The organism is Allosalinactinospora lopnorensis (assembly GCF_000981225.1).
Lineage (GTDB): Bacteria > Actinomycetota > Actinomycetes > Streptosporangiales > Streptosporangiaceae > Allosalinactinospora > Allosalinactinospora lopnorensis.
Genome location: NZ_LAJC01000012.1, coordinates 57,672 through 100,690 on the forward strand (window position 1 = coordinate 57,672; position 43,019 = coordinate 100,690).

The 43,019-nt window shown below is 69.6% G+C and carries 38 protein-coding genes, 2 tRNA genes and 2 pseudogenes (1 of these 42 only partly in view); 15 read left to right on the forward strand and 27 right to left on the reverse strand.

All coding sequences use genetic code 11. The features are described from left to right. Both nrdR and VS93_RS06565 read right to left on the reverse strand, forming a co-directional pair. Positions 1-427, reverse strand: partial view of a transcriptional regulator NrdR gene (gene nrdR / locus VS93_RS06560; protein ID WP_046469150.1) — the 5' portion only. 41 nt of this gene lie to the left of the window's left edge; the window shows 427 of its 468 coding nt (coding positions 1-427); its start codon is at positions 425-427; its stop codon lies off the left edge, out of view. A gap of 315 nt (positions 428-742) precedes the next feature. Then, entirely contained in the window at positions 743-1,330 is a 588-nt protein-coding gene (locus VS93_RS06565) for a LysM peptidoglycan-binding domain-containing protein (protein ID WP_046469112.1), read from the reverse strand. Between the two features lie 305 nt (positions 1,331-1,635). Between VS93_RS06565 and lexA the strand changes: the two are divergent. Next, positions 1,636-2,351: pseudogene (gene lexA, locus VS93_RS06570) on the forward strand (transcriptional repressor LexA). A 238-nt stretch (positions 2,352-2,589) separates the two neighbouring features. Next, positions 2,590-3,654, forward strand: a complete 1,065-nt coding sequence (locus VS93_RS06575; RefSeq protein WP_046469113.1) for an alpha/beta hydrolase — start codon at positions 2,590-2,592, stop codon at positions 3,652-3,654. A gap of 71 nt (positions 3,655-3,725) precedes the next feature. Here the strand turns inward: VS93_RS06575 and VS93_RS06580 are convergent, their stop codons facing one another. From VS93_RS06580 to VS93_RS06610, 7 genes are all read right to left on the reverse strand, one after another. Then, a complete protein-coding gene (locus tag VS93_RS06580; protein ID WP_156184703.1) occupies positions 3,726-4,523 on the reverse strand; it encodes a proline-rich domain-containing protein in 798 nt (265 codons plus the stop codon). 141 nt (positions 4,524-4,664) lie between these two features. Further along, entirely contained in the window at positions 4,665-5,291 is a 627-nt protein-coding gene (locus VS93_RS06585) for a hypothetical protein (protein ID WP_156184704.1), read from the reverse strand. Between the two features lie 28 nt (positions 5,292-5,319). Beyond that, entirely contained in the window at positions 5,320-7,818 is a 2,499-nt protein-coding gene (gene leuS, locus VS93_RS06590) for a leucine--tRNA ligase (RefSeq protein ID WP_046469114.1), read from the reverse strand. Positions 7,819-8,222: 404 nt separating this feature from the next. Further along, positions 8,223-9,020: a carbohydrate ABC transporter permease gene (locus VS93_RS06595; RefSeq protein WP_082126669.1), complete on the reverse strand. Its 798-nt coding sequence runs from the start codon at positions 9,018-9,020 to the stop codon at positions 8,223-8,225. Positions 9,021-9,121: 101 nt separating this feature from the next. Next, positions 9,122-10,048 carry a carbohydrate ABC transporter permease gene (locus tag VS93_RS06600; protein ID WP_046469116.1) on the reverse strand — a complete coding sequence of 309 codons (927 nt, stop codon included), beginning with the start codon at positions 10,046-10,048 and terminating at the stop codon, positions 9,122-9,124. Between the two features lie 84 nt (positions 10,049-10,132). Next, positions 10,133-11,500, reverse strand: a complete 1,368-nt coding sequence (locus tag VS93_RS06605) for an ABC transporter substrate-binding protein (RefSeq protein ID WP_162231647.1) — start codon at positions 11,498-11,500, stop codon at positions 10,133-10,135. Between the two features lie 622 nt (positions 11,501-12,122). Further along, positions 12,123-12,692, reverse strand: coding sequence for a hypothetical protein (locus tag VS93_RS06610; RefSeq protein ID WP_046469117.1), 570 nt, complete (start codon positions 12,690-12,692; stop codon positions 12,123-12,125). A 375-nt stretch (positions 12,693-13,067) separates the two neighbouring features. On the opposite strand from VS93_RS06610, the gene VS93_RS06615 reads away from it, so the two are divergent. Both VS93_RS06615 and VS93_RS06620 read left to right on the forward strand, forming a co-directional pair. Continuing rightward, positions 13,068-13,493 (forward strand): DUF6406 domain-containing protein, encoded by a 426-nt coding sequence (locus VS93_RS06615; protein WP_052745569.1) that lies wholly within the window; start codon positions 13,068-13,070, stop codon positions 13,491-13,493. A 77-nt stretch (positions 13,494-13,570) separates the two neighbouring features. Continuing rightward, positions 13,571-15,118: a long-chain-fatty-acid--CoA ligase gene (locus VS93_RS06620; protein WP_046469118.1), complete on the forward strand. Its 1,548-nt coding sequence runs from the start codon at positions 13,571-13,573 to the stop codon at positions 15,116-15,118. 90 nt (positions 15,119-15,208) lie between these two features. Here the strand turns inward: VS93_RS06620 and VS93_RS06625 are convergent, their stop codons facing one another. The 8 genes from VS93_RS06625 to VS93_RS06660 all read right to left on the reverse strand — a co-directional run bounded on the left by VS93_RS06625 (position 15,209) and on the right by VS93_RS06660 (position 23,553). Further along, complete coding sequence (locus tag VS93_RS06625) at positions 15,209-15,457, reverse strand: hypothetical protein (protein WP_046469119.1); 249 nt, start codon at positions 15,455-15,457, stop codon at positions 15,209-15,211. A 6-nt stretch (positions 15,458-15,463) separates the two neighbouring features. Then, positions 15,464-16,519 (reverse strand): glycoside hydrolase family 3 protein, encoded by a 1,056-nt coding sequence (locus tag VS93_RS06630; protein WP_046469155.1) that lies wholly within the window; start codon positions 16,517-16,519, stop codon positions 15,464-15,466. Between the two features lie 5 nt (positions 16,520-16,524). Next, on the reverse strand, positions 16,525-17,376 hold the full coding sequence (locus tag VS93_RS06635) for a carbohydrate ABC transporter permease (RefSeq protein WP_046469120.1): 852 nt from the start codon (positions 17,374-17,376) through the stop codon (positions 16,525-16,527). Continuing rightward, the gene (locus tag VS93_RS06640; RefSeq protein WP_046469121.1) at positions 17,373-18,344 is read right to left on the reverse strand and encodes a carbohydrate ABC transporter permease; all 972 of its coding nucleotides are present in this window, start codon (positions 18,342-18,344) and stop codon (positions 17,373-17,375) included. The genes VS93_RS06635 and VS93_RS06640 overlap by 4 nt, the downstream gene beginning before the upstream one ends. 4 nt (positions 18,345-18,348) lie before the next feature. Further along, on the reverse strand, positions 18,349-19,614 hold the full coding sequence (locus VS93_RS06645; RefSeq protein WP_046469122.1) for a sugar ABC transporter substrate-binding protein: 1,266 nt from the start codon (positions 19,612-19,614) through the stop codon (positions 18,349-18,351). 638 nt (positions 19,615-20,252) lie between these two features. After that, the gene (locus tag VS93_RS06650) at positions 20,253-20,702 is read right to left on the reverse strand and encodes a hypothetical protein (protein WP_046469123.1); all 450 of its coding nucleotides are present in this window, start codon (positions 20,700-20,702) and stop codon (positions 20,253-20,255) included. An 87-nt stretch (positions 20,703-20,789) separates the two neighbouring features. Further along, the gene (locus tag VS93_RS06655; protein ID WP_046469124.1) at positions 20,790-22,049 is read right to left on the reverse strand and encodes a class I SAM-dependent methyltransferase; all 1,260 of its coding nucleotides are present in this window, start codon (positions 22,047-22,049) and stop codon (positions 20,790-20,792) included. A gap of 64 nt (positions 22,050-22,113) precedes the next feature. Beyond that, complete coding sequence (locus VS93_RS06660; RefSeq protein WP_046469156.1) at positions 22,114-23,553, reverse strand: FAD-binding oxidoreductase; 1,440 nt, start codon at positions 23,551-23,553, stop codon at positions 22,114-22,116. 182 nt (positions 23,554-23,735) lie between these two features. Here VS93_RS06660 and VS93_RS06665 point away from each other — a divergent pair, with 182 nt between their 5' ends. Both VS93_RS06665 and VS93_RS06670 read left to right on the forward strand, forming a co-directional pair. After that, positions 23,736-24,203 carry a gamma carbonic anhydrase family protein gene (locus VS93_RS06665; protein ID WP_201776562.1) on the forward strand — a complete coding sequence of 156 codons (468 nt, stop codon included), beginning with the start codon at positions 23,736-23,738 and terminating at the stop codon, positions 24,201-24,203. 24 nt (positions 24,204-24,227) lie between these two features. Then, on the forward strand, positions 24,228-25,022 hold the full coding sequence (locus VS93_RS06670; protein WP_046469125.1) for a glutamate racemase: 795 nt from the start codon (positions 24,228-24,230) through the stop codon (positions 25,020-25,022). Between the two features lie 11 nt (positions 25,023-25,033). On the opposite strand, the gene VS93_RS06675 is transcribed toward VS93_RS06670, so the two are convergent. Beyond that, complete coding sequence (locus tag VS93_RS06675; RefSeq protein WP_046469126.1) at positions 25,034-26,485, reverse strand: hypothetical protein; 1,452 nt, start codon at positions 26,483-26,485, stop codon at positions 25,034-25,036. Between the two features lie 177 nt (positions 26,486-26,662). On the opposite strand from VS93_RS06675, the gene VS93_RS06680 reads away from it, so the two are divergent. The 3 genes from VS93_RS06680 (at position 26,663) to VS93_RS06690 (ending at position 29,018) form a co-directional block, all read left to right on the forward strand. Continuing rightward, the gene (locus VS93_RS06680) at positions 26,663-27,010 is read left to right on the forward strand and encodes a hypothetical protein (RefSeq protein ID WP_046469127.1); all 348 of its coding nucleotides are present in this window, start codon (positions 26,663-26,665) and stop codon (positions 27,008-27,010) included. A 122-nt stretch (positions 27,011-27,132) separates the two neighbouring features. After that, the gene (locus tag VS93_RS06685; RefSeq protein WP_082126667.1) at positions 27,133-28,311 is read left to right on the forward strand and encodes an AI-2E family transporter; all 1,179 of its coding nucleotides are present in this window, start codon (positions 27,133-27,135) and stop codon (positions 28,309-28,311) included. A gap of 182 nt (positions 28,312-28,493) precedes the next feature. Then, positions 28,494-29,018: a DUF6315 family protein gene (locus VS93_RS06690; protein WP_046469128.1), complete on the forward strand. Its 525-nt coding sequence runs from the start codon at positions 28,494-28,496 to the stop codon at positions 29,016-29,018. Between the two features lie 25 nt (positions 29,019-29,043). On the opposite strand, the pseudogene VS93_RS06695 reads toward VS93_RS06690, so the two are convergent. The 7 genes and pseudogenes from VS93_RS06695 to VS93_RS06725 form a co-directional block, all read right to left on the reverse strand. Further along, positions 29,044-31,097: pseudogene (locus tag VS93_RS06695) on the reverse strand (ATP-dependent DNA helicase). A gap of 206 nt (positions 31,098-31,303) precedes the next feature. Further along, on the reverse strand, positions 31,304-32,317 hold the full coding sequence (locus tag VS93_RS06700; RefSeq protein WP_173434273.1) for an NADP-dependent oxidoreductase: 1,014 nt from the start codon (positions 32,315-32,317) through the stop codon (positions 31,304-31,306). A 548-nt stretch (positions 32,318-32,865) separates the two neighbouring features. Continuing rightward, positions 32,866-32,938, reverse strand: a tRNA-Ala gene (locus tag VS93_RS06705). A 336-nt stretch (positions 32,939-33,274) separates the two neighbouring features. Next, on the reverse strand, positions 33,275-33,880 hold the full coding sequence (locus tag VS93_RS06710; RefSeq protein WP_046469129.1) for a response regulator: 606 nt from the start codon (positions 33,878-33,880) through the stop codon (positions 33,275-33,277). After that, positions 33,877-35,118, reverse strand: a complete 1,242-nt coding sequence (locus tag VS93_RS06715) for a sensor histidine kinase (RefSeq protein ID WP_046469130.1) — start codon at positions 35,116-35,118, stop codon at positions 33,877-33,879. The genes VS93_RS06710 and VS93_RS06715 overlap by 4 nt, the downstream gene beginning before the upstream one ends. Before the next feature lie 7 nt (positions 35,119-35,125). Further along, on the reverse strand, positions 35,126-35,899 hold the full coding sequence (locus tag VS93_RS06720; RefSeq protein WP_046469131.1) for an ABC transporter permease: 774 nt from the start codon (positions 35,897-35,899) through the stop codon (positions 35,126-35,128). Positions 35,900-35,904: 5 nt separating this feature from the next. Further along, positions 35,905-36,825: an ABC transporter ATP-binding protein gene (locus tag VS93_RS06725; RefSeq protein WP_046469132.1), complete on the reverse strand. Its 921-nt coding sequence runs from the start codon at positions 36,823-36,825 to the stop codon at positions 35,905-35,907. Between the two features lie 374 nt (positions 36,826-37,199). Between VS93_RS06725 and VS93_RS06730 the strand changes: the two genes are divergently transcribed. Then, on the forward strand, positions 37,200-37,418 hold the full coding sequence (locus tag VS93_RS06730; RefSeq protein WP_046469133.1) for a hypothetical protein: 219 nt from the start codon (positions 37,200-37,202) through the stop codon (positions 37,416-37,418). A gap of 130 nt (positions 37,419-37,548) precedes the next feature. Here VS93_RS06730 and VS93_RS06735 read toward each other — a convergent pair. Further along, positions 37,549-37,620: transfer RNA gene (locus tag VS93_RS06735), tRNA-Ala, on the reverse strand. Positions 37,621-37,770: 150 nt separating this feature from the next. Here VS93_RS06735 and VS93_RS06740 point away from each other — a divergent pair. From VS93_RS06740 to VS93_RS28920, 4 genes are all read left to right on the forward strand, one after another. After that, positions 37,771-38,064 carry a GroES family chaperonin gene (locus VS93_RS06740; RefSeq protein WP_046469134.1) on the forward strand — a complete coding sequence of 98 codons (294 nt, stop codon included), beginning with the start codon at positions 37,771-37,773 and terminating at the stop codon, positions 38,062-38,064. A 169-nt stretch (positions 38,065-38,233) separates the two neighbouring features. Continuing rightward, complete coding sequence (locus tag VS93_RS06745) at positions 38,234-39,898, forward strand: helix-turn-helix domain-containing protein (protein ID WP_052745571.1); 1,665 nt, start codon at positions 38,234-38,236, stop codon at positions 39,896-39,898. 116 nt (positions 39,899-40,014) lie between these two features. Next, entirely contained in the window at positions 40,015-40,620 is a 606-nt protein-coding gene (locus tag VS93_RS06750) for a GNAT family N-acetyltransferase (RefSeq protein WP_046469135.1), read from the forward strand. 144 nt (positions 40,621-40,764) lie between these two features. Then, positions 40,765-40,923: a hypothetical protein gene (locus tag VS93_RS28920; RefSeq protein WP_156184705.1), complete on the forward strand. Its 159-nt coding sequence runs from the start codon at positions 40,765-40,767 to the stop codon at positions 40,921-40,923. Between the two features lie 115 nt (positions 40,924-41,038). On the opposite strand, the gene VS93_RS06755 is transcribed toward VS93_RS28920, so the two are convergent. Continuing rightward, positions 41,039-41,938, reverse strand: a complete 900-nt coding sequence (locus VS93_RS06755) for a helix-turn-helix domain-containing protein (protein WP_046469136.1) — start codon at positions 41,936-41,938, stop codon at positions 41,039-41,041. 261 nt (positions 41,939-42,199) lie between these two features. Between VS93_RS06755 and VS93_RS06760 the strand changes: the two genes are divergently transcribed. Beyond that, on the forward strand, positions 42,200-43,018 hold the full coding sequence (locus tag VS93_RS06760) for an SAM-dependent methyltransferase (protein WP_046469137.1): 819 nt from the start codon (positions 42,200-42,202) through the stop codon (positions 43,016-43,018). Position 43,019: the final 1 nt, after the last annotated feature.

The window sequence follows — 43,019 nt, forward strand, 5'->3', positions numbered from 1 at the left end:
CCGCGATCTCGTTCTCGAAGTCGGCCAGGGACTCGAACCCCCGATATACCGAGGCGAAGTGCAGGTAGGCGACCTCGTCGAGCTCCCGCAGCGGGCCGAGGATCGCCAGCCCGATCTCGTGCGAGGGAATCTCGGCGACCCCGCGGCTCCTGATCTCCTCCTCGACGCTCTGTCCCAGCTTGGCCAAGGCGTCCTCGGTGACGGGACGCCCCTGGCAGGCACGGCGCACCCCGGCGATGATCTTGGACCGGGAGAACGGTTCGGTGACGCCGGACCGCTTGGCGACCATGAGGAGCACGGTCTCCTGCGTGGTGAACCGGCGCTCGCACTCGGGGCACGCGCGGCGCCGCCGGATCGCGGCGCCGTCGTCTGTGGAGCGGCTGTCGATTACCCGGGTGTCAGGATGACGGCAGAACGGGCAGTGCATCCCGGTGCGCCTCCCCCAGATCCGCATCGTCTCCGAACTCCGCCGCGCACCGCCGGGTTTCCCGTCGCGGGCGGCTTCGTTTTCGTCGCCGCAGTCGGCCCCTCACGGATCGGAACCGCCCGTAAGAGACCACTTATCCAGGGAAGCACAATTTCTAGGCCTGCTATTCCCGCGCGCACCCCAGATGTTGTGGTTAACCTACGACTGTCGCCCGGTCCTTCGCAAGTCCACCCCGCGGAGCGGCGCACGGAGCCAGGCGGCGGGAGCGGGGATCGGCAGGCGGCGGAGGAAGCGCGGACACCGCCTGAGGTCGCTTCACGAGGCCGGGAGCAGCAGCTCCTGACCGGGGGCGAGGTCGGCGGCGGGCAGGTCGTTCAGCTCCACGATCTCGTGCACCGTGCGGCGGGGGTCCTCGGCGGGGCGCGCCTGCTCGGCGATCTCCCAGAGCGTGTCGCCGTCCTCCACGATCACCGTGTCGGGTGTGACACCCAAGAGGGAGGACGTGGAATCGGCGGGCGAGCCCGAGGGGGAGTCCGCCGTCGCCGCGGTGAGGAACAGCACGGAGAGGACGGACGTGGCGACGGCGGTGAGGGCGGCGACGGACACCACCCGGCCCCGGCGGGTCAGCTTCGTCCCGCCGGGGGCGGGGCCGACGCCCGGCGCGCCCGGCCGAGCGGCATGCAGGCTGGGCAGGTCCGCCAGCGCAGGGGCCGGGGGGCGGCGTTCGCGCACCGCGCGCTCCGACCGCCATTCGGGTATCTCCTCCGCCCAGTCGTAGAGAGCGGGCGCGGAGGCAGGCCGTACCGACTCGGCCTCGCCCCCGCCTCCCTGGCACAGGACCCGGGAGGCCGCCTCGCGGGGAGCCGCCGGGCGCGTTGGACGTTGCAGAACTGGTTCGGACATAACCGTCTCCCTCGAACGCCAGTTCGCTAGAACCAACGTTCGACTACTACCGCATCTGGGCGATTTTTTCAGCACCATCTCGAACGTTTGTTTGATGTTGCTTTGCGGGGGCACTAATGTTGGACACGTTGCATTGCGGTATCAGTCCGCAGTCATCAGCACAACGAACTCGGCTGATTACCGCCCGTATACACGGTCGAATAAACGACGAACGCACCGACAGCCCACTCTTACGACCGCCGAGGAGGCCGGCCGTGCCGGAGGAGAACCACGGAGCGCAGGAAGCGCACGCAAGCGTGACACCTGTGACAACGCTCCGTTCCACCGCCCCGAACACCGCGGACGCACAGGCCTCTACGGCTCTACCGGACGCACCGCCGAAGCTTACGGCCCGCCAGCAGAGCGTCCTGAACTGCATCCATCGCTATGTTCGGCAGCGTGGCTACCCACCGTCGATCCGGGAGATCGGCGATGCGGTGGGGCTGTCGAGCCCCTCTAGTGTCGCGCACCAACTGAAGGTCTTGCAACGCAAGGGCTATCTCTACCGCGATCAGAACCGCCCACGCGCGGTGGAAATTCGCATTCCAGGACAGCCACCAGTGCGTTCCTGGGACCACCTGGAAGAGACACCTCCGGCCGATGAGTCGCACGCCATAGACGTCCCCGTTGTCGGCCGCATCGCGGCGGGCGGTCCGATCCTGGCCGAGGAGTCCATCGAGGATGTGCTGACCCTGCCGAAGCAGCTCGTCGGCGAGGGGCGGCTGTTCATGCTCAACATCGTTGGCGACTCCATGGTCGACGCCGCCATCACCCATGGCGACCTGGTCGTCGTCCGCCAGCAGCCCGACGCGACAACGGTGACATCGTGGCCGCGCTCATCGACGACGAAGCCACCGTCAAGACCTTCAAACGCGAGGACGGGCACGTGTGGCTGCTGCCCCGCAACGACGCCTACGAGCCGATCAGCGGCGATCACGCCACGATCCTGGGCAAGGTCGTCACGGTGCTCCGCCGGGTGTGAGCGTCGCCGGATCTCCGGCGGGAACAACCAGGTAACGACTTCGTCGCCTTTCGGAACGGGCCTGTGCTCCCCCTTTGCCATCACAGACCCGATTCCGTTTCGGAACACAACGGTTATCCGCTCTCCGTCGGCCGTCCGCCGCAACGGCGACGCGAGGGCCGCACTGTGGACGGTCGGCCTCTCCCCCCTCCCCGGTTGCGCGTACTCGCCCGGCGCAGCAGCCCAATACGGTAGGGGTATGCCGTTCCGTCTCCTTTCCGGCCGCGCGGTCGGCGCCCTTGCCGCCGCCGGCACCCTGCTGTTCTCCGCCGGCTGCGGCAACGGCGAGACCGACGTGCAGAGCCCGGGGATCGAGGGTGAGGAGCGCGAGGTCAGCTTCGAGGGCGGCCCCGCCCCCCTCCACGGGACCTTCACGGCGCCCGAAGGGGCCGACGGACCGGTGCCGGGCGCGCTGATCATCTCCGGGAGCGGGCCGACGGACCGCGACGGCAACAGTCCCATGCGGCCGGACGCGGGCACCAACCGGAATTTCGCGGAGGTGCTCTCCGAGGCCGGTGTCGCCTCGCTGCGCTACGACAAGGTGGGCTCGGGCGAGACCGTGACGGGCCAGGCCGACGCGGACGGCGGTATCGGCTACGAGCTCTTCGAGGAGGGGATGGTCGCCGCCTACGCCGAACTCGCCGCGCAGCCGGAAGTGGACCCGTCCCGGCTGCTGGTCCTCGGCCACAGCGAAGGCGCCCTATTCGCGCTGCGCGCCCCGGTGGTCGTCGAGGAGCACCCGCCGGCGGCTCTCGTCCTCGCCGCACCACCGGGCGAACGCTACCTGGACACCATCGACCGCCAGCTCACCGAGCAGGCGCGCCGAGCCGAAAGCGCCGGCCGGCTGGGTGAGGAGGAGGTCGCAGAGGTGCTCTCCGACTCCAGGTACGCCATATCGCGAATCCGTGCCGGGGAGCCGCTGCCCGGACACCTGGCCCCCGAGCTCGACGGGTTGTTCGAGCCGTACCTGACGCCCTTCCTGCGTCGGATCGACGCAATGGATCCCATGGAACTCGCACGCGACCTGCCCGGCGGCACCGAGACCCTCGTCCTGTGGGGGACCGCCGACGCCCACATCGCCGAGAGCGACGTCGACCGGCTCATGACCGGGCTGGACAACGCCACCCGGGTGGACATCGACCAGGCGGACCACGTGTTCCGGGAGTACGACGACTCCCCCGGCGCGGCCGCGCTCGACGCCGACCGCCCCTTCTCCGCCGAGGTCGCACCGGCTCTGCGGAAGTTCCTCGACTCAGCGGTGTGAGCGCGGCCCGCGGCGAAAGCGGGAATCCTCCCGAGGCTCCGACGGCGTACCGGAGCCGGTGGCCGCGGACCTCAGAAGTCGCCGTTCTCGATCTGCTGCACGATCTCGCGTGCGAGCTCCTCGGCCCCCGCGACGGCCTCGTCTTCCGGTATCGACTCGCTCGCCTGGAAATCGACCCCCGCGGTGTAGCAGGACACCGTGAACAGATTGGACACCCGGACGCCCACGCAGCCCCAGCCGAAACCGGCCTCCGTCTCGTGCCAGGAGAACGCCTCATCGCCGAGGTCGTCGACACGGCTCGGAGAGTACTCCTCGGAGGCGGCGCGCAAGGCGCCGGAGGCCTCGTCCTCGCCCTCGCCTCCGGAGTGGTCAGCGTTGTGCACGAGTGCCAGCCGGGCAACGGAGGGAACATCCGTGCCGCCCTCTGGTGTCACCCATCGGCACTCGTTGCCCTCTCGCCATTCCTCGGAAAGACCCGCGATCGGCTGGTCGATCTCGGTCTCATGGTCGGGGACGAGCTCTTCCAGGGCCGGGGTCTGCCCGACCGAGCAGCCCGGCGCCGCCCGGTACTCGCCGTTCGCGCCGCTGAGCCAGACGATGCCCCAGACTCCGCCCGCCACCAGAAGGAGCGCGGCGACGCTCAGGGCGGCGATGGCGGCGACAGCGCATCCGCGGTTCTGCTTGGGCGCTGAGGGCTCTAGGGGGCCGGGATGCGCTCCGGGGTACCCGCCGTACGGCGCCCCCGGCTGCTGAGCCCCCTGGTAGGGGTGCGGGTACGGCGGCCGTTCCGGCTGCCCCTCCGCGCGCGGTGGCCAGCCCTGCGGTCCGGAGGGCTGCTGCGGAGAGCCCCCGGATGGTGGCTGGGCCATGGACGCCTCCCATTTCCTACCTAAACGTGATACCGCTCGGGAGGCCTACCGTACTAGGTCGGAACCGGTGCCCGGCGGTCAGAACATGACAGAGCCGACCGTTGGCCGACCGGTTCCGGCCCGGGCACCGCCCGTCCCCCGTTACAGTCCTTCGGCCAGATGCTCGGCGACCGAGACCGCACCGTCGCGCGCCTCCTCGTAGGGGATCGCCCGGCCGTCGGAGTTCTTATCCCCGCCGTACAGGACCCGCACCACCAGGTTGTGCCGGCGAAACGCGACCTCCGCGGTCCCGCCGCCCGGGGTACCCTCCCTGACCGTGGCGTCCGTTCCCAGGGAGGGAACGGGGGACGCCCCGTCGAGCTCGTCGACGGAGCCCAGCTGCCCGATCCGCTCGGCGGCCGACGCGGTACCGCTCACCTCTCCGGCCTTGTCGGTGAAGTTCGCCGTGAAGTCCACGTGCAGAGCGCGGGGAGCCGCGCCGCCGGAGTCCACCGACGTCCACACGCAGGTGGCACCATCGGCGTTGTGCAGCGGCCCTCGTTCGCTGGCGTCCAGAGCGGCGCCCGGTACCGCCGATTCCACGGCTTCGGCCGGGACCGTGGCGCATCCGGGGGCGGCGGCGTACGTGTCGCCGGGCGCGGCCTCGCGCGCCGGCCCGTCCTTCCCCCACACCAGCCCGGCCGCGACCGCGGCCGCGGCGACCGCGACCGTGGCCACCGCGGCGAGGACCGCACGCGCGGCCCAGGAGGGCACGCCTGATGGCAGCACACGCTTGAACCGTGGCACCATCGGTCCGTCAGCCCACCACGATGTTGACCAGTTTCGGCGCCCGCACCACGATCTTGTGGATCTCCCGGTCGCCGATGAACCCCCGCACCTTCTCCGAGGCCAGTGCGAGACGCTCCAGCTCCTGCTCGGAGATGTCCGGTGAGACCTCCAGCTTGTCGCGCACCTTGCTGGCCACCTGGACGACGCAGGTCACCGACTCCTGGACCAGCAGCTCGGGCTCGGCCCGGCGCCAGTTGCCGATGGCGACCGAACCGGTGTGCCCCAGGCGCTCCCAGCCCTCCTCCGCGACGTACGGCGCGACCAGTGAGAGCGTGACCGCGATGACCTCCGCGGCCTCACGGACGGCGGGGTCGGCGGCGCCGGGACCGGAGTCGATGGCCTTGCGGGCCGCGGTCACCAGCTCCATGATCCGGGCGACGGCGACGTTGAAGCGGTACGCCTCGACCGCTGTCGTGATCTGGTCGATGGCCCGATGGGTGGCCTTGCGCAGGGTGAGATCGCCGGTGGAGGGGTCCGTTCCCGGCGGCGAGGCGGCGCCCGCCTGGACCATCACCTTGAAGGCGCGGTTCAGGAACTTCAGCGACGCGCCGGGCGAGACGTCGGCCCAGTCGATGTCGTCCTCGGGCGGACCGGCGAAGACCACGGTGAGCCGGACCGCGTCCACGCCGTACTTCTCGATCTCCTCCCCCAGGTCGACACCGTTGCCCAGGGACTTCGACATCGCCTTGCCCTGGTTGATGACCTGGCCCTGGTTGAGCAGCCGGGAGAACGGTTCGGTGAAGCCGACCATCCCCATGTCGTACAGCACCTTGGTGAAGAAGCGGGCGTAGAGCAGGTGCAGGATGGCGTGCTCGACACCGCCCACGTACTGGTCGATCGGCCCCCACTCCGCGACCTTCTCGGTGTCGAACGGGGCGGTGTCCAGGTTCGGCGAGCAGTAACGCAGGAAGTACCAGGACGAGTCGACGAAGGTGTCCATGGTGTCGGTGTCCCGCTGGGCGGCACCGCCGCACCTCGGACAGTCGACGTCGACCCAGTCGGTGACCGCCGCCAGCGGTGAGACCCCCTTGGGAGCCAGATCGGCGCCCTTGAGGTTCTCGGGCAGCTTCACCGGCAGCTGATCGTCGGGGACCGGCACCTCGCCGCACTCAGGGCAGTGGACGATCGGGATCGGGGTGCCCCAGAAGCGCTGCCGCGACAGCAGCCAGTCGCGCAGCCGGTAGTTGACCGCGCCCTGCCCGGTGCCGCGCTCCTCCAGGATCCGGGTGATCCGTTCGACGGCCTCGTCCTTCGCCAGGCCGTTCAGCGGGCCGGAGTTGGTCAGCGTGCCCTCTCCGGCGGTGGCGACTCCCGTCTCGGCCGGATCCCCCTCGCCGGTGTCGACGACCTCGCGCACCGGCAGCCCGAACTTGAGCGCGAAGTCCAGGTCGCGCTGGTCGTGGGCGGGCACCGCCATGATCGCGCCGTGCCCGTACTCGGCCAGCACGTAGTCGGCGGCCCAGACGGGGATGCGCTCGCCGTTGACCGGGTTGATCGCGTAGCGTCCCAGGAAGACGCCGGTCTTAGGCCGCTCGGTGGACTGACGCTCGATGTCGCTCAGCTTGGCGACCTGATCCCGGTAGGTCTCGAACTCCTCGCGGTGCTCGGGCGCACACAACTCGTCCGCGAGCGCGGCGTCCGCGGCGGCCACGAAGAACGTGGCGCCGTAGAGGGTGTCGGGCCGGGTGGTGAACACCGTGACGGGCTCGTCGCGGCCCTCGATGGCGAACTCGACGTCGGCCCCATAGGACCGGCCGATCCAGTTGCGCTGCATCAGCAGCACCCGCTCAGGCCACTTGCCGTCCCCCAGTTGGTCCATGTCGTCCAGCAGCCGGTCGGCGTACTCGGTGATCCTGAAGTACCACTGGTTCAGGCTGCGCCGCACGACCTCCGTATGGCAGCGCTCGCACCGGCCCTGGACGACCTGCTCGTTCGCCAGCACGGTCTGGTCCTTGGGGCACCAGTTGACCAGCCCTTCCTTCCGGTAGGCCAGGTCGCGCTCGAAGAAGCGCAGGAACAGCCACTGGTTCCAGCGGTAGTACTCCGGGTCGCTGGTGTGCAGCCGGCGGGTCCAGTCAAGGGAGACGGCGTAGCGCTGGAACGACTCGGCCTGGGTCTCGATGTTGGCGTAGGTCCACTCGCCCGGGTGGGAGTTGTGCTTGATGGCGGCGTTCTCGGCCGGCAACCCGAAGGAGTCCCAGCCGATGGGGTGCAGGACGTTCTCCCCCAGCTGGAACCGGTAGCGCGCTACCACGTCGCCCATCGCGAACGCCTCGGCGTGCCCCATGTGCAGGTCGCCGGAGGGGTAGGGGAACATGTCGAGTACGTACCGGCGCGGACGGCCGTCAGCCGGGTCCTCGCTGGCCACGAAGGGGTTCTCCTTCGCCCAGCGGACCTGCCACTTCTCCTGGAGGGCGCGAGCGTCGTAGACGTCGCTCGCCACCTGGTCTCCGCTTACCGCTGTCATCGCGTGATCGCCCTCTACCGGTTCGCACTAGGGGTACGTCGTCTGGGGAGCTCTCCGGTCGTCCGTCACGCGGCCCCGGAACGGTTCCGCGGCGGTGTCTCCACCAGTCGGGTAACTGTGCCTCAAGGTTAGCGCGCCTGCCTGGCCAACGCGCCGACCTCCTCGTCGGGAGGAAAGAAGACGCACGAGGCTTTCCGCGGCAGGCCGGCACCGGAACCCTCACACCAGATGATTCCGGATATCGGCATGGAGCGCTACCGGATATGATCCGTGGTCACTTTCGGCGCGGCCGCTGGAACGGCGGCCGAGGACGCGGCGCCCCCGAAGGACCGTCCCCTGGCCCGCGACCGGCGGTCCGCCGGTCGCGGGCCAGGGAGCCGGGCTCGCCAAGGCGATCGCGGGTCTTACTTCACCGCGCCGAGGGAGAGACCGCGGACCAACCACCGCTGGGCGGACCAGCCGGCCAGGATCACCGGAAGTGCCGCCATGGTGGAGGCGGCGGACAGCCGGGCCCAGAAGAGCCCTTCACCGGTGATGAAACCGACGAGGAAGACGGGGACCGTAGCCGCCTGCGTCGCTGTCAGGCTGACGGCGAAGAAGAACTCGTTCCAGGCGAAGATGAAACAGATCAGCGCTGTGGCCGCGATTCCCGGCGCGATCATCGGCAGGATGACGCTGCGGATCTCGACGCTCCATGTCGCGCCGTCGACCCGGGCGGCCTCCAGGACCGCCTTGGGAAGCTCGGCGAGGAAGGAGCGAATCATCCATACCGCGAGCGGGGCGTTCATCGCCGTGTAGATCATGGCCAACGCTGTCACGTTGTCGAGGACGCCCAGGTTCGTCGCCAGCACGTAGAGCGGCAGGATCATCGCGACAGGCGGCAGCAGCTTCGTGGAGATGAAGAAGAACAGGGAATCGCGCCATCTCGGGATCTTGGCGAGCGACAGTGCGTAGGCGGCCGGAACCGCCAGGACGATCGCCAGGACCGTCGAGAGGACCGACGCGGTCAGCGAGTTGAGCAGGTAGGGGACGAAGTCGCGGCCGAGAACGGCCCGGTACTGGTCGAGCGTCGGCAGGAACAGGAAGGTGGGCGGGTCGGTGGAGGCTTCCGCCTCCTGTTTGAAGCCGGTGGTGAACATCCACAGCACCGGGAAGAAGAAGAGCAGCCCGGCGCCCCAGGCGAGAATGCCGGCGACGGACATGCGCGGCCGGTCCGGATGGCGGCTCGGGCGCCGGCGCTGACGCCGGCGGGCTCGCGTGCCGGCTGTACGCGAGGTTTCCGTGGGCACGGCGACGGCGGTGGTCACGAATTCTCCTCGAACAGGTTGGAGACCACGCGCAGGGCGAAGGTCGCGATGATGATCGTGGCCACGACGACGATGACGCCGGCGGCGGCGGCCTCCCCCACATCGAAGGCACGGAACGCCTGCTGGTAGATGAAGTACGGGAGGTTGGTCGTGGCCTGTCCCGGACCGCCCTGGGTGATCATGAAGATCGCGTCGAACGTCTGCACGATGTAGATGCTGCCGAGCAGGATCCCCAGCTCGATGAACTGGCGCAGGTGCGGCAATGTGATGCGGCTGAAGGTCGTCCAGGCGCGGGCGCCGTCGACCTTGGCCGCCTCCAGGATCTCGGGGGACTGGCTCTGCAGTCCCGCGAGCACGATGAGCATCATGAACGGGGTCCACTGCCAGGTCAGCACCATGATGATGGAAAGCAGCGGAAACTGGCTGACCCAGTCCACGTTCACCCCGAAGGGAGAGAGCGCCCAGTTGAGCAGCCCGAAGACCGGGTGGTACATGGAGGTCTTCCACAGCAGCGCGGCGGCCGCCGGCATGACGAGGAAGGGCGTGATCAGCAGGGTCCGGACGACACCGCGCCCAGGGAAACGCTGGTCCAGAAGCATGGCGAGCGCTATGCCGAGCACCGTGGACAGCACCACCGTGCTCGCCGTCAGCACGACGGTGTTGGTCACGGCGTTGCGGAACAGCGGGTCGGCGAGGACCGTGCCGTAGTTCGCCAGTCCGACGAACTCGCCCGAGTCGGGACGGAGCAGGTTCCGGCCCTGCAGGCTGTAGTAGACGGTGAACAGGAACGGTATCTGGGTCAGCGCGATGACGAACAGCAGCCCCGGAAGGAGCGGCGTTCGTCGTTTCCACAGCTCCGCCCTGGTCAGCGGCCTGGGTTCCGGATCGCGCAACGGTGCGGTCGACGCAGATTGGGCGGTCATGGGTTCTTCCTTGAGGGTGCGGGGCCGGGGCGGCGCAGACCGCCCCGGCCCGGAGGTACCTGATCCACGTGGCCGGAGAGGTACCTACTCGTCCACGTAGTCGCCGGACCTGGCGGTCGCCTCCGCGTGCTCCTGAGAGAGCTCCAGCGCCTCCTCGACGCTCTGCTGGCCGGCGATCGCGGCGGAGATCTCCTGCGAGACGCTGGTCCCGAGGTCCTGGAACTCCGGAATGGCGACGTACTGCACGCCGGTCCACGGCTGGGGGTGCAGGCCGGGCTGATTGACGTCCACGTTCTCGATCGCATCGAGCGTCGGCTCCGCGAACTTCCCGGCGGCGTCCGTGTACTCGGGCAGTTCGTAGGTGGACGTCCGGCTTCCCGGCGGGACCTGCTCCCAGCCCAGTTCCTCGCCGACCAGCTGGATGTACTCCTTGGACGTGGCCCAGGAGGCGAACTCCCATGCGGCGTCCGCGTCCGTCGATGTGCTCGGGATGGCCAGTGCCCACGCCCACAGCCAGCCGGCGTGGTCGGTCTCGGCGACCGGGGCGGGCGCGTAGCCGATGTCACCGGCGACGCTGCTCGAATCGGGATCCTCAAGGGAGCCGGCGGCGACGGTCGCGTCGTAGAACATGGCCGCGTTGCCCTGCGCCATCGTGGTCAGGCACTCGGTGAAACCATCGTTGGGAGCGCCCGGCTGGCCGTAGTCGCGCAGCAGATCGACGTAGAGCTCCACCGCCTCCTGGGTCTCAGGGGAGTCGAGGTGGGCGTTCCACTCCTCGTCGTACCACTGGCCGCCATGCGTGAGGATGGCCGTGTTCAGCGGCGCGAGCAGCTCGCCCCAGCCGGGCAGGCCGCGCATGCAGATCCCGGAGACATCGTCGTCGGGGTCGTGCAGCTCCTCGGCGAACCCGGAGACGTCCTCCCACGTGGGCTGCTCGGGCATGGTCAGCCCGGCCTCCTCGAACAGGTCCTCGCGGTACATCAGGAACGACGACTCGCCGTAGAAGGGCGCGGCGAACAGCTCGTCCTCGTAGGACAGCGCTTCGCGCACGGGCGGGAGGAGGTCGTCGACGTCGTAGTCCCCCTCGTTCGCGTACTCCTCCAGGCTGAACAGCCAACCGTTCTCGGCCCAGATCGGGACCTCGTAGGTCCCGATGGTGACGATGTCGTACTGCCCGCCCTGTGTGGCGATGTCCTGCGTAACGCGGTCGCGCAGCTGGTTCTCCGGCAGGACCACGAACTCCAGCTCGATGTCCGGGTGCTCCTCCGAAAAACGCCCGGCGAGCTCCTCGATGTCCTCCATCTGGGGGTTGGCGACGGTGGCGATGGTGACCGTGCGCCCCTCCCCGCTGCCGCCTCCGGCCCCGGCACAGGAGGTGGTGACGAGCGTAAGACCTGCTGTGGCCGCCACGGTTCCAGCGAGCACCGGGCGTCTCATGAAGAGGCGGAACATGAGTGTCTCCTGAGGTAAAGGATGTCGCGCTCCCTGCGAGAAAGGGCCGCAGCGTTTGCGGGCCGCACTGCGAGCACCGGCTGCTCACATGAGCATGGTCCAATTCATTTGAGCTTCCGTGAGCAGCATTTAAGTTGTGGCGGGGGTCACCCGTCAAGACTTTTTGCAATAATGAGTAGCAAGATGCTCATATGAGCGAAACCTGAGGAGGTGACACCGGCCCGCCGAGCCGCCCTGTGCAGCACGGACTGTCCGCACCGGCGTCTCCGGCCCCCGCCATCGCACTCGACGCCTCCAGCAGAGCACGACGAGTCGGCCCGCGAAAGCGAGGACCTCACGGTGGCCGCGGCTCCCGAGTCCATGCGCGCCGCCGTTCTGCACGGCATCGGCGACATCCGCGTCGAGGAGCGGGGCGCCCGCGCCGGGGGGCGGGGGAGGTGCTGGTCCGGCACCGTGACCCTGGACGCGGAACACCCGAGGCCGGGGGAATGGGAAGAGTCCATGGTGAAGCCGCGACTGACCGGGGCCGCACCGGAGCGCCGGCCGGCTGCCCGTACACGTCACCGAACGCGGGGCGGCGCGGGAACGCGCCCGGTCCCACTGCGGCGAGGGCCGCGCCCCGTCATCCGGTTCCGGTACCGCCGCGGCGAGGCTGCTGAGGGCCGTCGGCCGGCTGCTCGGAGGGGGCCGTTCCCGCCTCCTCCTCGGGCGTCAGTGCCTCTGCGGCGCGGCGGTGCTCCTCGGCGGCCCTGCGGTGTTCATCCGCCGCCATCCGGCGCTGCTCGGCCGCCGCCCCTTCGTCCTCGCCGGCTCGCGGACGGTGCTCGGCCGGGCGGTGCTGCACGCGGCCGCCGTCGCCCCGGGACTCCTCCCCAAGCAGCTCCTCGTCAAGGAGGCGTCCCGTTTCGCGGTCGACGTCCGTCGTAATCGGCGTCGCCTCGTGCCGCCGACCCTGGACGAACTCCGCTACCTCCTCGTCCAGGGTGGTCTCCAGCAGGCCTCGCTCCGTTGGCTCCTCGACCGTTTCGGGGGCGTGGGCGCCGCGCTCCTCGGGGGCGAACTCTTCCCGCTCCGGGTCGGCCAGACCCGCGCGGAAGAATCTGCGTGGTTGCCCGGTCCACTGAACCAGCCGCCAGATCGCAAGGATCACGCAGGCCAGAAGCAGTACACCGATCCAAGCCCACGACGGCATCTCCTGCCTCCTCTACTCACTTTCCTCCGGAGAGCTCCCGCCTTCCAGGGACCCACTGCCCGGAAAGAGCGCGCGGCCAACAAGCCACGACAGTTTCAGGAGTCGGATCAGCCTCCGGAGTCGACGAACCAAGAGACACGATCGCCCTTAAGATCATCCGGGCTCACTCTCTGGCAGCCTGGATATGGCGCGGGGGATGGCACTCGCTTGCCCGTCACGATGGGACAATGCACGACAAGTGGCCGCATCCTGTGAACATTTTGGTGCGTTTCCACGTGTCCGGCACCGTCATATGTCGTCACAGAACGACGCCGGTCCCCGCGTCGTTCTCTCCACCTTCGGCGGCGTTTCGAGAGCATTTGGAGATCCCGCACTATGACCGTCTTCAACAGCGCCCACCGCGCCACCCGGTTCATCTCCGTTACCGCTTTGGGATTCGGCCTGGTGCTTGGCGCCGTGGCCTGCGGTGATGATCAGGCCACCGACGCCGCAGCCAAAGGCGGACCCGCACCGGTCGTGGGGAACACCGACAACCGCCTCCAACTGACCGAAGGCGTCAACTACAAGATGCACATGAACGCGGACGACACCAGATCCGTTCAGCTCACCGCCCAGAAGGACGGCGACGAGCCCACTGTGGTGATCAATGTCAGCGAGGGCGGGGGCGAGGAGCAGGAGCACACGCTCAGCCTCGGCGAGACGCTCGACCTCGGTGACGGCGTCTGGCGGGTCTCCGAGATCGGCATGAGCGACTCCGAGGCCCAGCCTGGCAGCGCGACCCTGATCCGCGACGAATCATAGTCACACCCTGACCTCCCACTAGCGGTTACTGTGCGGTAAAACGGTGGTTCCGAGCACCAACCACTGTTGGAGAAACCATGCTCAACCTGTCCGTACTGCTGGAAGACGGCGCGCGTAACGTCCCCGAGCGCGAATGCGTGGTCTATGGGGATCTGCGGCTGAGCTACTCCCGGGTCGACTCGACCGCCAACCAGGTCGCGGCCCTACTGGTCTCGCGGGGTGTCCAGCCCGGCGACAAGGTCGCGCTCGCGTGCCCGAACGCTCCGTACTTCCCCTTCGTCTACTTCGGCGCGCTCAAGGCCGGCGCGGTCGTCGTTCCGTTGAACGTTCTCCTCACCGCATCCGAGATCGCCTACCACCTGCACGACTCCGAGGCCAAGGTGCTGTTCGCGTTCACCGGGACCCCCGAGCTGCCGCTGGGTGAGCGCGCGTTCCAGGCGTTCAACGAGGTCGAGACGTGTGAGACCTACATCGACCTGCCCGCCGCCACCGGCGCCACCGAATCCGCGATCGACGGCGCCGAAACGTTCTGGACGGCGCTCGACGGCCAACCAGGCGAGTTCGAGAGCGTGCGCACCGAGGCCGACGACACCGCGGTGATCATCTACACCAGCGGCACCACCGGCAAACCCAAGGGCGCCCAGCTCACCCACAACAACCTGCTCTACAACGCTGTCTGCTCGAACAACCTGTTCGAGCGCTCCCCCGACGGGGTGGACACGTTCCTCACGGTGCTCCCGCTGTTCCACATCTTCGGCCAGACCGTGATGATGAACACCGCGCTGTCCCGGCACGGCACGCTCATCCTGCAGGCGCGCTTCGACGGCGACGAGGCCCTCTCCCTCATGGAGAGGGAGGGCGTCACGATCTTCGCGGGGGTGCCCACCATGTACTGGGGCCTGCTCGGCGCCCAGGGCGAGCACGACCTGGAGGCCATCCGCCGCAAACTGAGCACCGCGGTCTCCGGCGGGTCCGCTCTGCCCGCGGAGCTGAGCAGGAAGGTCACGGAGAAGTTCGGCGTCGAGATCAAGGAGGGCTACGGACTCTCCGAGACGTCGCCGGTCGCGTCGTTCAACGATCCCAGAGTGGGAGCCAGGCCGGGCTCGATCGGCCGGCCCATCTGGGGTGTCGAGATGAAGCTCGTCGACGACGACTTCAAGGAGATCGAGGGCAACGGCCCCGGCGAGATCGCGATACGCGGGCACAACGTGATGAAGGGGTACCACAACCGCCCCGACGCCAACGCGGAGGTGCTGCAGAACGGCTGGTTCCGCACCGGTGACGTCGCCCACCGCGATGACGACGGCTTCTACTTCATCGTGGACCGGGCCAAGGACATGATCATCCGTGGCGGCTACAACGTCTACCCCCGCGAGGTGGAAGAAGTGCTGATGACGCACCCCGAGGTCAGCCTCGCCGCCGTGGTGGGTGTGCCGCACGAGACCCACGGCGAGGAGGTCAAGGCCTTCGTCATCCCCGAAAAGGGCTCCTCCCTCACCGAGGATCAGGTCGTCGACTGGACCAAGGAGCGCCTGGCCGGCTACAAGTACCCCCGCCTGGTGGAACTCCGCGACACTCTGCCGATGACCGCCACCGGAAAGATCCTCAAGCGCGAACTGCGTTGAGAAAAGGGGGCGCGTGCGGCGGCGCGACCAGCGGAGCAGGCGGCGGCCGGGACGTTCCGCCTCTCCCGCGCACCGCCGCGCGCGTGGCGCTCAGGACAGCGGCTTCCACAGCGAGTCGCACACGGTGCACCGGAACTCGATCCGCTTCCCGCAGGTCTTGCAGTGCGGTCCGGGACTGTAGTCGTCCAGGTGGTCGGCGTGCCTGTCGGCGAAGAACCGCAGGTCCACGCACACGTTGCACCGTATCCGGACGTTCGTGGGACTTTTCGGCCACGGCTGGTCCGGCTCGATCGGGTGCTCGTGGACGTCGGCGTCCATCTCTTGCTCCCCACGCCGCATTTCAGATCACCTCTCCCGCGCTCCGCCTCGCTGGTCAAGACTCTCAGCACGCAGCGCGCTCAGAGAACCGACCCGCGCGGCGGCCTCGGCAAGGCGGCCACGGGGAACGGTGCCGCGCTCGACGGCGTCGAGCAGTCCGTCCCGGGCCGCCCGGAACATCGCCTCCCCCGAGTACCCGGCGGTCTGCGGGTTGCCGAGGCAGAGCAGGTCGGCGCCCGCGGACAGCGCGGCGACAGCGCCGCGGGCGATGCCCTCCAAGGGATCCGGCGCACCCGTGAAGTGCGTCATGGCGCGCATGTCCAGAGCGTCGGTGACGGCCGCCCCGGTGAACCCCAGTTCCGCGCGGAGCAGCGCATAGCAGCGGGGTGATGCGCTGGCCGGTGCCCCGTCCAGCGCGGGGATCCGGATGTGGCCGGGCATCACCAGGTCCACTCCCGCCCCGACGGCGGCGGCGAAGGGGGCGAGCTCCCGCTCGTGCAGGGTGGCCAGGTCGATGTCGATCACCGGGAGGGCCAGGTGCGAATCGGTCCTGGTGTCGCCGTGCCCCGGAAAGTGTTTGGCGGTGGCCGCGACGCCCGCCGCGTGCAGACCCGCGACGAAGGCCGCCCCGTGGCGGGTGACCGTCCCCACGTCGGCCCCGAAGGAACGCACCCCGATGACGGGGTTGGCCGGGTCGACGTTCACGTCCACGACCGGGGCGAGCGCGATGTCGATTCCGACCGAGCGCAGCTCGCGCCCCATGGCCTCGGCGACGTCGCGGGTGCGCGCGGCGTCGCCGCCCGTGCCGAGCTCACTGTGGCCCGGGTAGCGGGAACCGTTCGCCGCGTGCAGCCGGCTGACGGTGCCTCCCTCCTCGTCGCAGGCGATCAGCAGGTCCGGGCGCAGTCCGTGCAGGTCCGCCGACAGCCGGGCCGGGTCCCCCGCGAGATTGGGGGCGAAGTACACGACCGCGCCGAGTCTGCTCTCGATCGCGCGGGCCAGCCAGGAGGGGACGGAGGTCCCGGAGAAGCCCGGCATGAGTACCGAATGGACCAGCCGCACCACCTCGGGATCACGGCGCATGTCGCTCACCCCTTCACCGCCCCTTGCACCAGCCCGGACACCAGGCCGCGCTGCACCGCCAGGAAGAACAGCATCACCGGCAGCGTGATGATCGTCGAGGCCGCCATCATGGCTCCCCAGTCGGTCGTGTACTGGCCGAAGAACTGCCGCAGTCCCACCGCGACCGTGTACTTGTCGCCCTCGTTCAGGAAGGTCAGCGCGAGGATGAACTCGTTCCAGGCCACGATGAACGAGAAGATCCCGGTGGCCACCAGTCCGGGGGCCACCAGTGGGAACAGCACCGACCAGAACATCCGCCCCCAGGAGGCCCCGTCGATGTAGGCGGCCTCCTCGACCTCGACCGGTACCGCCGCGACGAACCCCCGCAGCATCCAGACGGCGAAGGGGACGGACAGCGCGATGTAGACGATGCTCAGCCCGATCAGCGAGTTGAGCATCTGCAAGTCGCGCACCTGCAGAAACAGCGGAATGACCAGGGCTTCGAGCGGGACCATCTGCACGACGAGCACCATGACCAGAATGGAGGTGCGCATCCGGAACCGGAAGCGCGCCACGGCGGTGGCGGCGAGCAGTGCCAGCACGCAACTGCCCAGTACGGTGATCAGCGCGACGACCAGCGAGTTCCGCAGGTACAGCAGGAACCCGGCCTCGGTCAGCACGTAGTGGAACGTCTCCAGGGTCAGCGCCTCGGGCAGCAGTACATCGGTTCCGCTGCCGGTCTGCACCGAGACCGAACTGGCCACCATGAAGTAGGCGGGGAACAGGGTGAAGAACAGCACCCCGGCGACCGCCGCCCACGTGCCGACCGCCCTCCATCCGATCCGCGTTCGGGGCCGGCGGCGGGTCCGTACCGTCATCGCAGCTCCTCATCCCGGAACAGCGAACGCAGGTAGACGATGGTGATGACGAGCAGCATCAGGGTCAGCATCACGGCGATCGCCGATCCGAGCCCGTACTCCTGACGAGAGAAGGAGCGGATGTAGGACCACACCCCGAAGTTCAGCACCTCGGGGTTGGCGCCGGAACCGCCCGGCATCAGGTACACCTGCGCGAACACTTTGAAGTCCCAGATCGTGGAGAGGATGGTCACCACGGCGAACACGGGGCGGATGGTGGGCACGGTGACGTGCCAGAACCGCTGCCATGCGGTCGCCCCGTCCAGCAGGGCCGCCTCGTACAGCTCGCGGGGGACGGTGAGCAGGCCGGCGAGCACGGTGACGGCGACGAACGGGAAGCCGTGGTGGATGATGTTCAGGGTGACGATCGCGTAGAACGACAGCCGCTCGGTGAACCAGTTGATGCCTTCCGGACCGACCAGTCCGGCGGCCTGCAGCAGTTGGCGGACGATGCCGCGGTCGACGTCGAAGATCCAGACCCACACGTAGGTGCCGCTGACGGCCGGCATCGCCCAGGCGAGCATGATGCAGCTGATCACTGTGGTCCGCGCGATCCGCCCCAGCGTGCGGAGCAGCAACGCGACCAGGGTTCCGAAGACGACCGTCCCGCCGACCGCGAACACGGCGAACACCACCGTGTTGGGCAGCGCCACCCGCCAGAGGTAGGGGTCGGTGAGCAGTTGGACATAGTTGCCGAACCCGATGTAGTCCGACTCGCCGGAGACCACGTTGCTCAGGTCGTAGTCCTGGAAGGAGAGCAGCACCACCCGGAGCAGCGGGTAGAGCAGCAGGATCCCGATGACGAGGAGCGCGGGGAGCAGCAGGGTCCAGGGAAGCAGCCGCCTCCGGGCCCGCAGGGAAGCCCCGCGCCGGGATGGCCGGCGGCCGGCCGTCGAGGCGGCCGGCCGCGTGGCAACAGGGTCGCCCACGTGCTCAGGAACCTTCGTTGAGTGTCTCTTCGACGTCCTGCGCCGCCGCGGCCGCGGCCTCGTCGACAGTGGACCGCTCGTCGAGGATGGCCTGCAGCATGGTGGGCAGGGTCTGGTCGCCTTCGATCTTGCCCCAGTTCTCGCTCACCGGGACGGTCGTACCGGCCTCGCTCATCTGTTCCGCGAACGGCTGCACGAGCGGGTCGTCGGACTCGGTGTAGGGGTCGAGCTGCTCCTGGGTGCCGGGGAAGTACGTGGTGTCCTCGGACCAGCGCTGCATGTTCTCCTCACTGGTCAGCAGCTCGATGAAGGTCCAGGCCAGGTCCTCGTCGTCGGCGCCGCTCATGACCGACAGGTGGGAGCCGCCGAGGAAGGACGGGCTCGTCCCGCCGTCGGGCCCCGGGACCGGGAACGCGCCGATGTTGCCCTCCAGCTCCTCGTTGCCCTCCAGGATGGCCGCCGGGGTCCAGCTGCCGGAGATCATCATCGCGACGTTCCCGTCGATGAAGTTGTCCTGGAGATCCGTCTCCAGCCAGGTCGTCGCCCCAGTGGTCGAGGTTCCGTCCTCCAGGGCGAGGTCGGTGTAGAAGGAGAGGCCTTCGCGCGCCTCGGCGCTGTCAAGGCCGGCGGTCCAGGTGCCGCCCTCCTCCTGCACGGCGATGTCCCCGCCGTTCCCCCAGATGAACGGTGTCATCTGGTGCATGGCCCCGCCGGCGATCGGGAAGGCGGTCATGTCCTCCTTCTCCTCGGCGATCGTCACGGCGACATCGCGCAGCTCCTCCCAGTCCTCCGGCTCTTCGAGGTCGAGCTCCTCGAAGACGTCGGTGCGGTACACGATGGAGCGCACGCCCGCGTACCACGGAACGCCGTACAGCCGGCCGTCGAGCTGCCCGGCCTCCACCAGGCCGTCGACGTAGTGGTCCGTATCCCCTACGCGGTCGGTGACGTCGACGAGCCCGCCGGCGGCGGCGAACTCGGGCGTCCACGTGGTTCCCACTTCGGCGACATCGGGCATGGTGTCGCCCGCCATGGCCGTGACGAACTGGTCGTGCGCGTCGGCCCAGGGCTGGAACTCGACGGACACCTCGACCCCGGTCTCTTCTCGGAACTGCTCACCGATGTCCTCGAAGTACTCGGTCGCGTCGGGGTTGGTGCCTTCCATGATCCAGACCTCGAGTGTCCGGCCTTCTCCGCCGTCTCCGCATGCGGAGGCGACCAGGGCCACGACCGCGCTGAGCGCGGTGACAGACAAGGCGCGTGTGCGTGCCATCGGCGATCTCCCGTCCACTCACGATCCCGCCCGGTTGTAAGAAACTTACGCATATCACGGGCAGCTGTGAAGTAAACCACGCAAACATGCACTCCGCATGATTCCGGGCAGGGGCGGACCGGATGCGCTCCCGGGTCCGGTGGTGAAGACCGGGAGACCGGCCGTCCGACCCCGCGACCAGTATCGGCCGCCGCCAACAGCGGTCGCCGCCACGGTGCCGGCATCGCCGCGAAGTTGTTACCGATGGTCGTGCGTGAAAGCCCCGGCCCTTCGAGAGGGGGATGGAACGTGCCTTGAGCCTGCGGCGCGAGGGCGAGCGGGCGAAGACGGGCCCGCCCCGGTGCAGGCCGAAGAAGGACACCCGGCAGTGCAGGTGTGCTCGGCTTGCGGGACCACCGACGGCCCCAAGCCCTTGCACCTCCGGATAGAGGTGGGCGGAACTCGGGGCCGGGCATGAATGCGATGCCAACGCCGCACGCAACGTCCCCGGCCCGCCGGACGGGCGGACAGGCCGACCGCCTCGCGAAGCGCTGATGAGAGCAGGGCGAAAGTCCCGGCGCAGCGCGTTGAAGCAGGAAGCCGCCGAAACGGTCAGCCGACCGCGGTAGGAACCCCCGGCCCTCAGCCCGGGGAACACGTCAATCGTCCTGTCCCATGACGATGCGCAACGTCGAGATGAGTTCGGCCGGTTTGTAGACGGCCTGGCCGATCGCCGAGGAGAAGGCCGCGAGCATGTGCATGAACACCGTCGGATCGCCCCGGGTGAAACGCTCGGCCGTCTCCTTCTCACCCACCGAATGCGCCTCCCACGCCGTGACGACGGCGAACTCCACCTCAGGTGGCAGCAGATCGGCCACGGCCCGCGCGACGGCCTCGCGGGAGTCGGCGGGCTTCCACACCACCCCCGTCTCCTGTACCCGGCGGGTCAGGAAGGAGGCGATGACCTTCAGTTCGGAGGTGACACCGTCCACATCGTCGGCGGCCTCGGCAGCCGCCCTCTCGATGGCGGCAGAATCTTTGCGCACGTAGGCGTCGATCAGCGCGATCGCGGTCTGCTGGACGCCTTCTGCGTCATCGGTACCAGGCATGCCCCCATCATGCCCGGCTCGCCCCGGGAACCGGACCAGAACGCCGACCGCGTGGCCCGGCCCCGGAGCGGACCGGCGGCGCCGGCCTCAGGAGAAGTCCGGGCGGAGCGGCATGCGCGCGTCGGTGTCGTCGAGCTTGACGCCGAGGATCTGGTGCAACTGGACCACGTTCTTCTCGAAGCCGAGAGTGCACCCCGCCATGTAGAGCCGCCACACCCGCGCCGTGCCCTCGCCGACCTCCGCGACCGCCGCGTCCCAGTTGCGGTCGAGGTTGTCGCACCAGCGCCGCAGCGTCAGGGCGTAGTGCTCGCGGAGGTTCTCCTGGTGCCGGATCTCGAACCCGGCATGGTTCATCTCCGTCTGGAGCCGGCCCGGTCCTTCGAGCTCCCCGTCAGGGAACACGTAGCGGTTGATAACCCCGCCGGGCGTCATGGGCGGCAGGTCGTTGCGCGGGCGGGTGATGCAGTGGTTCAGCAGCCGCCCGCCCGGCTTGAGCTTGTCGTACAGCCCGGTGAAGTAGCCGGGCAGGTTCTTCTCCCCGATGTGCTCGGTCAGGCCGATGGAGCTGATCCGGTCGTAGATGCCGTCGGGAACGTCCCGGTAGTCCATGTGCCGGACCTCGGCCAGGTCCGAGAGCCCGTCCTGGGCGATCCACTTCTGCGCCCATTCCGCCTGCTCCTTGGACAGCGTGACCCCGAGCGCGCGCACACCGTACTCCCGCACGGCGTGCCGGACCATGCCGCCCCAGCCGCAGCCGACGTCCAGCAGCCGCATGCCCTCGCGCAGACCGAGCTTGCGCGCGACGAGGTCGTGCTTGCGGTACTGGGCCTGCTCCAGCGAGGTGTCCTCGGTGTCGAAGACGGCGCAGGTGTAGGTCATGGACGGGCCCAGCACCAGCTCGTAGAAGGCGTTGGAGACGTCGTAGTGGTGGTGGATCGCCTCGGCGTCCCGTCCCTTGGAGTGCCGCGTGCCGCGCCCGAACAACCGCGAACGGCGCACCTCCTGCGGGGGCGGCGAAACGCGGTTGACGAACTTCACCCACCCGACGCTCTTGGCGATCTGCACCAGTTCCAGCGGTGACAGCTGGCGCCCCGTGCTGAGGGCGACATCGGAGGTGCGCTTCAGCGCGGTGTACATGTCGCCTTCGAGGTCGATGTGCCCCGACACGTAGGCCCGCGTGAGCCCCAGCGCGCCGGGGGCCTGGGCCAGGTAGTTCAGTGCCACCGGTGTCCGAACGACAAAGGTCACGTCGCTGTCCGGATCACCGGCGGTGCTGCCGTCATAGGCTCGGAACCGAACGGGCGCGTTGGCGCCGACGACGCGTTCGAAGATCTCCGCCAGCCGCATGATCGTTTCCTTCTCCCCTCTCCCCGCACGTCGCCCCTCCCCCCGGGTGGACGCGTACCATCCGTTACCTCACCTGCGCGCCGACACACTTGGCGTGCAGGCCGAGCAGCCGCCCCCGCGGGTCGTAGGTGCTCTTGAGCCGCTGGTAGGCGTCGCCGTTGTACAGCCGCCAGAATTCCTCCTCCGAGTAGAAGACATCGGAGTAGAGCGACTTGTGCCCGCCCAGCCGGGCGACCTCCTCCTCGACCAACCGGTTGTGATGGGCCTTCCGCTGACCGGGACGCATGGGCACCATCCCCCAGAACCCGAAGTTCACATAGAGCCGGTCGTGCTCCAGGGGGTAGAGCGGCCATACATGGGCCCGCGTGCTTCCGGGGTCCGGCTTCTCGCGCAGCCGCAGCGGACACATCCAGACCGGAGCCATGCCGATCTCGGAGTGGAAGAAGTCGAGGAACTCCGTCCCGCGCTCCACCCCGACCTCGACGTCCTGGATCAGCGGCTCCTGCTGCGGTCTGCCGCGGTAGTGGTCGAGGAGCCGGCTGAAGTCGGTGCGCCGGTCCAGCGCCACGAGCCTGCGATAGACATCGGACCGCTTCAGCGAACGCGGCCAGAACCGGCGGACCGCGGGATGCTGCGCGCCGAACGCGCGAGAGCACCAGAACCAGTCGGTGTCCCAGCGCCACAGGTAGTCGTGGATCGTCAGGTAGTCGCCCGGGCCAGGGCCGGCGTAGCGCGGGATGGACCGGTAGTAGATGCCGTCGCCCGTGTAGTCGCTGGTCCAGGGAGCCGAATCGACGAAGGTGGCCAGCGTCAGGTAGAGCTCGTCCCGGGCGAACACGACTCCGTCGACGAAGTCCACCCGCTGCCCGCCGTACTCGGCGTCGGAGCAGATCCGGGCGAAGGCGTCCATGGCCTCCTCGGCAGCGCCGAAGCGCAGGTGCCGCAGGTGGACATACGGCTTGACCGGCTCCAGCTCGATGCGCAGCCGCAGACTGTACCCGAGGCTGCCGTAGGAGTTGGGGAAGCCGTAGAACAGCTCCCGGTGCTCATTGTCGCGCCTGGCCACAACGGTGTCCCCGGCGCCTGTCAGGATCTCGATCTCCCGCACCGACTCGTGCGGCAGCCCGTTTCGGAACGACGAGGACTCGATCCCCAGCCCGGTGACGGCGCCGCCGAGGGTGATGGTGCGCAACTGCGGTACGACCAAAGGCATCAGCCCGTGCGGCAGGGTCGCGTCGACCAGATCCTCGTAGGTGGTCATCCCGCCGACCTCGGCGACGCGTTCCACCGGGTCGACCGAGAGCACTGAGGTGAAGGCGCTCACGTCCAGCCGGCGCGCGGCCGAGGACTCGCGGAACCGGAAGAGGTTGGAGGTCGGCTTCGCCAGGCGCACCGGGGTGTCGGATGGCAGCTTCGCGTAGTCGCGGCGCACCTGCTGCACTGCGGCAACGTGGTCGGCGAAATCGCGCCGGGGAGACTGGCGTTTCACGTTCACCCTACTCATCACCTGCTCCGGCATCCGGGGCGCTCTCGTCCTCAGAAGCGGGGCCCCTGGCCCCTGGCTGGGGGACAGCTTATGTCTACTTCCCAGTAATCTTCCCTTCGACTCACCGGTTCGGCATGTCACCCTTCAGCTATGCCATTGTTCGAGTTCGAGGGAACCGCGCCCGCGGTCGCCCCTGGTGCATGGGTCGCACCGACCGCCACGCTGGTCGGCGACGTGACGGTCGGGGAGGAGCGTCGATCTGGTACGGCGCGGTCCTCCGGGCCGACTTCGGCCCCATTGTGGTCGGCGAGGGGGCTAATATCCAGGACAATTCGGTCGTACACACGGACGGGACGGTGACCTCCGTCGGCCCCGGGGCCACCATCGGCCACCTTTGCGTGGTGCACGCCTGCACGATCGGGGCCGAGGCCGTTATCGGCAACGCGTCCACGGTGCAGGACGGCGCGGTCATCGGGGAACATTCCATGGTGGCCGCCGGAGCGCTGGTCCTGGGCGGAACCGAGGTACCGCCCGAGGCACTGGCCCTCGGGGTCCCGGCGAAGGTCCGCGGCCCCCTCACCGGCTCCGCGCGCCAATGGGTGGAGAGCAACCCCGGGGTGTACCAGGAGCTGGCCCGGCGACACGGCCGCGGCGTTCGGGAGCTGTGATCCGGCCGCATATCATCTGCTGACGTGCGCATTGCTCTCGTCGACTCCGGGATCGGGATGCTCTCCACCGCCGCCGCCCTCCGCGCGGCCCGGCCGGACGCGGACCTGGTCCTCTCCATGGATCCCGACCACATGCCGTGGGGTCCGCGAAGCGCCGAGGACGTGATCGGGCGCGCGCTGGCGGGAGCGCGCGCCGCGGCCGGCCTCGGGCCCGACGCCATCGTGGTCCCGTGCAACACCGCATCGGTGCACGGTCTCACCGCGCTGCGCGAGGAGTTCGAACCGCGGATTCCAGTCATAGGCACGGTCCCCCCGATCAAGCCGGCCGCCGCTCCCGGTACGCCCATCGCGGTGTGGGCGACGGCCGCCACCACCCGCAGCCGGTACCAGAGCGACCTGATCGAACGTTTCGCCCCGGACGTCCCCGTGACGCAGGTGGCCTGCGTGGGCCTGGCCGAAGCGGTCGAATCGGCCGATGCCGCCGCCATCGCCGACGCCGTGTCCTACGCCGCCGGCACCACCCCGGCCGACGTGACCGGGGTGGTCCTCGGGTGCACCCACTACGACCTGGTGAGTGAGCGCATCGTCGCGGCGCTGGGGCGGCGCGTCGCCCTGTTCACAGCGGCCGGAGCCGTCTGCGCGCAGGCCCTGCGGCGGCTGGGCACCGAGGCCGATCCGGGCGCCCCGCGGACCGGCTCGGTGAGCGTACTCGCCAGCGGGCGTCCCGCCGCGCTGCCCGACACGGCGCTCGCCTACCCCGCGGGCGCCCTGCTCGCCCTGCCTCCCGACGGGAGAACCCTCGCCGCCGACACCCTGTGAGCACGGCCCGCTCAGCTGACCGGCTCGCTCGTGACCAGGGCCGCGTCGGCCAGGGCGCGGACCAGCGCGCGCACCCCGACCGTGTCGTTGTCGTACAGCAGCGTTTCCAGGAGGGACAGCGCCGCCTTCTGGTCCCCGGGGTCGCGGCGGACATGCCGCCAATGGGGTTCCGCTGCCGCGTCGGTGAGCATCAGGGTCCGACCGACCTGACCGAGCGCGTTGAGCAGCGCCGCGTCGTCGGGACGCTGTTCCAGCGCGGTGATGAGCAGATCGGCCTGACGTTCCGGATCGACCCGCTCCGGCGGTTCTTCACGCAGATGAGCCAGGACGTGCTCAGCGGGGATACCCGGATCGGTCCCCTGAACGCACTCGGCCTCGGCGCCCGCCCTGGCCAGCTCCGCGGCCGGATCGTCGCCGTGGCGGATCCCGCCCAGCGCGCGGTGGCCGCGGTCGAGCGCGCTCTCGGCGACCCACTTCGCACCGCGGGCGGCGGCCAGGCGGGCGGCGCTCAGCGACAATTCCAGGCAGGGTCGGCGCGCGTCGACCCGTTCGAAGTAGCGCGACCACGTGGTCAGGGTCACTCCCAACCGCCAGTCGTTGGGAAGCGCGCCTTCGGCGACGAGCTTCTCGACCGCGTCGGCCCAGGCCCTTCGGAAGGCCGGATGCGCGTCGGCCTCCTGGAGGCCCGGCAGGGCGGCCAGCGCATCCTCGGCCGGCCGCTCCCCCTTCCGTGCCAGCTCGGCCAGCACCCGCGCGCGCTCGAAGCGGATCCGGCGCTGCGCGGCGGCCCTGGGAACGCCGCGCGGCCATGTCCCGGTCCCGTTGACTTCCAGGCGGTCCAGCGTCTGCAGCGCCTCGGTGGGGCGCTCCTGACACCGCAGCGCCCGAACATAGCCAAAGTCGTAGTCGACGCTTACGTGGACGCCCGCCTTCCCCGCCTCGCGTGCGCGGTCGTCCAGGACCCGCACCGCTTCGTCGGGCCGTTCGTCGTCGATCAGCGCGTTGGCGTGCGCCAGCACCAGCGACTCCCAGGCCGGCTCCCCGATCCGGGCGGTGGCCATGGCCTCGGTGGTCAGGGCGATGCGGTCCGCGGCGTTTCCCGGGCCGTCGATGTTGGCGTAGCACGCCAGTACGTTCTCAGCGGCACATGCGGCGGATGCGCACTCCGCACCATCCACGTGTGCCGCGCTCAGGCGCGCTTCGGCCTCCGGTAGGGCCGTCGCCCCCTCGCCCCGGTCCCCCACACGGGCCGCGAGCGGCCAGTGCTCCAGGAAGTTCTCCAACCAGCGGGATTCGGTGACATCGCGTGCGGCGCGCAGGGCCGCGGGCAGCCCCGCCCTGAGCCGGACGACATCGCCCTCCACCGCCAGTTTCGGCATCCCGATCACGGCGTCGGCGGCCTCAGTGTGCCCGGCTTCTCTGAGATCCTTGGCTGTTTCCCCCACCCAGGTCCATAGCGTCATTACGGGCCCCCTACTCTCGATTCATGACCGAAAGTAGCAGCACGATTACAGAGTCATGTGGAAAATGCGAAAAGTCCCCAAGCAGCAGTACCTATAGACTCGGGGAGGCACCGGGCCTTGGACGCGGTTGAGTGAAACGGACGCGAGCGCGACAGCAGTGACGGGAGCGCGACCAGCATGGGATGGCGAGACCGGTTCGGACTCCGCAAGGCGAGGCGCAAGGGCAAGGCCCGATTCGACCGCGCCGCCGACGACTCCGACGTGAAGGCTCTGATCGAGTTCGCGAAGAGCCGGGTCGGCGTCGAGTTCTTCGTGGAGCCCGAGACCTTCGCGACGAGCACCACGGCCGTCGCCGTGGCCACCGACGGCGAATGGATCCGGCGCCGGGTCGGCTCCCCCGATGTCATCCGGCGGGTCGCCCGCGACCTCGCGGCCCCCGCATACGATGTTCAGATCGTCGGCTACCCGAAACGCATGCGCGAGTGGACCGCGCGCAACAAGCGCGGTCTGTCCATGGACGACTAAGCTCAGTGGGCAGGGAACCGACAGGTTTCTCCGGTTTCCCCGGCTCTCTACCGAGCAGAAAGACACCCGCGCCCTATGAGCGCATCGAACAAGAACGGCATGCTCCATGGCTGCCCCGCGCGATGATCCTCGCCGTGTGGACGGTGATCGGGTTCGCGGTCGCGGCGTGGCTGTTCCTGCAGCTGCAGAACCTCCTGGTGCTGCTGCTGATCTCGCTGTTCCTCGCGCTCGCGCTGGAACCCGCCGTCAACTGGCTGCACCGGCACCGGTGGCCGCGCGGCCTGGCGACGGGCACGGTCATGCTGGCCGGGTTCGGCGTCGTCGTCGCGTTCTTCTCGGTCCTCGGGTCGATGCTGCTCGGCCAGGTCCTCTCCCTCGTCGATCAACTGCCCGACATGGCGCGGGGGCTGCTGGACTGGGTCAACAGCACGTTCGGCACCGACTTCGCGCCCACCCACCTGGTGGCCGGGCTCTCCGACGCCAGCGGGCTGGCCGAGCAGTATGCCAGCGGGCTGGCCGAGAACGCCTGGGGAGCCGGGACCACGCTCCTCCTGCTGCTGTTCAGCAGCCTGACGATCGCACTGTTCACCTTCTACCTGACCGCCGACGGTCCCAGGTTCCGGCGCACCATCTGCTCGGTGCTGCCGCCGCGCACCCAGCGCGAGGTACTTCGGGCCTGGGAGATCGCGATCAGCAAGACCGGCGGGTACATCTACTCGCGGGCGCTGCTCGCGGTGATGGCCACGGTGGCGCACTACGTCGCCCTTCTCTTCCTGGACATTCCCTACCCCGTCGCGCTGGCGCTGTGGGTGGGGGTGCTGTCCCAGTTCATCCCGACGGTGGGCACCTACATCGGCGGGGCGCTGCCGGTGCTGGTCGCGCTGATCGAAGGGCCCTGGCCCGCGCTGTGGATGCTCGTTTTCATCACCCTTTACCAGCAGTTCGAGAACTATGTGCTGCAACCGAGAATCACCGCCCGGACCTTGGACATGCATCCCGCGGTCGCCTTTGGCGCGGTTTTCGCCGGCGCCGCTATTCTCGGAGCCCCCGGGGCACTGCTGGCGCTTCCGGCCGGAGCGAGCCTGCAGGCATTCCTGAGTGTCTACATCAAGCGCTACAAGGTGGCCGAGCACCCCCTGCTCGGCGCCGCAGAGGAGGACGAGGATCCGGAACCCGGCGGATCAAAACAACGAAAAGAGACCCCTGCCACGGACGTGCACGCGCGGGAGCCACGGGACACCGCTGAGAGGCGCCCCCGGAGCGACCAGGACGGCCCCGCGGATGGGGCACAGCAAGGCTGACCGGTTCCCGCGCAGCAGAACACACGCCCCTGTGTGACAGGACGGACACCAACCGCGATGGTTTCCACCGTGTGCGGGTTTTTGGTCATTGATGACGACCGTTTGCCGCAACTCCTTCGGCCAACGTGGTTCCCTAGCGAGGGGTTCCCATCGCATACTCACCTGGGAGGGGGACTACGAGGATGAAGCAGGATCTCACGGCCCTGTGCTGCGAATGCGGCGCCAGCCGGTACGTCAGCGCCTACCGAGGCATAGGTGAGGCGCAGTCCGCCTATGGGCTCGCGCGGTGCGTCGTCTGGCGGATGTGCCGGAACTGCGGTCACCGGACGTACCACGCCTACTTGCGCAGCGACCAGGACCGGGACGAGCTGGAGGACGCCCTCAAGCTCGATGACGCGCTCGCCGCCGAGGCCCTTGACGAAGAGATCGAACAGCTCAGGCTGTGCGGGATCGACATCGGCCACGCGACGGTACCCGCGATCTGGGACGGGCAGTCGGTGGGTATGGTCACCCAGCGGCTGACCGACCGCTCCTACTCCATCGTCCTCGACCCCGAAGCCTCCGTAGTCGCGCGGCTCAAGCTCATCGACCTGATGTGGAACGAACTCTCGATCGGCGACCACCACGACCGCTGGCACATCCAACCCGCTGACGACGACTCCCCCGGCTACGCCGTTCGACTGTTCGGCTACCGCGTACCGCGGTGACCGGCAGCGGCGGCCGGATCCCCGGTCAACGGGCGGTCGGGGTGGCGGCTGCGTTCAGGCGCCGCAGCGCGGACCTGGCGACGTCGGGATCGGTGGTACCCCAGTAGGGCGGCAGCGAGGAGCGCAGGAACCCTCCGTAGCGCGCCGTGGCCAGGCGCGGATCGAGGACCGCGACGACACCGCGGTCGTCCATGGACCGCAGCAGCCGCCCGGTCCCCTGTGCGAGCAGCAGCGCCGCATGTGTCGCGGCCACCGCCATGAAACCGTTCCCCCCTTGCGCGCCCACCGCTCTCTGCCGCGCTGAGGCCAGCGGATCGTCAGGACGTGGGAAAGGGATCCGGTCCACGATCACCAGTTGCAGCGAGGGCCCTGGAACATCGACCCCCTGCCACAGCGACAGGGTGCCGAACAGACAGGAGCTCTCCTCCTCGGCGAAGCGCTCGACCAGCCTGCCGGTGGAGTCCTCCCCCTGGCACAGGATCTCGAAGTCCAGCCGCTCTGCCAGTTCCTGGGATGCCTGCTCCGCGGCGCGCATCGAGGAGAACAGGCCGAGCGCGCGCCCTCCCGCCGCCTCGATCAGCTCCGCGATCTCATCGAGGTAGCGGGTGTCGAGGCCGTCGCGGCCGGGCGGGGGCAGGTGGCCGGCGACGTAGAGGATGCCGCTGCGCCCGTGCTCGAACGGGGAGCCGACATCCAGCCCCCGCCAGCGCGGCTCTTCGGCGGAGGTGTCGTGATCACCGGTACTGTCCCCGGCGGCCCCGTCCTCCGCTCCGTCGGGCCGCTCCATGGTCTCCGGCCCCAGTCCCCACCGCGCCGCCATCGACGTGAACGAGCCGCCGAGTGCGAGCGTGGCCGACGTGAGCACGGTCGTGCGGTCGCCGAAGAGCTTCTCGCGCAGCAACCCGCCCACGCCCAGCGGCGCGGCATGCAGGGTCGGCTGCTGTTTGGGCCCCTTGGCCAGCCAGACGACGTCGCGGCGTTCGCGCAGCGGCGGCTCGAACGCCTCCAGGATCCGTACGGCGGTGTCGTGCACCTCGTCGAGCGCCGCCAGCGCGAGCCTGCGGTCTGCGGTGGTACCGGTATCGGGATCGTCCTCGTCCGGCGGACCGATAGCGGTGATGCAGGCGTGCGCGGCGTCGCGGACACTCCGCACCGCCCCGGCGAGCCTTCGGGAAGGTGGTCGATCCGGCCCGCACCGGTCTCGGTGAACATGAGCGCGAGTCCGTCGGCCGTCTCGCTGAGCCGCTCGGTGATACCGGCCTCGACCAGCCGCGCCGCACGCTTGACGGCCGTGTTCACCGGCCGCTCCCCGAGAACGCCGGTGGCCACCGAGGTGACGCGGTCGACGAGCTCGTGCGCCTCGTCCACGATCAGCACCCGGTGCTCGGGAAGCAACTGGTACCCCTGCATCGCGCCGATGGCGAGCATGGCGTGGTTGGTGACGACGACATCGGCGCCGCCGGCGTCGGCCCGGGCCTGCTCGGCGAAGCACTCCTGGCCGAAGGGGCAGGCGGCCGCGCCCACGCACTCGTTGGCCGAGACGGACACCTGGCGCCAGGCGAGGTCGCTGACCCCGGGGATGAGCTCGTCGCGGTCGCCGGTGACGGTCTCCTCCGCCCATTCGTGCAGCCGCTTCACCTGGCGCCCGAGCGAGGACAGCTGGCGGGGGTCGAACAGCTCCGCGTCATCGGGCTCGGAGTCCCCCGCGGTCTGCAGCCGGTGCCGGCACAGGTAGTTGCGCCGGCCCTTGAGGATCGCGAACGTGGGTTCCCGCTCCAGCAGCGGTCCGAGAGCGGCGGCCAGCCGCGGCAGATCGCGTTCGATGAGTTGGCGCTGCAGGGCGATGGTGGCGGTGGAGACCACCACCGTGGTGCCCTCGACGACGGCATGGCGGATGGCCGGTACGAGGTAGGCGAGCGACTTCCCCGTGCCGGTGCCCGCCTGGACCACCAGGTGCTCTTCGGTATCGATCGCGGAACCGACCGCCTCGGCCATGGCCACCTGGCCATCGCGGCGACTGCCGCCGAGGGCGTGCACCGCAGCGTCCAACAGTGTCTCGACGTCGGGAAGTTCTGCCACGGTTGAGACGGTACCGTCACCCGGGGGCGGCCGGGCCGTTCCGTCCACAGCCCCGCGGAACCGGCCGGTGCGGAACTCCCATCGGCGACGGCCCGGACACCCCTCACCGCCACGCGCAGGCTCCGGCGGGGCGGCGACGCATCGATGCCCGGCGCGGCGCCCGTAGGGAGCGCCCGCGCCGGTGAGCTGCAGCGTTGCCGTCCGCCCTACTCGTCCGCGACCTTGAGCACCAGCTTGCCGAGGTTCTCACCGCGGAACAACCGCAGCAGAGTCTCGGGAAACGCCGCCACTCCACCGGACACCACGTCCTCCAGCGACCGCAGCCGGCCCGCCGCCCGCCACTCCGCCAGCTGCGTGATGCCCTCGGAGTACCGGTCGGCGTAGTCGAACACCACCATTCCCGTCATGGAGGCGCGGTTGACCAGCAGCGACATGTAGTTCCTCGGGCCCTTGACCGGATCGGCGCTGTTGTACTGGGAGACCGCACCGCAGATGACGATGCGGGCACCGCGCGCCAGCCGGTCCAGCACGGCCTCCAGGACGTCACCGCCGACGTTGTCGAAGTACACGTCGACGCCGTCGGGGGCATGCTCGCGCAGCGCCTTGCGGACGTCCTCGGTCTGGTAGTCGATCGCGGCGTCGAACCCGAACTCCTCGACCACCAGCCGGCACTTGCGCTCGCCGCCGGCGATGCCGATGACGCGGCAGCCCATGATCTTGGCGATCTGGCCGACCACGCTGCCGACCGCCCCGGCCGCTCCGGAGACCACCACGGTCTGCCCGGGCTCGGGGCGTCCGATGTCGATCAGACCGAAGTAGGCTGTCAGCCCCGTCATGCCGAGCGTGCCGAGATACGTCGGCAGGGAGGCCACCGCCGGGTCGACCTTGGTGAGGCCGCGCCCGTCCGACAGGCAGTACTCCTGCACGCCCAGCGAGCCCGACACGTGGTCGCCGACCGCGAAGCCGGGGTGCCGGGAGGCGATCACCCGTCCCACCGCGCCGGCACGCATCACCTCGCCGACCTCCACCGGCGGGATGTAGGACTTGCCCGCGTTCATCCAGCCGCGCATCGCCGGGTCGATCGACAGGTAGAGCACCTGGACCAGCAGTTCCCCGTCGCCGGGTTCGGCCACCGGCTCCTCGGTGTGCTCCCAGTCGGTAGGACGCACCTGCCCCACGGGACGTGCAGCCAGGCGCACCTGGTGGTTGATTCGGCTCATTTCCGGCAGCTCCTTCGGCGGTCGGCGGTGGATCGGCCGGCGGGCACAGCCCGCAGGCTGCTCGTAGCGCACCGACACACGGCTATGCACGTACCGACTGATCGGTATGCAGTCGTGAGGGTACGGCGCTCTCACGCCCAGGGCAAATGGACCCGCGCTTTGCCGTTCCGGCGCAGGTGGACGAGCTGAACGGCCCTGGGAGCGTGGGCCCGCGCGCTGCCGGGGCCACGGCGTCTGCGCTGGCCAGCGCACTGCGACGGGGGCGCGGCCCCGGCGGGGAACGCATGGTCGTTTTCGTCACCGCTGGAGAAGGAACGCACCCCGCAACTGCTCGCCGTGACCGCCGTTGTCCAGTCACCCGAACGCGAGGCCTTCGTCGGTGCCGAAGCCGGTGAGGACGCGGACCGCTCGCGGGCCCTACGGGACCGCAGTACAACCCGCGCTCGCGGGACGCGGCCCCGAGTCGGGGGTCGTCTCCCCGGCAGAAACGACGAAACGACCCGGCGAGGAGACCGAAGGCCTCCGAGCAGGGTCGTCCCGGAGTCGAGTGGAGCTATGGGGATTCGAACCCCAGACCTCCTCCATGCCATGGAGGCGCGCTACCGACTGCGCCATAGCCCCGCGAAAGAACGCACCCCCAGTGTATCGGACCCCTACGGTCACGGCGGCGCGGTTCCGGAGTCGCCCGTCGCCAAGGGGGCACGGCGCCGTCTTCGGCGGCCGGTGGCATGTGAGGCTGCGCGGAGGGTGACGAAAACGGCGGTGGGGCGCGTCCACGAATGGACGCGCCCCAGGGCATGCCAAGGCCAGGCGGGCCGGGTTCTTGCGGGCGGTCACCTCTGGGCGGGGCCGAGGGCGGGTACGAACCAGGCGGATGCCGTCCGCCGGCGGCGCAAGAACCGCCGCGGTCGCGCAGCCCACCATGCACCTGGATCCCCGCACTCCACCGGCGCAGGACTAGCTGAGCAAGCCGCGCCGGTACGCCTCGGCGACGGCCGCGGCGCGGTCGCGTGCGCCGAGCTTGTCGTAGATGTGCTGCAGGTGGGTCTTGATGCTCGCCTCGCTGATGAACAGGCGGGCGGCGGCCGCGCGGTTGGACATGCCATCGGCGACCATCTGAAGTACCTCGAGTTCCCGGTCGCTCAGTCCCCGCCCGGCCGGTTTGCGCAACTGCCCCGCCGAGGGCGCGAGCACCGACTCACCACGATGGACCGCACGGACGGCGCGCACCAGCTCCTCGGCCGGTGCGTCCTTGAGCAGGTAGCCGGTGGCACCCGCCTCGATCGCGGGCAGCACGTCGGCCTCACTGTCGAAGGTGGTGAGCACGAGAACGCGGACGGCGGTCGACCTCTCGCACAGCGCGGTGATCGCCTGGACGCCGTCCAGCTCCGGCATCCGCAGGTCCATGAGCACCACATCGATTCCGAGGCGCGTGGCCTTCTCGACGCCCTCGCGGCCGTTGGACGCCTCACCGGCCACCTCGATGTCCGGCTCTTCGGCGAACGCGCCGCGCAGCCCGTCGCGGACGATCGGGTGGTCGTCGACGATCAATACGCGGATCACGGCGCCTCTACGGTGACCGCGGGGACGCTGACGCTGACCGCCGTGCCTTCCCCCGGCGCGGTCTCGATCTCCATCGCGCCTCCCGCACTCCGGATCCGCTGCCGCATGCTGTCGAGCCCGACTCCCTGTCCCCCGGCGCCGGTCATGCCCCTGCCGTCGTCGCGGACGTCCAGCAGCACGGCGTCGTCCAGGTAGGACAGGGTCAGCCCGACGCGCGATGCCTCGGCATGCTTGGCGACGTTGGTCAGCGCCTCCTGAGCGGTCCGGAACAGGGCCACCTCGATCGCCGAACTCAACGGTAGCCGGTCTCCGGTGACGTCCACGCGCAGGTCGATGTCCCTGCCCTTGGCCCAGCGGTGCGCCATGTCACTGAGCGCGTCGGGCAGGTGGGCCTCGGCCAGCTCCCGCGGCCGCAGTGCCTGCACCGAGCGGCGGGCCTCGGCCAGGCTGTCGCGGGCCAGGGCCAAGGTACGGTCCAGATGCGGCCGCGCCTGATCAGGCGAGTGCCATACCCGCTGCGCGGCCTGCACCTGGGTGACGATGCCGGTGAGGCCCTGGGCCAGCGTGTCGTGGATCTCCCGCGCCATGCGCTGGCGTTCGTCGAGCATCCCGGCCTCGCGGGCCTGGGACAGCAGTTGGGCGTGCAGCCCGGCGTTCTCCTCCAGGGCCGCCTCCAGCTTGGCCACCGTCAGCTTGCGTTGTTCGTGCTGCTCGCTCGCCTTCTCCCCGAAGACGTAGCCGGAGCTGATGGCCAGTGTCTGGATGGCGATCACACCCACGTAGACGGAGATGTGCTGCACGAAGGGGGTGCCCGGATCCGTCCCCGGAAATCCCATGGTCATCGTGTTGAGCGCGACCGAGGACCCGCCCACTCCGGCCATGGTCCAGGGCCACGGTTTCAGCAGTGCCGCGTGGAAGAACCCGGTGATCGCGAAGAGCAGGAAGAGCAGGTCGTGCCACATCAGCACCACGAAGAGCACGAGCAGGCCGGCGAAGTACACCCGCATCGGCGCCTGGCGCTCCCGGCGTTCCTCTGATGCGAGCGTGTGTCCGGCGAGGATCCAGCCGGCGGCCAGCCCCGCCAGGCTGAGCGTGATGCTCCGGTCGGCCCAGGTCTGGCCCGGCTGGACCAGGCTGAGGATCGTCGCGGACGGCAGGAGGAGCCAGGGGAGGGCGATCAGCAGCACACCCCACCACTGCTCCCAGTCGCGGCCGGACTCGGGGGGTCCCTGGCTCATCCTCGCCTCACTCCCAGCGGAACAGCTTGGCCGCTACCGCGCCGGCCGCGACCGCGATCAGCGCCATTATCGCCAACTGCGCGAGCTGGGGAGGCCCGGCCGTCTCGACGCCAACCGCGGTCGCCGCCCCGGTGTCGCCGAACCAGGCGTCCAGCAGCGCCTGCACACCGGGCGGGGTGTAGTCGCCGATGCGCACCACAACGTCGGGCAGCGTGAACCGCGGCAGGAACACGCCTCCGAGGAACATGAACGCCATGTACGCCAACATCGCGAAGCCGTTCGCGGTGCGGACGTTGGGTGTGACCGCGGCGATCAGTATGCCGATGGCCAGGAGCGCGCCGTAGCCGACCACGAAGGCGAGCGTGAACCACCACGGGTGCTCGGGCAGCGGGACATCGAGCACCAGCCACGCCGCGACGACGAGTAGTCCGGCGGCCGCGGCGGCCGCGGCCAGGGCGACGATGAGCTGCGCGGCCAGCACTTTGCCCGGATGGACGGGCGTCGTGGACATCCGGCGCAGGATGCCGTTCTCCCGATAGGTGGCGATCGTGGCCGGGATGTGCTGCACCCCGAGGATCCCCAGCCCCAGCACCAGTGCGGACGGTGCCCAGAACTCGACGAAGCGTGCTCCGCCGAAGTCCGGCGAGGGCTCTCGGAGGACGGGGATGGCGCCCATACCGAGCAGGAGGATGGTCGGAAACACGACTCCGAAGATCACCGCCATGGGTTCGCGCAGAAACAGCCTGCCTTCGACGGCGGTCAGTTTCACCAGAGTAGACACGGCGGCTACTTCCCTTCTTCGTCGTCGAACCTGCGGCCGGTGAGCGCTACGAAGGCGTCGTCCAGGCTGGTCTGCTCGACGCGCAACTCCTCGGCGATGATGTGGTTGCGCGCGAGCACCGACGTGATCGCGTGCAGCAGGTTCCCGGTGCCGGTCACCACGACCTGCCGCCCGGCGCGTTCGACTCTGGTCACCTCGGGTAGGTCGGCCAGCAGCCCGTCGTCGAGCGACACGGAGGGACGGAAACGCACCCGCTGCTCCTCGGCGGCCCGTGCGACCAGGCCGGCCGGGGTATCCAGGGCGGCGACCCGGCCGGAGTCGACCAGCGCGATCCGGTCGCACAGGCGTTCGGCCTCGTCCATGAAGTGGGTGACCAGCACGATCGTGATACCGGAGTCACGGACCTGCTCGATCAGATCCCAGGTGTCGCGCCGCGCCTGCGGGTCCAGGCCGGTGGTCAGCTCGTCGAGCACCGCGACGGCGGGGCTGCCCACCAGGGCGAGCGCAATGGACAGCCGCTGCTTCTGACCGCCGGACAGCTTGCGGAACTGGGTGCCGCGTTTGTCGGCGACGCCAAGGCTCTCCAGCAGCGTGTTCCAGTCCGCCGGCCGGCGGTAGAACGAGCTGTACAGATCCATCGCCTCGGCGACCTTGAGCTTGTCGGGCAGCCTGCTCTCCTGGAGCTGCACGCCGACCCGCTGGCGCAGTTCGGCCGCGTCCCGCTGCGGATCCCGGCCGAGTACGGTGACCGTGCCCCGGTCGGGGGCGCGTAGGCCCGCGACGCATTCGACCGTGGTGGTCTTTCCCGCGCCGTTGGGACCGAGGATCCCGAAGATCTCGCCTTCCTCGACGGCGAACGACACATCGTCCACCGCCACCGTTTCGCCGTAGCGCTTGTGCAGATTGGTTACCTCGATGACCGCCATGCTCCGAGAATGGCCGCGGTGAGCAGGGCGGCACATCGCCCCGCCGGCTCGAAGACCGGTGGATCGAACCATCGACCGATCGGTTGATGCGCCCCGCCGACTCGCGGCTGCCGGGAGCGCTGAGACAACACGGCCGCACTGCTCAAAGGCGGGAGCAGGGGGCCAAGAGCGCTGGCCGGACCGCCGGTGACCGGTCCGACCGGGTTGCCTGTGGGTGGTTCCGGATGACCGGCGCCGGGTGGGCGGCGGTGGTACCGCCTCGACCGCCGGACGGGTTCGCCGTGCCCAATGGCCCAGGAGATCGATGAAGTCCGGGCCGGAGCCCCGCGCACGGCCGCGTCTCCGACAGCTCCGTTCGGGGCATATGCAGGGGCATGAGCGACAGATCACACGGGAACCCGGTCGAGACCCTGGTCCGCTGGGAGGAGCACGGCGCTGTGTGGCGGGTGCTGGAGCGGACCCCGTCCCAGGTGACGGTGGCCCTGTGCCGGTGCGACGGTGGCGAGGAGGTGGAGCGCCTGGTCTCCGGCGATCCGGAACTCCTCGCCTTCGTGGACGAACGGGAGGCTGCCGTGGACTCGCCCCCGCCCTGATCGAAAGGCGGGGCCAGTCTGCGGGTGCGCGTGACCATGCGGCGCATCGGGGTTCGTCCCCCGGCGGAAACAACAAGACGACCCGGCGAGGAGACCGAAGGCCTCCGAGCGGGGTCGTCTCGGAGTCGAGTGGAGCTATGGGGATTCGAACCCCAGACCTCCTCCATGCCATGGAGCGCGCTACCGACTGCGCCATAGCCCCTTGGTCGCCGCAGCGACACCCTGACTCTACCGGATGCGCGGGGGTCGTCGAGCCATTACCGGCGTGGCCGCTTCTGCGCTCCGTTGTTTCCCTTCTGCACCTCGGCCGCAATACGCTTGATGGGTGTCCGAATCAAAGCTTGAAATCCAGATGCTGCATGATCGCCTCCTGATCCGCCCTGTGCACGAGAAGGGAGAGCGGCGCAGCAGCGCGGGCCTGGTCATCCCGGACACGGTAAAGATGGGGACCCGCCTCTCCTGGGGCGAGATCTGCGGGGCCGGTACCAGTGCCCGGCACGTCAAGACCGGCGACCGGGTGCTCTTCAATCCTGACGAGCAGCAGGAGGTCGAGATCCACGGCGAGCTCTACGTGGTCATGCGCGAGCGCGACATCCACGCCGTGGCCAACGAGGACCCGGAGTACGGCACAGGGTTGTATCTGTAGCGGGACTCCTCTGTTCCGGAGGCGGCGCCCTCCGGCCACCGGGCGGCCCGCGGCCGGGCCCGCGGGCTCCGCGACGCGTGTCCCGCCGGGGCGTGTTTCCAGCGAAAACCTCTTTCGGGGTAGTGCCCCGGGGCTCGCCATCCGCCGCGTGAGAACGCACTATTGAGTAATGACGCAGGACGTCGACTCCTTTGTCACCGCCGGCAACGAAGCGCTGGCGGCCGCGGAGTGGACACGGGCACGGGACTCCTTCCATGCGGCGCTGGAGGTCCGGAGAACCGCCAAGGCACTGATCGGCATGGGCGAAGCCCTGTGGTGGCTGGGCAAGCTCGACGAGTCCATCGGATTCCGCGAGCAGGGATATGCGGCGCTGCGCCGCGAACCGGATCCGTCCCAAGCCGCGTTGACCGCCCTGCTCCTGTGTATGGATTACTGGAAGCACATGGGCAACCGTGCGGCGGCGGCCGGCTGGCTGGCCCGTGCCAGCCGGCTGGTCGAGGACTTCGCCCTGGAGGAGACGCGCGGCTGGCTGCTGATCGTCGGGTCCGAGACACTGGTCGATCCGGAGAGCGGTGAGCAGGAGGCCCGGCGGGCGCTGGAGCTGGCCCGCAGGACCGGCGACATCGATCTGGAGCTGTGCGCGCTCAGCCAGATCGGCGCGCTGCTCGTCCGGCAGAGCAAGGTGACCGAGGGCGTCGCCTACCTGGACGAGTCGATGGCGGGCTGCCTCAGCGGCGAGGGCGGCAACCCCGACACGGTGGTCCTCTGTTCCTGCAACATGATCACCTCCTGCACCCGGAGCGCCGAGTTCGAGCGCGTCGTGGAGTGGGTGCGCGCCGCCGACCGGTTCGCCAAACGCTACGGCTGCCCCTTCCTGTACGCGGAATGCCGCACGTACTACGGCGGCACACTGGTGGCCACCGGCGACTGGCGGCAGGCCGAGGTGGAGCTCACCGCGGCGATCGAGATCTCGCGGTCGTCCGTGCCGGAGTACCACCGACAAGCGTTGTCCTCGCTCGCCGAGCTGCGCCTGGCCCAAGGGCGCATAGAGGAGGCCGAACGGCTCGTCGGCGGGCTTGAGGACCATGCCGTGGCCGCCCCCGCGCTGGCGCGCATCCACCAGCTGCGCGGCCGGCCCGCTGCGGCCGCGGCGGCGGCCCGGCTCGCCCTCCAGGAGCAGGAGTACGGCGAGGAACGGCCGGAGAGCGCGCCGCTGCTGGAGCTACTCGGTGAACTGGAGATCGGGCACGGCGACGCCGAGAAGGCGGCGGAGCGCGGTCGGGCGCTCGACGCGCTGGGAACCGAACGGGGCAGTCCGCTCATCCGGACGCGCGGCGAGCGCCTGCTGGGCACCGCCCTGGCCGCCTGCGGCGCTCCCGCCGCAACGCGGCACCTGGAGTCGGCGGTCACGGGGTTCCTCCGGTTGGAGATGCCCTACGAGGCGGCCAGGAGCCGACTGCTGCTCGCCGAGACGCTGTTCGACGCGGAACCGGAGAGCGCGGTGATACAGGCGCGCGCCGCGCTGAGCGCCTTCGAGACCCTCGGCGCGGAGCAGGGGGCGGACGCGGCGGCGGCCCTGCTCCGCCGGCTGGGGGTCAGGGCCGCCCGGATCGGCCCGAAGGGGCTGCCCACCCTCTCGAAGCGGGAACGCGAGGTGCTGGCGCTCCTCGGCGAGGGCCTGTCCAACCCCGGCATCGCCGACCGTCTCTATCTCAGCCGCAAGACCGTCGAGCATCATGTCGCACACGTGCTCAGCAAGCTCGGCGTACGAAGCCGGGCCGAGGCGGCCGCCGTGGCCGCGCGCCATCTTGGGGCGGGACCAGCCGCGAAATAGGTGAGTTCCCCGATGCTCCCGCCCGGCCTCGCATGCCAGGTTGACCTGCAGGGGCGCCCTGCAGGGAGCAGCGGCGCCGAGGCGGCGGCCGCCCGTGCCGCGCCGGGGAGGGCACCATGACGACGATCACGATCCGCACAGCAGAGGCTCCGGACCTCCCGCAGGTCCGCACCGCGCTGAGCACGGCCTTCTTCGACGATCCGGTGCTCAGGTGGGCCGTCCCCGATGACGACCGCTACCGCACCGTCGGCCCCGGTCTCTTCGGGCTGTACGTCGAGGCGTTCCACCGCTTCCGGGAGATCCGCACGACCGCCGACGGGGCCGGCGCCGCGCTGTGGGCACCGCCCGGCGAAGAGGCGGTCGGCGACGACGAGGCCGAGGCGTTCGGTCACCGGGTGGCGACCGTAGCGGGGCCTGACAGCGTCCGCTGCTTCGAGCTCGACGCCCTCATGGCCGAGCGCCACCCGCGCGAACCGCACTGGTACCTGATGGTCCTCGGGGTGGTTCCGGCCTACCAGGGCTTGGGCATCGGCTCCGCGCTCATGGCGCCCGTACTCGAACGCTGCGACCGCGACGGCGCCCCCGCCTACCTGGAGGCGACGACCGCCCGCAGTCGCGCCCTCTACGAGCGCCACGGCTTCCGGACCATCGGCGAGATCACGTTGCCCGGCGGGCCTTCGCTGTGGCCGATGTGGCGCGCCCCCGCCATGGCACGGGTATGAGCAACGACCACGCGCGGCCCGGACCCGCGCCCGACACTGTAGGGAGGAGCCTATGGCAATGAGCCCGGAGACGCTCGACCGGCACGCGCCGAGGAGTTCGCCGGAACGGTCTTCGAGCTGTACACCCACGCGGTACTGACCCTGATGGTCGACCTCGGCCACCGCAACGGCCTGTTCGAGGCCGCCGCAGCGGGCCGCGCCCTCCTGGCGGAGACCGGTTTCGGCCCGGTACACGCGTTCCAGGTTCCGGACGACCCGCTCGACACCGTGTACGTGGCGCGCAGGCCGGGCGCCCCTTCCTGAGGGCTGGGGGAAACCGGCGCGTGTGCCCTCAGGCCGGGGGGCGGGCCGGTCCCGGGCGTGCCGCGCGCCTCCCGCACCGGTTCGGCGCGGTCCGCTGAACGGCGCGGCCGCTCCCTCAGATCTCCTTGCGGATCCGGTGGAGCACCGCTCGGGCCGCGGTCGCCTGTTCGGCCTCGGTCGCCAGGCGGTTCATGAGGTCCCAGTAGTACTGGATCTCACCCGGCCTGTCGGGGTAGCGGGCGCTGACGAGCTGTTCGAGGTAGACCACGTCCGGGAGGTGGTGTTCGGGCAGGCGCAGGATGGCGATGGGCCCGCCGGCCGCGGCATGACCGCCGGCGCTGAACGGCATCACCTGGATGGTGACGTTTCCGAGTTCGGAGATGTCGAGGAGGTGGTCGAGCTGTGCGCGCATGGTCGGGACGCCACCGAACGGGCGGCGCAGCGCCCCCTCGTCGATCACGGCCCACAGGTGCGGGGGCCGCGCCCCGCGCAGGATCCGCTGGCGCCTCATGCGCAGTTCGACGCAGCGCTCGATCTGCGGTATGGCAAGTCGGCGGCGGCTGAACCCGGTGATCGCGCGGGCGTAGCCCTCGGTCTGCAGCAGTCCGGGGATGAACTGCGCCTCGTAGTTGCGGATGACACGGGCAGCCTGCTCCAGCCCCAGATAGGTCTCGAACCAGTTCGGTACCACGTCGCTGTAGGGCTGCCACCAACGGGGAGCGTTCGCCTGCCGGGCCAGAGCCAGCAGAGTGGCGCGCTCGGCCTCGTCGACGGCGCCGTACCGGGTGAGGAGAACGGTCATGTCGTTCTCCTTGACACTGGTCTGCCCCAGCTCCAACCGGCCGATCTTGGTGTGCGAGGCCTGGATCGCCTCGCCGGCCTCCTCGCGGGTGATGTCCCGGTCCTCCCGCATCCTGCGCAGCTGGGCACCCAGCACCATCCGCGCCGCCATCGGCCCGGTCTGCTGGTAGACATGACCGCCAGGGTGGCCGCCCACAGCCTGTCGGATTCCCATGCTCACCCTCGCAGCATCGCCGTCTCCGCCCCGAACGCGACCAGAAAGATCTTTCCACATTCTCTGACGGCCCCGGCGGTACGCATAAGGTTTTGATAAGGATTTCACCGTTTTTTCCGCGGCCGCCCGGCGGAGTCTTCGCATCCGGGAATCGCGGCCGCGACCGGATACGCACAGAGGCAGAACGCTCATTTGACGCCGAACCCGGGGCTCTAGACTGTGCGGTAACGCCGATCACAGCTATAGGGAAAGAGAGTTCCGGTGAGCGACAGTTCGGCAGTTCCCAACGATTCCGGCCCGTCACCGTCGCCCAAGATCGACACCAGCGTTCCCCAGTCAGCCCGGATCTGGAACTACTGGCTGGGCGGTAAGGACAACTACCCCGTCGACCGGGCGGCCGGGGACCAGGTTCTCGAGGTCTACCCGGAGATGGCCAACGCGGCCCGCGCCGCCCGGCACTTCATCGCCCGTGCCGTCCGGTACCTGGCCGGCGAGGTCGGCATCCGCCAATTCCTGGACGTCGGCACCGGGCTGCCCACCGTCGACAACACCCACGAGATCGCCCAGCGCGCCGCCCCCGAATCCAAGATCGTCTACGTCGACAACGACCCCCTGGTCCTGGCGCACGCCCGCGCCCTGCTGACCAGCTCTCCTGAGGGCGTCACTGTCTACGTCGACGCCGACCTGCACGACCCCGCCACGATCCTGCGCGAGGCAAGCCAGACGCTTGACCTCAGCCGACCCACCGCCCTCATGCTGATGGGCATCCTGGGACACATCGACTACGAGGAGGCGCTGTCGATCGTGCCCCGGCTGCTGGACGGCCTGCCGTCAGGCAGCTACCTGGGAACCTACGACTTCATCGACACCAGCCAGGGGGTCAAGGAGGCTGAACGGCTCTACGAGGAGAGCGGCACACTTCCCTACCGTCCCCGCCCGATCGAACAGATCGCCGGTTTCTTCGAAGGCCTGGAGCTCGTAACGCCCGGCGTGGTGGAGGTCACGCAGTGGCGGCCCGACCCCTCCCCCTTCACGCACACCAGGGTGGACGTGGCCGGCGGGGTGGGGCGAAAGCCCTAGT

Bases quoted from the DNA above. Each gene is read 5' to 3' on its own strand.
- VS93_RS06565 (WP_046469112.1), bottom strand. From the start codon at position 1,330: ATGTCCGAACCAGTTCTGCAACGTCCAACGCGCCCGGCGGCTCCCCGC.
- VS93_RS06575 (WP_046469113.1), top strand. From the start codon at position 2,590: ATGCCGTTCCGTCTCCTTTCCGGCCGCGCGGTCGGCGCCCTTGCCGCC.
- VS93_RS06580 (WP_156184703.1), bottom strand. From the start codon at position 4,523: ATGGCCCAGCCACCATCCGGGGGCTCTCCGCAGCAGCCCTCCGGACCG.
- leuS (WP_046469114.1), bottom strand. From the start codon at position 7,818: ATGACAGCGGTAAGCGGAGACCAGGTGGCGAGCGACGTCTACGACGCT.
- VS93_RS06595 (WP_082126669.1), bottom strand. From the start codon at position 9,020: ATGTCCGTCGCCGGCATTCTCGCCTGGGGCGCCGGGCTGCTCTTCTTC.
- VS93_RS06600 (WP_046469116.1), bottom strand. From the start codon at position 10,048: ATGACCGCCCAATCTGCGTCGACCGCACCGTTGCGCGATCCGGAACCC.
- VS93_RS06605 (WP_162231647.1), bottom strand. From the start codon at position 11,500: ATGTTCCGCCTCTTCATGAGACGCCCGGTGCTCGCTGGAACCGTGGCG.
- VS93_RS06610 (WP_046469117.1), bottom strand. From the start codon at position 12,692: ATGCCGTCGTGGGCTTGGATCGGTGTACTGCTTCTGGCCTGCGTGATC.
- VS93_RS06615 (WP_052745569.1), top strand. From the start codon at position 13,068: ATGACCGTCTTCAACAGCGCCCACCGCGCCACCCGGTTCATCTCCGTT.
- VS93_RS06620 (WP_046469118.1), top strand. From the start codon at position 13,571: ATGCTCAACCTGTCCGTACTGCTGGAAGACGGCGCGCGTAACGTCCCC.
- VS93_RS06625 (WP_046469119.1), bottom strand. From the start codon at position 15,457: ATGCGGCGTGGGGAGCAAGAGATGGACGCCGACGTCCACGAGCACCCG.
- VS93_RS06630 (WP_046469155.1), bottom strand. From the start codon at position 16,519: ATGCGCCGTGATCCCGAGGTGGTGCGGCTGGTCCATTCGGTACTCATG.
- VS93_RS06635 (WP_046469120.1), bottom strand. From the start codon at position 17,376: ATGACGGTACGGACCCGCCGCCGGCCCCGAACGCGGATCGGATGGAGG.
- VS93_RS06645 (WP_046469122.1), bottom strand. From the start codon at position 19,614: ATGGCACGCACACGCGCCTTGTCTGTCACCGCGCTCAGCGCGGTCGTG.
- VS93_RS06650 (WP_046469123.1), bottom strand. From the start codon at position 20,702: ATGCCTGGTACCGATGACGCAGAAGGCGTCCAGCAGACCGCGATCGCG.
- VS93_RS06655 (WP_046469124.1), bottom strand. From the start codon at position 22,049: ATGCGGCTGGCGGAGATCTTCGAACGCGTCGTCGGCGCCAACGCGCCC.
- VS93_RS06660 (WP_046469156.1), bottom strand. From the start codon at position 23,553: ATGAGTAGGGTGAACGTGAAACGCCAGTCTCCCCGGCGCGATTTCGCC.
- VS93_RS06665 (WP_201776562.1), top strand. From the start codon at position 23,736: ATGGGTCGCACCGACCGCCACGCTGGTCGGCGACGTGACGGTCGGGGA.
- VS93_RS06675 (WP_046469126.1), bottom strand. From the start codon at position 26,485: ATGACGCTATGGACCTGGGTGGGGGAAACAGCCAAGGATCTCAGAGAA.
- VS93_RS06680 (WP_046469127.1), top strand. From the start codon at position 26,663: ATGGGATGGCGAGACCGGTTCGGACTCCGCAAGGCGAGGCGCAAGGGC.
- VS93_RS06685 (WP_082126667.1), top strand. From the start codon at position 27,133: ATGATCCTCGCCGTGTGGACGGTGATCGGGTTCGCGGTCGCGGCGTGG.
- VS93_RS06690 (WP_046469128.1), top strand. From the start codon at position 28,494: ATGAAGCAGGATCTCACGGCCCTGTGCTGCGAATGCGGCGCCAGCCGG.
- VS93_RS06700 (WP_173434273.1), bottom strand. From the start codon at position 32,317: ATGAGCCGAATCAACCACCAGGTGCGCCTGGCTGCACGTCCCGTGGGG.
- VS93_RS06715 (WP_046469130.1), bottom strand. From the start codon at position 35,118: ATGAGCCAGGGACCCCCCGAGTCCGGCCGCGACTGGGAGCAGTGGTGG.
- VS93_RS06725 (WP_046469132.1), bottom strand. From the start codon at position 36,825: ATGGCGGTCATCGAGGTAACCAATCTGCACAAGCGCTACGGCGAAACG.
- VS93_RS06730 (WP_046469133.1), top strand. From the start codon at position 37,200: ATGAGCGACAGATCACACGGGAACCCGGTCGAGACCCTGGTCCGCTGG.
- VS93_RS06740 (WP_046469134.1), top strand. From the start codon at position 37,771: ATGCTGCATGATCGCCTCCTGATCCGCCCTGTGCACGAGAAGGGAGAG.
- VS93_RS06745 (WP_052745571.1), top strand. From the start codon at position 38,234: ATGACGCAGGACGTCGACTCCTTTGTCACCGCCGGCAACGAAGCGCTG.
- VS93_RS06750 (WP_046469135.1), top strand. From the start codon at position 40,015: ATGACGACGATCACGATCCGCACAGCAGAGGCTCCGGACCTCCCGCAG.
- VS93_RS28920 (WP_156184705.1), top strand. From the start codon at position 40,765: ATGGTCGACCTCGGCCACCGCAACGGCCTGTTCGAGGCCGCCGCAGCG.
- VS93_RS06755 (WP_046469136.1), bottom strand. From the start codon at position 41,938: ATGGGAATCCGACAGGCTGTGGGCGGCCACCCTGGCGGTCATGTCTAC.